This is a genomic window from Streptomyces sp. NPDC002566 (assembly GCF_042889585.1).
GTDB lineage: Bacteria > Actinomycetota > Actinomycetes > Streptomycetales > Streptomycetaceae > Streptomyces.
Window position 1 is genome coordinate 229,234 of the sequence record NZ_JBIARD010000009.1, and the last position, 43,485, is coordinate 272,718.

The window sequence follows — 43,485 nt, forward strand, 5'->3', positions numbered from 1 at the left end:
CCCCCGAGCTCGCCGCACGACTCGCCGACCTCCAGGACCGGCTGCTCGCCGGGGACCTCATCGCCGCCGAGGACTTCACCGACGGCCGCCCCCTGCAATGGGTGCAGCCCTTCCACCCCGGCTTCCAGACCCGCCTTCGGCGTCCGCCCACCGCAGCCGAGGACCGGCCCCGGTACCGCCGCGCCGTCGACTTCGCCACCGGCGAGGTCACCACCGCCGACGGCGACCGGACCAGCCGCGTCTTCGTCTCCCGCGCCGACGACGTGATCGTCCAGCAGGTGACCGGCGGCCGCCTCACCCTCGACGTCAGCCTCGACCACCGCCTCCCGGGCGCGCCCGCCGACCTCCGCGTCGCACACGGCGCCCTGAGCACCCCCGAAGGCGCCGCACTCACCCTCCACGCCCGCTACCCCGGCAGCGACCGCTCCTACACCGGCGTCGCCCTCCTCACCGTCACCGGCGGCCGCACCCTCCCCGCCGGGCCCGGCGTCCGCGTCGAGGACGCCGAATCCGTGCTGCTGCTCACCCGCGTCCGCCGCCACACCGGCGAACCCGACGTCACCGAGGAGACACGCGCCCTGCGCGCCCTCCTCGCCGACGGCCCCCACGGCACCCTCCTGTCCTACGGCACTCTCCTCGACCGGCACACCCGGCTGCACCGCACCGCGTACGAACGCGTCACCCTCGACCTCGCCGCCGACCCGGACGAACGCGCCCTGCCGGGCTCGGAACTGCTCCGGCGGCCCGGCAGCCCGGCCCTGCTGGAACGGCTCTTCGCCGCCGGCCGCTACCACCTCCTCAGCGCCGGCGGCCTCTTCCCGCCCCGGCTCACCGGCCTGTGGACCGGCGACTGGGACACCGCCTGGTCCGGCGCCTTCACCACGAACGCCAACCTCAACCTCCAGACGGCGTCTGCCGCCGCGGCGGACCTGCCCGAGGTCACCGCCGCCCTCGCCGACCTGGTCCACGGCCAGCTCGACGACTGGCGGGAGAACGCCCGCGCCGTCTTCGGCGCCCGCGGCGTCGTCGCGCCCTCCCACACCGACGGCGAGTCAGGACTGACGTACCACTTCAGCCGCGAGTACCCGCTGCACCTGTGGACCGCCGGCGCCGACTGGCTGCTCAAACCGCTCGTCGACCACGAGGAGACCCACGGCGGGCACGACCCGCGCACCGCCGCCGCCCTCGCCGAAGTCGCCCGCTTCTACGAGGACTTCCTCACCCGCACCGACGCCGACGGCCGGCTCGTCGTCGTCCCCTCCTACTCGCCCGAGAACCGCCCCGCGGGCGCGAGCTGGGGAACGCTCGACGCCGCCATGGACCTCTCCGCGGCCCGCCACGCCCTGCGCACCGCGGCCGACCACCATCCGGACACCCCCGAAGCCGACCGCTGGCGCGCCCTCGCCGACCGCCTCCCGCCCCACCGCGTCAACGCCGACGGCGCCCTCGCCGAATGGGCCCGGCCCGGCCTCGACGACACCTACGACCACCGCCACCTCAGCCACCTCTACGCCGTCTGGCCCCTCGACGAGATCACCCCCCACGACACCCCGCGCCTCGCGGCCGCCGCCCACCGCGCCCTGCGGCTGCGCGGCGCGGAGAACGACTCCGCGCACGGCCACCTCCACCACGCCCTGATCGCCGCCCGCCTCGGCGACGCCGACCGCGCCGCCCACGCGCTCGCCCAGGTCCTCGAAGGCGACTACTTCCACGCCTCGCTGATGAGCGCCCACTACCCGAACCGACACGTCTACAACGCGGACGCCGCCCACACCCTGCCCGCCGTGCTGATCGAGACCCTCGTCCAGTCGACCCCCGACCGGCTGGTCCTGCTGCCCGCCCTCCCCACGGCCTTGCCGCGAGGCCGGCTCCTCGGCGTCCGCACCCGCTTCGGCGCCGTGCTCGACCTCGCCTGGAGCCCCGAGGAGACGCACGCGGTGCTGCGCCCCACCCGCACCCGCCGCGTCGAACTGCGGACCCCCTCCGGCACGAGCGTGCTCGACCTCGTCGCCGGAGAAGACCACGTCCTTCACACGAAGGCGTGGTGACACCCCCGCGAATCCCCCCACCCATGGAAAGGGACACCATGGCACTGAGCACACCGCGCAAGCTCGGCACGGCCGTACTGGCCCCGGCGCTGGCCCTCGGCGCGACCGTCGCCCTCGCCGCCGCCCCCGCGTCCGCCGCCGTCTGGAACTCCTGCGACCGCTGGGGCACCACCAGCCTGAACGGCTACACCCTCTACAACAACATCTGGGGCTCCGGCTTCGGCAGCCAGTGCGTCTGGGCCAACTCCGGCACCAACTGGGGAGTCTGGGCCAATCACCCCAACACCGGCGGCATCAAGTCCTACCCCGACTCCAAGAAGGTGATCAACAAGCGGATCAGCGCGCTCTCCTCGCTCACCAGCACCTACAACGTCACCGTCCCGTCCTCCGGCGCGTACAACACCTCGTACGACATCTGGGACACCGACTACGACTACGAGATCATGCTCTGGGTCAACAAGACCGGCCCCGTCGGCCCGCTGGGCTCCTCGCAGGGAACCGTCACCCTCGGCGGCCACACCTGGACCGTCCACAAGGGCAGCAACGGCTCCAACGAGGTCTTCTCGTTCATCCGCACCTCCAACTCGACCTCCGGCACCGTCGACATCCTGCCGATCCTCAAGTGGATCAAGGACACCAAGCACTGGTTCGGCGACGAGACCATCGGCGACGTCCAGTTCGGCTACGAGATCACTTCCTCCGCCGGCGGTCTGAACTTCACCACCGACAACCTGACCGTGAGCGGCGGCTGACCCACGCGGCGACGGTGCGGCCGGTCCCTCCCCTACGGGACCGGCCGCACCCTCCTGTGCGCGGCTACTCCGCCACGGGCAGCCGCGCCCCGTCCCGCAGGAACAGCGGGATCCGGTCCAGCGGGGCGTCGACCGTCACGGCCTGGCCGCCCTCGTACGTCTCACCCGTCCACGCGTCCGTCCAGCCCGCACCCGCGGGGAGATACGTCGTCCAGGTCGTCGCGCCCGGCTCCAGCACCGGGGCGACCAGCAGCTCCGCACCGAACATGTAGGCGTCGCAGACCTGCCAGGCGAGCTTGTCCTCGGGGAACTCCAGGAACAGCGGCCGCATCGGCGGCAGCCCCTCCTCGTGGGCCTCGCGCATCACCTTGAGGATGTACGGCTTGAGGCGCTCACGCAGCCGCAGATACCGCTCCAGGATCGCGCCGGCCTCCTCCCCGTAGGACCACACCTCGTTGGGACCGCCGGTCATCTCCGGCCCCAGCGGCATGCCCGGGTCACGGAAGCCGTGCAGCCGCATCAGCGGGGACAGCGCGCCGAACTGGAACCAGCGGACCATCACCTCGCGGTACGCCGGGTCGTCCGGGTCGCCGCCGTGGAAGCCGCCGATGTCCGTGTTCCACCAAGGGATGCCCGACAGCGCCGTGTTGAGACCGGCGGCGATCTGACGGCGCAGGGTGGCGAAGTCGGTGCCGATGTCACCCGACCACAGGGCCGCCCCGTAGCGCTGACTGCCCGCCCACGCCGAGCGGTTGAGCGTGACGATGTCCTTCTTGCCCTCGGCGCGCAGCCCTTCGTGGAACGTTCGGGCGTTCTCCGCCGGGTACATGTTGCCGACCTCCAGGCCCGGACCCGCCCAGTAGCGCAGGTTCTCCGGGAAGCCGGGCTTGAGCTCCGGCTCGCAGGCATCCAGCCAGAAGGCGTCGATCCCGTACGGGAGAAGGTAGTTGTCCCGGATACGCGACCACACGAACTCGCGTGCCTCGGGGTTGGTGGCGTCGTAGAAGGCCACCTGGACCGTCGAGGCGACCCCCTTGTCCGGCCAGTCGGCGTGCGCCAGCGGACCGTACTGGGTGCCGATGAAGTGGCCGCGCTGCTCCATCACCGCGTGGTTCTCGCTCAGCGGCGACACCGACGGCCAGACGCTCACCACCAACTTCACGCCCATCTCGTCCAGTTCGGCGACCATCGCGGCGGGGTCGGGCCACTCCGCGGGGTCGAACCTCCACTCGCCCAGATGGGTCCAGTGGAAGAAGTCGCAGACGATGGCGGACAGCGGCAGCCCCCGCCGCTTGTACTCCCGTGCCACCGCAAGGAGTTCGTCCTGTGTGCGGTAGCGCAGCTTGCACTGCCAGAAGCCGGCCGCCCACTCCGGCAGCATCGGGGTGCGGCCGGTCACCGCGCTGTAGCGGCGCTGGGCGTCGGCCGGCGCGCCCGCGGTGATCCAGTAGTCGATCTGCCGAGCCGAGTCCGCCACCCAGCGGGTGCCGTTGCCGGCCAGCTCCACCCGGCCGATCGCCGGGTTGTTCCACAGCAGTGTGTAGCCGCGGCTGGAGGTGAGCACCGGGATGCCGACCTCGGCGTTGCGCTGCACCAGGTCCAGCACCAGCCCCTTCTGGTCCAGCCGGCCGTGCTGGTGCTGGCCCAGGCCGTACAGCTTCTCGTCGTCGTAGGCGGCGAAGCGCTGCTCCAGCCGGTGGTGGCCGTTGCCGACGGCCGTGTAGAGGCGGGGGCCGGGCCACCAGAAGTGGGCGCGCGCCTCGGACAGGACCTCGGAGCCGTCCTCGGTCCGCAGGAAGCGGACCAGGCCCTCCGCGTCCACCTCGACGGTCAGCGCGCCGACGGTCAGCCGCCCCCGGCCCTCCTCGATCTTCACGGTGGACGGCGTCGGCGGCGCCTGGGGCAGCAGTGCGCCGGGCAGGCCGGCCAGGACGGGGCCGCCCAGGCGGGCCCGGACCCGGACCGCGTCCGGCCCCCACGGCTCGACGCGCAGCGTCTCCTGGCGCCCGCTCCACTCCAGAGCGCCGTCCCGCTCACGGAAGGTGCCGACGGTGGGCGAGGACTGCGCGAGGCTGACCTGGGTCTGGTTTTCGGCAGGCTGATTCACGAGGGGGCTCCTGTGCTCCTGGAGGAGTGCGGACGTGCGGAGGGCGGGGCGTCGCGGCGGGGGAGCGGAGGGTGAGGGGGAGGCGCGCGGGTGGTTCAGGGGCAGGCAGGTGCGGTGGTTCAGGGGGAGGCGGGTGCGGTGGTTCAGGGGGAGGCGGGCGCCGGTCCGGTGCTCGCCCGGACCGTCAACTCGGGTTCCAGCAGCACCACTTCGCTCTCACCCCGGCCGTCGAGCTTGGCGACGAGACGTTCCACCGCGTGCCGGCCCATCTCCTGCGCGGGGATGGCGACCGACGTCAGCCGCACCGAGGCCTGGACGGCGACCTGTTCGGGGCAGATCGCCAGCACCGACACGTCCTCCGGCACGGCCCGCCCCTGCTGGCGCAGCAGCGCGAGCAGCGGCTCGACCGCCGACTCGTTCTGCACGACGAAACCGGTGGTGCCCGGCCGCTCGTCGAGGATCCGGGCGAGCGTCGCGGCCATGGCGCCGTACCCGCCCTCGCACGGGCGGTGCAGCAGCCGCACCCCCAACTCCCGGGCGCGGGCGCGCAGTCCGTCGAGGGTGCGTTCGGCGAACCCGGTGTGCCGTTCGTACACTGCGGGGGCCTCGCCGATGACGGCGACGTCCCGGTGGCCGAGCTTGGCCAGGTGCTCCACGCACAGCGCGCCCGTCGCCGTGAAGTCGAGATCGACGCAGGTCAGCCCTGCGGTGTCGGCGGGCAGCCCGATCAGTACCGCCGGCTGATCCGTCCCCCGCAGCAACGGCAGCCGTTCGTCATCCAGTTGGACGTCCATCAGGATCATCGCGTCGGCGAGCCCGCTGCCGGTGACCCGGCGGACGGCGTCGGGGCCCTCCTCGCCGGTGAGCAGCAGGACGTCGTAGCCGTGCGTGCGGGCTGTGGTGGCGACCGCGATGGCGATCTCCATCATCACGGGCACGTACATGTCGGTGCGCAGCGGGACCATCAGCGCGATGATGTTCGACCTGCTGCTGGCCAGGGCGCGGGCGCCCGCGTTCGGGTGGTAGCCGAGCTCGCGGATGCTCTGCTCGACCCGCTGCCGGGTGGTCGCGGAGATGGACCGCTTGCCGCTGAGGACATAGCTCACCGTGCTCGCCGAGACTCCGGCGTGCTGGGCGACCTCGGCGAGGGTGACCATCCAGCTCTCCAAGCTTTGTGAAGCGCTTCGACAGTGCGCATTGCGAACAGGGGCGGGTGAGGGTGGTTCGACAGTAGCTCTAGCGAGGGTGGGTGTCCATAGCTCGTCGAAGCGCTTCGACAGCACCTCCGGACGTTCTCACGCCCCCGTTCCCGCCGGGAGCGGGCCGCGGCCGTCGCCCCACCGTGCCACTCCTTCGGCGCAAGGGCGCGGCCGGGGTGCCGCCCCTGCTCCGACACGGGCGGAGCCCGGCGGCGCCCGCGGCGGAACCGGCCTCCCTCCGGCCCCATCGCCGCCGCAGGGGTGGTGGGGCGACTGCGGATCCGGTACATACGATCGGGTAGGACCCGTCAGTAACCGAATAGGTCCAAGATCCCGATTCGCGGCGAGGTGAGCCTCATGTCCGCACCACCCACCTCTTCCTCCCGACCCCGCCCCACCGTCACCGAACGTGAGGCACGCCAGGTGGCGGAGGCCGCCCGGGAGCAGGACTGGCGCAAGCCGAGCTTCGCCAAGGAACTGTTCCTGGGCCGCTTCCGGCTCGACCTGATCCACCCCCACCCCCTGCCCGCCGGCGAGGACGCCCGCCGCGGCGAGGCCTTCCTCGCCAAGCTCCGCGACTTCTGCGAGACGCGGATCGACTCCGCCCGCATCGAACGCGAGGCGCGCATCCCCGACGAGACGATCAACGAGCTCAAGGAGCTCGGCGCCCTCGGCATGAAGATCGACCCCAAGTACGGCGGCCTAGGCCTCACCCAGGTCTACTACAACAAGGCCCTCGCCGTGGTCGGCACCGCGAGCCCCGCGCTCGGCGCCCTCCTGTCCGCCCACCAGTCCATCGGCGTACCGCAGCCGCTGAAGCTCTTCGGCACCCAGGAGCAGAAGGACACCTATCTGCCCCGCTGCGCCCGCACCGACATCTCGGCCTTCCTGCTGACCGAACCCGACGTCGGCTCCGACCCCGCCCGGCTGGCCACCACCGCCGTCCCCGACGGCGACGACTACGTCCTCGACGGGGTCAAACTGTGGACCACCAACGGCGTCGTCGCCGACCTCCTGGTCGTCATGGCCCGGGTGCCCAAGTCCGAGGGCCACAAGGGCGGCATCACCGCCTTCGTCGTCGAGGCGGACTCCGAGGGCGTCACCGTCGAGCACCGCAACGCCTTCATGGGTCTGCGCGGCCTGGAGAACGGCGTCACCCGGTTCCACCGGGTGCGCGTCCCCGCGGCCAACCGCATCGGCCCCGAGGGCGCCGGCCTCAAGATCGCCCTCACCACCCTCAACACCGGCCGGCTCTCCCTGCCCGCCATGTGCGTCGGCGCCGGCAAGTGGTGCCTGAAGATCGCCCGCGAATGGTCGGGCGTCCGCGAGCAGTGGGGCAAGCCCGTCGCCCACCACGAAGCGGTCGGCTCCAAGATCAGCTTCATCGCGGCCACCACCTTCGCGCTCGAAGCCGTCGTCGACCTGGCGAGCCAGATGGCCGACGAGGACCGCAACGACATCCGCATCGAAGCCGCCCTCGCCAAGCTCTACGGCTCCGAGATGGCCTGCCTGATGGCCGACGAACTCGTCCAGATCCGCGGCGGACGCGGCTTCGAGACCGCCGAGTCCCTCGCCGCCCGCGGCGAACGCGCCGTCCCCGCCGAGCAGTTGCTGCGCGACCTGCGCATCAACCGCATCTTCGAGGGCTCCACGGAGATCATGCACCTGCTGATCGCCCGCGAGGCCGTCGACGCCCACCTCTCCGTCGCCGGCGATCTCATCGACCCCGACAAGTCCCTCCAGGACAAGGCGAAGGCAGGCGCCAACGCCGGCGCCTTCTACGCCAGGTGGCTGCCCAAGCTCGTCACCGGACCCGGCCAGCTCCCCAACTCCTACACCGAGTTCAAGCACGAGGTCGACCTCTCCCCGCACCTGCGGTACGTCGAACGCCACTGCCGCAAACTGGCCCGCTCCACCTTCTACGCCATGTCCCGCTGGCAGGGCCGCATGGAGACCAAGCAGGGCTTCCTCGGCCGTGTCGTCGACATCGGCGCGGAGCTGTTCGCGATGAGCGCGGCCTGCGTGCGGGCCGAGATGCTGCGCGGCCGGGGCGAGCACGGCCGCGAGGCCTACCAGCTCGCCGACGCCTTCTGCCGCCAGTCCCGCGTCCGCGTGGAGGAACTGTTCACGCGCCTGTGGTCCAACACCGACGACGTCGACCGCAAGGTCGTCGAAGGCGTCCTCGGCGGGACCTATGAATGGCTGGAGGAGGGCGTCGTCGACCCCTCCGGCGACGGCCCCTGGATCGCCGACGCCACCCCCGGGCCCAGCCGCCGGGAGAACGTGCACCGTCCGATCAGGTGACACCGCACACCCCCCACCAGGGCGTCCCCTCAGCGGAAGGATCACGAGGGGACGCCCTGTCCACGCCCGCTCCCGTTACGGAGACAATGGGGGGATGAGCGACAGTCCAGCCCCCTCAGGGCGCGGGCCGGAAACCCCGGCCGCCCCGCGACGCCACGCCGCCCCCACCGCACCGGGAACTGACCTCGGCGGTGCCGCGATCCGCGCCCTGGCCGACCCGCACCTCGTCCACGACCCCGTCACCGGCGACGGACCCAAGGACGTGGTGATCCTCGGCGCCACCGGATCGATCGGCACCCAGGCCGTCGACCTCGTGCTGCGCAACCCGGACCGCTTCCGCGTGACCGGCCTGTCCGCCAACGGCGGCCGGGTCGCCCTCCTCGCCGAACAGGCCCGCCGGCTGCGGGTGCGGACCGTCGCCGTCGCCCGCGAGGACGTCGTACCGGCCCTGCGCGAGGCGCTCACCGCCGAGTACGGCGCCGGGGAGCCGCTGCCCGAGATCCTCGCCGGACCGGACGCCGCCACCGAGCTCGCCGGCTCCGACGCCGCGCACTGCCACACCGTCCTGAACGGCATCACGGGCTCCATCGGACTCGCGCCCACCCTCGCCGCCCTCCGAGCGGGCCGCACCCTCGCGCTCGCCAACAAGGAGTCGCTCATCGTCGGCGGCCCGCTGGTGAAGGCGCTCGCCGCACCCGGCCAGATCATCCCCGTGGACTCCGAGCACGCGGCCCTCTTCCAGGCCCTCGCCGCCGGTACGCGCACGGACGTCCGCAAACTGGTCGTCACCGCCTCCGGCGGCCCCTTCCGCGGCCGCACCAGGGAGCAACTGGCGCACGTCACCGTCGAGGACGCCCTCGCCCACCCCACCTGGGCCATGGGTCCCGTCATCACGATCAACTCCGCCACCCTCGTCAACAAGGGCCTGGAGGTGATCGAGGCGCACCTCCTCTACGACATTCCCTTCGACCGCATTGAGGTGGTCGTGCATCCCCAGTCGTATGTCCACTCGATGGTTGAGTTCACGGACGGGTCCACACTGGCCCAGGCGACGCCCCCCGACATGCGCGGGCCCATCGCCATCGGCATCGGCTGGCCCGAGCGCGTGCCCGACGCGGCGCCCGCCTTCGACTGGAGCAAGGCGTCGACCTGGGAGTTCCTCCCCCTCGACAACGAGGCCTTCCCCTCGGTGAACCTCGCCCGGCACGTGGGCGAACTCGGCGGGACGGCGCCGGCGGTGTTCAACGCCGCCAACGAGGAGTGCGTCGAGGCGTTCCGCCGGGGCGCGCTGCCCTTCAACGGCATCATGGACACCGTGACCCGCGTGGTCGAGGAGCACGGCACGCCGGTCACGGGAACTTCACTCACCGTGCCGGACGTCCTCGAAGCGGAGGCCTGGGCGCGGACCCGGGCCCGGGAACTGACGGCACAGACGGCGGCGGAGGCCCGCGCATGACGACCTTGACGTTCATCCTGGCGGAGGCCCGCGCATGACGACCTTGACGTTCATCCTGGCGGAGGCCCGCGCATGACGACCCTGATGTTCATCCTCGGCATAGTGGTCTTCGCGGTCGGCCTGCTCGTCTCCATCGCCTGGCACGAGCTGGGCCACCTGTCCACGGCGAAGCTCTTCGGCATCCGCGTGCCCCAGTACATGGTCGGCTTCGGCCCCACCGTCTGGTCGCGCAACAAGGGCGAGACGGAGTACGGCGTCAAGGCGATCCCGTTCGGCGGCTACATCCGCATGATCGGCATGTTCCCGCCCGGCGAGGACGGCCGGATCACCGCCCGCTCCACCTCACCCTGGCGCGGCATGATCGAGGACGCCCGCTCCGCCGCGTACGAGGAGCTCCAGCCCGGCGACGAGACCCGCATGTTCTACACGCGCAAGCCGTGGAAACGCGTCGTGGTCATGTTCGCCGGGCCCTTCATGAACCTCGTCCTCGCGTTCGTCCTGTTCCTCATCGTGCTGATGGGCTTCGGCATCCAGCAGCAGACCACCACCGTCGCCTCCGTCTCCCCGTGCGTCATCGCGCAGAGCCAGAACCGCGACACCTGCAAGCCGTCCGACCCGGCCTCCCCCGCGGCCGCCGCCGGCATGGAGAAGGGCGACAAGATCGTCTCCTTCGACGGCAGGCGCACCGAGGACTGGGACACCCTGTCCGACCTCATCCGCGACAGCGCGGGCCGGCAGGTGCCCATCGTCGTCGACCGCGACGGCAAGGAAGTGACCCTGCGCGCGACGATCGCCACCAACCAGGTCGCGAAGAAGGACGCGGCCGGCGCCTACGTCCAGGGCGAGTACGTCAAGGCCGGCTTCCTCGGCTTCAGCGCCGCCACCGGCGTCGTCAAGCAGGACTTCGGCGACTCCGTGGTCTGGATGACCGACCGGGTCGGCGACGCCGTCGACTCCCTCGCCGCCCTGCCCTCCAAGATCCCCGCCCTGTGGGACGCCGCCTTCGGCGACGGCCCCCGCGAACCGGACTCCCCGATGGGCGTCGTCGGCGCGGCCCGGGTCGGCGGCGAGATCGCCACCCTCGACATCCCGGCCTCCCAGCAGCTCGCCATGTTCGTGATGCTCCTGGCCGGCTTCAACCTCTCCCTGTTCCTGTTCAACATGCTCCCTCTGCTCCCCCTGGACGGCGGCCACATCGCCGGCGCCCTGTGGGAGTCACTGCGCCGCACCGTCGCCAAGGTCCTCCGGCGCCCGGACCCGGGCCCGTTCGACGTGGCGAAGCTGATGCCGGTGGCCTACGTGGTCGCGGGGATCTTCATCTGCTTCACCATCCTCGTCCTCATCGCCGACGTGGTGAACCCGATCAAGATCTCCTGACCGCCTCGGTTCACGACGGCCGGGCGCCTCGCTGTCCGGCCGTCCGCCGTCCCCGCGCTGTCCTGGCGGGGCCGGGGCGGGGCGCGCCGGTCCCATCGGGCGTTTACCGGCGGGATGTGCCCGGCTCCGCGCCCGTGCCGTAATCTCGAAGCCTGGTGCCCGCCGCTGACGGGACCTGGGCCTTGATCCACGACTTGGGGTTGCACAGCAGATGACTGCGATTTCTCTCGGCATGCCGTCCGTTCCGACCAGGGTTGCCGAGCGCCGGAAGAGCCGGCAGATCCAGGTCGGCTCCGTGGCGGTCGGCGGGGACGCACCCGTGTCCGTGCAGTCGATGACCACCACCCGTACGTCCGACATCGGGGCCACGCTCCAGCAGATCGCCGAGCTGACCGCGTCCGGCTGCCAGATCGTCCGCGTCGCCTGCCCGACCCAGGACGACGCCGACGCCCTCGCGACCATCGCCCGCAAGTCGCAGATCCCGGTGATCGCCGACATCCACTTCCAGCCGAAGTACGTGTTCGCCGCGATCGAGGCCGGCTGCGCGGCCGTCCGGGTCAACCCCGGCAACATCAAGCAGTTCGACGACAAGGTCAAGGAGATCGCCAAGGCGGCGAAGGACCACGGCACGCCGATCCGCATCGGCGTCAACGCGGGCTCCCTGGACCGCCGGCTGCTCCAGAAGTACGGCAAGGCCACGCCGGAGGCGCTCGTCGAGTCCGCGCTGTGGGAGGCGTCCCTCTTCGAGGAGCACGACTTCCGCGACATCAAGATCTCGGTCAAGCACAACGACCCCGTCGTGATGATCGAGGCCTACCGCCAGCTCGCCGCCGCCTGCGACTACCCCCTCCACCTCGGCGTCACCGAGGCCGGCCCCGCCTTCCAGGGCACCATCAAGTCCGCGGTCGCCTTCGGCGCGCTGCTGTCCCAGGGCATCGGCGACACCATCCGCGTCTCCCTCTCCGCGCCCCCGGTGGAAGAGGTCAAGGTCGGCAACCAGATCCTGGAATCCCTGAACCTCAAGCAGCGCGGCCTGGAGATCGTCTCCTGCCCGTCCTGCGGCCGCGCCCAGGTCGACGTCTACAAGCTGGCCGAAGAGGTCACCGCCGGCCTGACCGGCATGGAGGTCCCGCTGCGCGTCGCCGTCATGGGCTGCGTCGTCAACGGCCCCGGCGAGGCCCGCGAGGCCGACCTCGGCGTCGCCTCCGGCAACGGCAAGGGCCAGATCTTCGTCAAGGGCGAGGTCATCAAGACCGTCCCCGAGTCCAAGATCGTGGAGACCCTCATCGAGGAGGCCATGAAGCTGGCCGAGCAGATGGAGTCGGACGGCATCACCTCAGGCGAACCGTCGGTGTCGGTCGCGGGCTGAGCCGGCCCGACCACGGCCGCACACGAGCCGACCCGAGGCCAGCCCCGGGTCGGCACGGCCACTCAGAGGAACCCCGGGTCGGCCCGGCCGCGCCTGGAAACCTCGGGGTCGACACCGCCGCGTCCAGAACCTTTGGGTCGGCAAGGCCCACGCCCAGGAGTCCCCGGGGTGGGGTCCGCTGAACCCCGGGGTCGACACCGCTGCGTCCGAGAACGCCCGGGCCAGCACGGCCGCGCCCAGGAGTCCCCGGGGTGGGGACCGCTGAACCCCGGGGTCGACACCGCCGCGTCCAAGAAACCCCCCGGCCGGCCCGCCCGCGTCCCGCCCGTCCGGTCAGCGGTGTCTCATCCACACGTTGGGCTCCTCGTACACGCCCGCGTCCGACTCCACGTCCACCCGCAGGACGCTCAGGCCGTCCGGGATGACGTACTCCCCGGACTCCGGCAGGGCCAGCCCGGTCCACCGCTCCCACTCCGCGACCGTGCCGGTCATCGTCTGCGAGGCCGGCGCCGCCGCCAGGATCCGCGCGCCCAGCCGCTCGTGCGTGCGGATCCACGGGTCCAGTGCGGTGCCGTCCGGGCGGCGCCACCGCATGAAGGCGTCGATCGGGGTCACCGGGTAGCGCGCCTTCGTCGTGGGCCGCACCGGCGCGACCACCCGCTCGAGCCCCGCCGCCCGCCCGGTCTCGCGCAGCGCCGACAGCATCCGGCCCGCCAGCCCCCGTCCCTGCAACGCCGGCGTGACGACCGCCCCGCAGATCACCAGCGTGTCCGGCTCCACGCCCCGCTCCCGGCCCTCGACGGCCCGGACCAGCGCGTCGGTGTACCCGCTGGGCAGCGTGCCGACCTGCCCGTCCCAGCGGACCGGCACTCCCCACCCCGCCGCGACCGGCGCCCCGTCCTCGTCCACCAGCATCAGATCCAGGTCCGCGAACCACTCCCGGACCCGGCCTATGTACTCCTTCACCAGCCGGTCGGCGGTGATGAACGCGGGAAAGCCCTCGCTGAACAGCTCCGCGAGCGGCTCCCGCGGCCACTCACGGGCGTCCGCCCGCTCGGTCGTCAAGATCATGGAGCGATCCTGGCACAGGCGACGATCACGCCCGGGCCCGTCACGGAGACCGGCCGGGCCCGCAGCGGCTTCGGGACGGGGCGGCGCGGCACATTCTCGGCAGGTACAGTGCGGGGATCAGGCAGACCCCAGTGTGAGGCCCGCACTTGTTGACGCAGACCACCTCCCGGGTCCTCGAACCGAGCGACCTGGACGCCGCTCTGGCGGTCCTCGACCGCGAGCCGGTCACCAACGCCTTCGTGACCTCCCGTGTCCAGGTCGCCGGCCTGGACCCGTGGCGGCTGGGCGGCGAGATGTGGGGCTGGTACGAGGACGGCATGCTGACGTCCCTGTGCTACGCGGGCGCCAACCTCGTCCCGATCTGCGCCACCCCGCGCGCGGTACGCGCTTTCGCCGACCGGGCCAGAAGGGCCGGCCGCCGCTGCTCCTCCATCGTCGGCCCCGCCGACGCCACCGCCCAGCTGTGGCGGCTGCTGGAGCCGAGCTGGGGCCCGGCCCGCGAGATCCGCGCCCACCAGCCCCTCATGGTCACCGACCGCATGCCCGCCGACGTCGCCCCGGATCCCTACGTCCGCCGCATCCGCAAGGACGAGATGGAGACGATCATGCCGGCCTGCGTGGCGATGTTCACCGAGGAGGTCGGCGTCTCCCCGATGGCCGGCGACGGCGGTCTCCTCTACCAGGCCCGGGTCGCCGAACTCGTCGGCGCCGGCCGCTCCTTCGCCCGCCTCGACGAGCACGGCCGGGTCGCCTTCAAGGCGGAGATCGGCGCGGCGACCCCCGACGCCTGCCAGATCCAGGGCGTGTGGGTGGCCCCCGAGTACCGGGGGAGGGGCCTGGCCGCGCCCGGCATGGCCGCGGTCCTGCGCTACGCCCTCGCCGACGTGGCCCCGGTCGTCAGCCTCTACGTCAACGACTTCAACACCGCGGCGCGGCGCACGTACAAGAGGGTCGGCTTCCGAGAGGTGGGCGCCTTCATGAGCGTCCTCTTCTGAAAGCACCAGCCTCCTGTTCTGAAAGAACGCCCCGCGTCTGAAAAGACGTTCCCGCACGCCGGCCGGGAGCGGATCCACCGGCCCGCACGCCCGAAAGCCCCCTGTAGTCTCCCCGCATGGACCTCGTCATCGGCCCCCTGGATCTCTCCGCACACGTGGACGAGGCCCTGAAAGTCCAAGCCGTCGCCTTCGGACTCGGCCCCGACGAGGTGGCCGTCCGCCGGCAGATCGTGCTGCGCCACATGACGTACCCCGGCGCCCGCGCCCTCGGCGCCACCACCGCCGACGGCCGCCTGGCCGGCTTCGTCTACGGCATGCCCAACGACCGCGCCCACTGGTGGTCCACCGTCGTCGAGCCCTACCTGCGCGCCCTGGGCAACGACGCCTGGCTCGACGACTCCTTCGTCATCACCGAGCTGCACGTCCACCCCGCCTACCAGAACCGCGGCGCGGGCCGCGCCCTGATCACCGCCATCACCGACGAGGCGACCCAACCCCGCTCGATCCTCTCCGCGATCGACACCGAGAGCCCCGCCAGGGCCCTCTACCGCTCCCTCGGCTACCAGGACCTCGCCCGCCGCGTCCTCTTCCCCAGCGCCCCCCGCCCGTACGCCGTCATGGGCGCCCCGCTCCCCCTTCTGCGCCGATAACGGATTTCCGGCGACCCCCGGCTCCCGGCTAACCTCCTAGCCATCACCGTCACCCCGGCAGGAGTACGAGAACCATGGCGAACGCACCGGTCCAGCGCATGTCCCAGTTGATGGCGAAGACCTTGCGCGACGACCCCGCGGACGCCGAGGTCCTCAGCCACAAGCTCCTCGTCCGCGCCGGCTACGTCCGCCGCACCGCCGCCGGCATCTGGACCTGGCTGCCCCTGGGCAAGAAGGTCCTCGCCAACGTGGAGCGCATCGTCCGTGAGGAGATGGACGCGATCGGCGCCCAGGAGGTGCTGCTCCCGGCGCTCCTGCCGAAGGAGCCCTACGAGACGACCGGCCGCTGGGACGAGTACGGCCCCGAGCTGTTCCGCCTCAACGACCGCAAGGGCGGCGACTACCTCCTCGGCCCGACCCACGAGGAGATCTTCACGCTGATCGTGAAGGACCAGGCGTCCTCCTACAAGGACCTGCCGGTCATCCTCTACCAGATCCAGACCAAGTTCCGTGACGAGGCCCGCCCCCGCGCCGGCATCCTGCGCGGCCGCGAGTTCCAGATGAAGGACTCCTACTCCTTCGACGTGGAGGACGAGGGCCTCGCCAAGTCCTACGCCCTGCACCGCCAGGCCTACCAGAAGGTGTTCGAGCGCCTCGGCCTCGACTACCGCATCTGCGCGGCGACCGCGGGCGCGATGGGCGGCTCGAAGTCGGAGGAGTTCCTCGCCCCGGCCGGCGCCGGCGAGGACACCTTCGCCGACTGCCCCAACTGCGACTTCGCGGCCAACACCGAAGCGATCACGTACGAGTTGAGCCCGGTGGACGCGGCCGGCGTGCCCGCCGCCGAGGAGATCCCCACCCCGGACACCCCGACCATCGAGACCCTCGCCGCCTCGCTCGGCGTCCCGGCCTCCGCCACCCTGAAGAACCTCCTCGTCAAGGTGAACGGCGAGATCGTCGCCGTCGGCGTGCCCGGTGACCGCGAGGTCGACATGGACAAGGTCGAGGCCCACTTCGCCCCGGCCGCCGTCGAGTTGGTCACCGCCGAGGACTTCGTGGGCCGCCCCGACCTGGTCCGCGGCTACGTCGGCCCGCAGGGTCTGGGCGAGAAGGTCACCTACATCGCCGACCCGCGGGTGGCCCCCGGCACGGCCTGGATCACGGGCGCCAACAAGGAGCACACGCACGCGAAGAACGTCGTCGCGGGCCGTGACTTCGAGGTCGACGCCTACGTCGACGTCGTCGTCGTCCAGGAGGGCGACCCCTGCCCGAAGTGCGGCACCGGCCTGAAGCTGGACCGCGCCATCGAGATCGGCCACATCTTCCAGCTGGGCCGCAAGTACGCCGACGCGCTCAAGCTCGACGTCCTCGGCCAGAACGGCAAGCCGGTCCGCGTCACGATGGGCTCCTACGGCATCGGCGTCTCCCGCGCGGTCGCCGCCCTCGCCGAGCAGACCGCCGACGACAAGGGTCTGTGCTGGCCCGCCGAGGTCGCCCCGGCCGACGTGCACGTCGTCGCCGCGGGCAAGGCGCTCCAGACCGAACTCGCCCTCGACGTCTCGGAGAAGCTGCGGGCGGCGGGCCTGCGCGTCCTGGTCGACGACCGGGCCGGCGTCTCCCCGGGCGTGAAGTTCACCGACTCCGAGCTGATCGGCGTACCGAGGATCCTCGTCGCGGGCCGTCGCTCCGCCGAGGGCGTCCTGGAGCTGAAGGACCGCCGTACCGGCGAGCGCGAGGAACTCACGGTCGACGAGGCCATCGCCCGCCTCACCGCCTGAGCACCCACCGCTGAAGCCGTCTCCCTCCGCGCCGCCCGACAGCACGTCGGCAGCGGAGGGGGGCGGCTCCCGCCTGCGCTCGGAGCACGGCCGAGCCTCAGGGGCTGTCCGGCGGATCATGCCGCAGACGCGGGGTCCCGCTGCTTTCCTGCGACCTGATCCGCCCGACAGCCCCTAGAGCCAGCCGGCGAACTCCAGCAGCAGTTCGGCGTCCCTGGGCCGCCCCACCCTGAGGGCGCGCACGCCTGACTCGACCGCCCGGAACAGGGTCCAGCCCCGCACCCGCTCCTGGTCCAGGTCCAGCGAGTCCGCAAGCTTGCGCACCCGCCGGCGCGTGATCGACGCCCCGGACGACGAGGCGATCAGATCCTCCACCCGGTCCCGCACCAGCCGGGCCAGGTCGAAGGCGCACTCGCCCACCACCGGATCGGGGCCCACGGCCAGCCACGGCATCCGCTCACCCGCCAGCACCTTGCTCTGCCGGAACGTCCCGTGCAGCAGCCGGTGTTCGGGCGGCGCGGCCAGCAACTCCGCACGCGCCGCGAGCGCCGCGTCCACCAGCGCACCGGCCTCGGGGCCGGCCGCGGTGCTGCGCATCGCCTCCGCCTGCCGCCCGGTCCGCTCGGCGACGGTCTCGAACGACTCCCCGGCCGGCGGCTCCACCCACAGCCGTCTGAGCGTCCCCGCCGCCTCCAGCAGCGCCTTCGCCTCCGGCAGCGACCGCACCGACACATCGGGGTGCAGCCGCTCCAGCACCAGCACCCCTTCGCCGGCCGGCTCCTCCTTCAGCTGCACGGCGCCCAGCCCGCCCCAGTGCGCGAGCGCGGCCCGCTCGGCCTCCGGCCGGAACCGCGGCGGGGCCAGCTTCAGCACCGCCGGCGTGCCGTCCGCGTACCGCACCAGCACCACGAGGCTGCTGCGCCCGCCCGGCACCTGCACCCGCTCCACGGTCAACTCGCGTAGAGCGGCGGCCTGTCGGGCCGCTTCGGGCAGCCCCGCCAGCCACTCGTCGCCGTCCGGCGCCGTCTCAGCGAGCGCCCTGACCAGACGCGGCGGCGGTTCGAAAGCCATGCGCGAGCCGTCCCTTCGTGGTCGTGCTGCTGGATCCGGTGGTGCTTCGTGCTTCGTGCGTGCTCAGTGGTACTCGATGCTCAGCGGTGCGGGGCCGCCGGTCCGCTTCCGCCCGGCTCCAGCCGCCCGGCCGGCGTCAGCCGTCATCGAGTGGGCGCCGGCGTGGCCGAGGCTCCGGCACCCGTGGCGGCCGGATCCGGGGCCGGGCCGGCCCGCTCCGCCAGACCAGGGAAGGCTACGCTCCCGCCGCGCCAGCGCACCGCCCGGACCGCCGCCTCCCGCAGCACCCCGGCCGCCTCGCGGCGCCGCGCGCCCCCGGCCGCCCGCACCAGGTCCGAGTAGACCCCGGCGACGCGCTCCTCCAGCTCCACGGCGAGCCGCACCGCCGCCGCGGAGTCCGGCACCGCGAACGGCAGCGCGTACGCCGCGCTCGCCGCCGCCGGCACACCGCCCAGGTCGCGGACCTGACGCATCAGAGCGTCCCGGCGCGCCCGGTGCGCGTCGTACGCCGCACGGGCCTCCGCGCGCCGCTGCTCGCCGATCCGCCCGCCGACGACCCCGTACCCGTACACCGCCGCGTGCTCGGCGGCCAGCGCGGCCTGCAGGGCCGTCATCTCGGTGGCCCGGGCGGTGTCCTCCGTGCCCTGTGAGCCGCTCATCGGGTCCCCTCCGTCAGCAGGTACGCGTGCGCCGCCCCGGCCGCCGCCACCGAGGCCACCAGCCGGGCCAGTTCGCCCGGCAGGCCCGCCAGGGCCGCGACCCGGCTGTCGGCCAGCGTCCGTTCGGCGGCGGCCAGCGCGGCGAGGGCGTCCTTCTCGTTCGCCGGAACGGCCGCGGAGGCGGGCGGTGCGGAACGGCCGGCGGCGGCCGCCCCGGAAGCGGATGCCCCCGAAGGGGACGCCGAAGCAGTCCCGGAGGGCGCCGCCCCCGAAGGGGACGCCGAAGCAGTCCCGGAGGGCGCCGCCCCCGAAGGGGAGGCCGAAGCAGCCCCGGAGGGCGCCGCCCCCGAAGGGGAAGCCGAAGCAGCCCCGGAAGGCGTAGGCCCCGAAGCCCCCGTCGCGCCGCCCCCGAACGCCTCCGTGTGCCGCACCACCTCCGCCCGAAGCGGCGTCAGCCGCTCCGCCAGCCTCGGATGCGCGGCGAGGACGGCGTCGTACCGCGCCGCCAGCGCCGCGCTGTCCCGGGCCGCACGCGCGCGTGCCCGCTCCGCCGCCGAAGGGCTGCCGCCCGGGCCCTCCTCGCCGGAGTCCCCGGGCCCCGAGCAGCTCATCAGCAGGGCGGTCCCGGCGGCGGTGGCCAGCAGGGCTCTTCTGCGCGGCCCGGACAGGGTGCGCGGCGGCGGAGGGAACGGCACGGCAGACGTCCTCGGGGAACTCGAAGGGAACACCGATCAGGGCCCGCTCACGCGCGGCACACCCGTGATCACCGTACCCGCGCCCCCGCCCCCCGCCGGTCACCGGCACCGCCCGGTGGACGGCAACACCCCCCGCGACCCGATACCCTTTGATCAGACACGCGACCCATCCCACAACAGCACACGCGGCCGAGGAGTCACCCGGATGAGCACCACCCAGAGCGAGAGGCTGCGAGAACTGCTGGAACCCCTCGTCGCCTCCCAGGGCCTGGACCTCGAAGAGATCGCCGTTGACTCCGTCGGACGCAAGCGGGTGCTGCGCGTCGTCGTCGACTCCGACACCGGAGCGGACCTGGACCAGATCGCCGATGTGAGCCGCGCGCTCTCGGCGAAGCTCGACGAGACCGACGCGATGGGCGAGGGCGAGTACACCCTCGAGGTCGGCACCCCCGGCGCGGAGCGCTCCCTCACCGAGCACCGCCACTACGTGCGTGCCACCGACCGCCTGGTGAAGTTCCAGCTGCGCGAGGACGGCGAACTCGTCGCCCGCATCCTCACCGTGGACGACGAAGGCGTCGACGTCGAGGTGCCCGGGGTCAAGGGCCGCAAGCCCACCGCCCGTCGGATCGCGTTCACGGACATCGACAAGGCGCGCGTGCAGGTCGAGTTCAACCGCAAGGACAAGCAAGACGCGCAGGACGCGAAGGACATGAAGGAAGAGGAGGAGGCGTAGCCGTGGACATCGACATGAGCGCCCTGCGGGGCTTGGTCAGGGAGAAGGAGATCTCCTTCGACCTGCTGGTCGAAGCGATCGAGTCGGCCCTCCTCATCGCCTACCACCGCACCGAGGGAAGCCGCCGTCACGCGCGCGTGGAGCTCGACCGGCAGACCGGTCACGTGACCGTGTGGGCGAAGGAGGACCCCGACGACCTCGAGGAGGGGCAGGAGCCCCGCGAGTTCGACGACACGCCGTCCGGCTTCGGCCGTATCGCCGCCACCACGGCCAAGCAGGTGATCCTGCAGCGCCTGCGCGACGCCGAGGACGACGCGACGCTCGGCGAGTACGCCGGCCGCGAGGGCGACATCGTCACCGGTGTGGTCCAGCAGGGCCGCGACCCGAAGAACGTGCTCGTGGACATCGGCAAGCTGGAGGCCATCCTGCCGGTGCAGGAGCAGGTCCCCGGCGAGACCTACCAGCACGGCATGCGCCTGAGGTCGTACGTCGTCCGGGTGGCCAAGGGCGTGCGCGGCCCGTCCGTGACGCTTTCGCGGACGCACCCCAACCTGGTGAAGAAGCTCTTCGCGCTGGAGGTGCCGGAGATCGCCGACGGGTCCGTCGAGATCGCCGCCATCGCACGTGAGGCCGGTCACCGTACGAAGATCGCGGTCCGTTCCACCCGTTCGGGTCTGAACGCCAAGGGCGCCTGCATCGGCCCCATGGGCGGTCGTGTGCGCAATGTCATGGGCGAGCTGAACGGCGAGAAGATCGACATCGTCGACTGGTCGGACGACCCGGCCGAGATGGTGGCGAACGCGCTGTCACCCGCCCGGGTGTCCAAGGTGGAGGTCGTCGACATGGCGGCCCGCTCCGCGCGCGTGACGGTGCCGGACTACCAGCTGTCGCTGGCGATCGGCAAGGAAGGGCAGAACGCCCGGCTCGCCGCCCGGCTGACCGGCTGGCGGATCGACATCCGGCCCGATACCGAGCAGGCCGGGGAATAGATCCAGGCCTCGGCACGCTCAGATCACGTCAGTTATACGCGCGGCAACTGTTCGAATCCTGCCCCAAAGGGGTGAGGGCGCCGCGGGGAGGTAGACTTAACTGTGTCTGGCCGGACGCACGACCGATCATGCCCTGAACGCACCTGTGTGGGGTGTCGGGAGCGCACGGCCAAGACGGAGCTGCTGCGCATCGTGGCGGTCGAGGACGCCTGCGTCCCCGATCCTCGCGGTACGCTGCCCGGCCGGGGTGCGTACGTGCATCCCGCCTCGGTCTGTCTCGACCAGGCGGTACGCCGCCGGGCGTTCACGAGGGCGTTGCGTGCCCCGGGAGCGCTCGACACAAAGGCGTTGCGCCGGTACGTCGAGCAGACGACAGTTGCCGATCAGGCAACACCGTAAGGAAGCGTTGCGTGGAACCCCCGCGCGGCCCAGGTACCCCGCGAGTTGGAAGTAGGTCGAGATTGCGATGAGCACTCGATGAGCACGCGATGAGTACGCCCATGAAGTAGCGACGGTCCGGCCGCAACCCGGACCTAAAAGGAGCGAAGTGGCTAAGGTCCGGGTATACGAACTCGCCAAGGAGTTCGGCGTGGAGAGCAAGGTCGTCATGGCCAAGCTCCAAGAACTCGGTGAATTCGTCCGTTCGGCGTCTTCGACCATCGAAGCGCCCGTGGTACGCAAACTGACTGACGCCTTCCAGGGCGGCGGCAGCGGCAAGTCCGCCAAGCCCGCCCCGCGCAAGGCCGCCCCCAGGCCCGCGGCGCCCTCCCCGGCGCAGGCGGCCCGTCCGGGCCCGGCCGCACCCCGGCCGGCTGCCCCCAAGCCCCCGACGGCTCAGCCGCCCGCGGCTCCGGCCGCCTCGTCGGCGCCGTCCGCCCCGTCGGGCCCCGCGCCGGCGAGCCCCGGCCCGCGTCCGGGCCCGCGGCCCGCGCCGCGTCCGGCCCCGGCCGCCCCGGAGTTCACCGCTCCGCCGTCGGCCCCGTCGGCCCCGAAGCCGGCCGCCCAGGGTCCGCGCCCCGGCGCGCCCAAGCCCGGCGGCCGTCCCGCGCCCGGTCAGGGTCAGCAGGGCGGTCAGGGCCAGCGCCCGGCCGCGCAGGGTCAGCGTCCCGGTGGCGGCTCGCCGCGTCCGGGCGCCCGTCCGGCCGGTCCCCGTCCGGGCAACAACCCCTTCACCTCCGGCGGCAACGCCGGCATGGCCCGTCCGCAGTCGCCCCGTCCGCAGGGCGGCCCCGGCGGTCCCCGTCCCGGCGCTCCCGGCGCCGGCCCCCGTCCGCAGGCGCCCGGCGCCCAGGGCGGCGGTCCGCGTCCGCAGGCTCCCGGCGGTCCCCGTCCGTCCCCGGCCGGCATGCCGCGTCCGCAGGGCGGCGCGGGCGGCCCGCGTCCCGGCGGCCCGCGTCCCAACCCGGGCATGATGCCGCAGCGTCCCGCTGCCGGCCCGCGTCCCGGCGGCGGTCCCGGCGGCCGCGGTCCCGGCGGCGGCGGTCGTCCCGGTGGCGGCGGCGCTCGTCCCGGTGGCGGCGGCGGCTTCGCCGGCCGTCCCGGCGGCGGTGGCGGCGGCTTCGCCGGTCGTCCCGGTGGTCCCGGCGGCGGTGGCGGCGGCTTCGCCGGCCGTCCCGGCGGTCCGGGCGGTGGCGGCGGTGGCCGTCCCGGCTTCGGCGGTCGTCCCGGCGGTCCCGGTGGCCGTGGTGGCACGCAGGGCGCCTTCGGCCGTCCCGGCGGTCCCGCGCGTCGCGGTCGCAAGTCGAAGCGGCAGAGGCGCCAGGAGTACGAGGCCATGCAGGCCCCGTCGGTCGGCGGCGTGATGCTGCCTCGCGGCAACGGCGAGACCATTCGCCTGTCGCGCGGTGCGTCGCTCACCGACTTCGCCGAGAAGATCAACGCCAACCCGGCGTCGCTCGTCGCGGTGATGATGAACCTCGGCGAGATGGTCACGGCCACGCAGTCCGTCTCCGACGAGACGCTGCAGCTCCTCGCGGGCGAGATGAACTACGAGGTTCAGATCGTCAGCCCCGAGGAGGAGGACCGCGAGCTGCTCGAGTCCTTCGACATCGAGTTCGGCGAGGACGAGGGCGACGAGGAGGACCTGATGGTCCGCCCGCCGGTCGTCACCGTCATGGGTCACGTCGACCACGGCAAGACCCGGCTCCTCGACGCCATCCGCAAGACGAACGTCATCGCGGGCGAGGCCGGCGGCATCACCCAGCACATCGGTGCCTACCAGGTCTCGACCCAGGTCAACGACGAGGACCGCGCGATCACCTTCATCGACACCCCGGGTCACGAGGCGTTCACCGCCATGCGTGCCCGTGGTGCCCGGTCGACGGACATCGCGATCCTGGTCGTCGCGGCCAACGACGGCGTCATGCCGCAGACGGTCGAGGCGCTCAACCACGCCAAGGCGGCCGACGTCCCGATCGTCGTCGCGGTCAACAAGATCGACGTCGAGGGCGCCGACCCGACCAAGGTGCGCGGTCAGCTGACCGAGTACGGCCTGGTGGCCGAGGAGTACGGCGGCGACACCATGTTCGTCGACATCTCCGCCAAGCAGGGTCTGCACATCGACTCGCTGCTGGAGGCCGTGGTCCTCACCGCGGACGCCTCGCTCGACCTGCGGGCCAACCCGAACCAGGACGCGCAGGGCATCTCCATCGAGTCCCGTCTCGACCGCGGCCGCGGCGCCGTGGCGACGGTCCTCGTCCAGCGAGGCACCCTGCGGGTCGGCGACACGATGGTCGTGGGCGACGCCTACGGCCGAGTGCGCGCCATGCTCGACGACAACGGCAACAACGTGGCCGAGGCCGGCCCGTCGACGCCGGTCCAGGTCCTCGGCCTGACCAACGTCCCGGGCGCGGGCGACAACTTCCTCGTCGTCGACGAGGACCGCACCGCCCGCCAGATCGCCGAGAAGCGCGCGGCCCGCGAGCGCAACGCGGCCTTCGCCAAGCGCACGCGCAGGTTCTCCCTGGAGAACCTGGACGCCGCGCTGAAGGCCGGCGAGGTCCAGCAGCTGAACCTGATCATCAAGGGTGACGCTTCCGGATCCGTCGAGGCGCTCGAGTCCTCGCTGCTCCAGCTGGACGTCGGCGAAGAGGTCGACATCCGCGTCCTGCACCGCGGCGTCGGTGCGGTCACGGAGTCCGACATCGACCTGGCGATGGGCTCGGACGCCATCGTGATCGGCTTCAACGTGCGCGCGGCCGGCCGTGCGCAGCAGATGGCCGAGCGCGAGGGCGTGGACGTCCGCTACTACTCGGTCATCTACCAGGCGATCGAGGAGATCGAGGCGGCCCTGAAGGGCATGCTGAAGCCGGAGTACGAGGAGCACGAGCTCGGTACGGCGGAGATCCGCGAGGTCTTCAAGTCGTCCAAGCTGGGCAACATCGCCGGTGTCCTCATCCGCTCGGGCGAGGTCAAGCGCAACACCAAGGCGCGCCTCATCCGTGACGGCAAGGTCGTCGCGGAGAACCTCAACATCGAGGGACTGCGTCGCTTCAAGGACGACGTCACCGAGATCCGCGAAGGGTTCGAGGGCGGTATCAACCTCGGCAACTTCAACGACATCAAGGTCGACGACGTCATCGCGACGTACGAGATGCGGGAGAAGCCGCGGGTGTGACACCCACGGCGCAAGCTGCTGGCCGACGGGACCCCGGTCCCGTCGGCCAGCGGCCCGTTATGGGCAGTGCCGCGGCCCACGCCCCCGGGCGTACCCGCCGGAAACTCTGTCGAGCCTCCGGCGCGTACGCGGTACCGTTCTTGATGCCCCTGCTCCATGGAGGGCAGGGCCATCTATCCCGCGCCGGCGGGTGAACCGGCTGTACACATGTACGTGGGGACTCTGTCCTTCGACCTGCTCCTCGGCGACGTCCGGTCGCTGAAGGAGAAGCGCTCCGTCGTCCGCCCGATCGTCGCCGAGCTCCAGCGCAAGTACGCGGTGAGCGCGGCCGAGGTGGACCACCAGGACCTGCACCGCCGGGCCGTCGTCGGCCTGGCCGTGGTGTCCGGTGACGCGGAGCACCTGACCGACGTACTGGACCGTTGCGAACGGCTGGTCGCCGGCCGCCCCGAAGTGGAGCTGCTGTCGGTCAGACGCCGCTTCCACGGGGAAGACGACTGACCGGACACGGACCACACAACGCAAGCAGAAGAACAAGAACGGGAGACGGACCAGTGGCCGACAACGCGCGCGCCAAGAGGCTGGCGGACCTCATCCGAGAGGTGGTGGCCCAGAAGCTGCAGCGCGGGATCAAGGACCCGCGGCTCGGTTCCCACGTCACCATCACGGACACCCGCGTCACGGGTGACCTCAGGGAGGCGACCGTCTTCTACACCGTGTACGGGGACGACGAGGAGCGGAAGGCCGCGGCCGCCGGACTGGAGAGCGCCAAGGGCATCCTGCGCTCCGAGGTGGGCCGCGCCGCCGGCGTGAAGTTCACCCCGACGCTCGCCTTCGTCGCCGACGCCCTCCCGGACAACGCCCGCACCATCGAGGACCTCCTCGACAAGGCGCGCCAGTCCGACGAGAAGGTGCGCGAGGCGTCCGCGGGCGCCGCGTACGCCGCCGGCGCCGACCCGTACCGCAAGCCCGATGAGGACGAGACGGACGACGCCGCCGAATGAACCGCAAGCACAACGCGCCCGACGGCCTCGTCATCGTCGACAAGCCGTCGGGCTTCACTTCGCACGACGTCGTGGCCAAGATGCGGGGGATCGCGGGGACCCGCCGCGTCGGCCACGCCGGCACGCTCGACCCGATGGCGACCGGCGTGCTCGTCCTCGGCCTGGAGAAGGCGACCAAACTCCTCGGGCACCTCGCCCTCACCGAGAAGGAGTACCTGGGGACCGTCCGGCTGGGCCAGAACACCGTGACGGACGACGCCGAGGGGGAGATCACCTCCGCCACCGACGCCTCCCGGGTCACCCGGGACGCGATCGACGCCGGCGTCGCCAAGCTGACCGGCGACATCATGCAGGTCCCGTCCAAGGTCAGCGCCATCAAGATCAACGGCGTGCGCTCCTACAAGCGGGCCCGTGAGGGCGAGGAGTTCGAGATCCCCGCCCGCCCGGTGACCGTCTCGTCGTTCACGGTCTACGACGTCCGGGAGGCCGTCGCCGAGGACGGCACACCCGTCATGGACCTGATCGTCTCGGTGGTCTGCTCCTCCGGCACCTACATCCGCGCCCTCGCCCGCGACCTGGGCGCCGGCCTCGGTGTCGGCGGCCACCTCACCGCGCTGCGCCGCACGCGCGTCGGCCCCTACGGCCTGGACTCCGCGCGCACCCTCGACCAGCTCCAGGAGGAGCTGACCGTGATGCCGATCGGCCAGGCCGCCGCGGCCGCGTTCCCCCGCTGGGACGTCGACGCCCGACGGGCCCGGCTGCTCATGAACGGCGTCCGGCTGGAGATGCCCGAGGAGTACGCCGGGGTCGGCGCCGTGGCCGTCTTCGACCCGGAGGGCCGTTTCCTCGCGCTGGTGGAGGAACAGAAGGGCAAGGCCAAGAGCCTGGCCGTCCTCGGCTGACCCTCCGGGCCGGACCGCCCGTGGAGCGGCGGCACACGGGGCCTGCTGTGCCGCCGCTCCACGGTCCCCCCTCGGTTCCCCCATCCCTAGGCTGTGTCCGACGGGACACGTTCATTCACCCGTCCGGCAGGCGCTCGGAGTCAACCCGGGGAGCGCAAGGGGGCGCGTTCGCCTCGCGCGCTGGTCCTGCCGATCTTTCCGGGCCTACCGTTCGGGCTGCGGAGCGGCAGCGCTCTGCGGACGGCACACGGCAGACAGCAGCGGAAGCGGACGGGCGCAGGGGTACGACGATGAACGAACGGCGCCCGCGCCCTGACGAAACCGCGCGCCCGGACGGCACCGGAGCATCGGGTGTCGCCTCTTGTTCGGGGGGTGTCTCCCCTCGTTCGGGTGCCTCCTCCCGTCCGGGTGTCTCAGCCCGCCCCGGCGACCACCCCTTCCTTCCCCCCGACCGCTCCCTCGTCCGCTTCCGCGACCCCCTGGGCCGGCCGCGCGGCGTCGGGTTCCTCGCCGACCATCACGGCACGGTGCTCACCGGCCACGAGGTCGTCGACGGCATGACGTCTCTCGTCGTGGAGGACGCCGACGGAAGCGGCCACGCGGTGCACCCCGACGCGGTGACCGCGCTGCCGGAGTTCGGCCTGGCGCTCGTGCACACCGAGGGGCTCGACGGCGAGCCACTGCCGCTCACCGTCCGCGACCACGTCGAGGCGGGCGCCTACGTCCGGCTGACCGCCGGCTGCTGGCGTGAGGCCCGCGTGCTGGCCTTGGCCCCCGCGACCTACACTGCCGCGCACGGCTCCCATCGCCTCCACGGAGCACTGGAGTTGGCGATCGGCACGGCCGGCCGGGACGCGCTGCGGCGCGGTGGCGGCGCGGCCGGCGGCCCGGTGCTCGACGCCGCGACCGGCGCCGTCGTCGCCGTCCTCGGCACCGCCCTCAGCACCGGCCACCGCGAGGCCGGCTTCGCCGTCCCGCTGCGCCCCGCCCCCTCCGACGGCCCCCTCGCCGACCTGCTCGCCCGCAACGCGGCCACGGTCCCGGCCTACGGCGCCGACCTCAACCCCGCGGCCCTGCTGGAGCTCACGGCCAGCTCGGTCGGCTCCGACTTCCTCACAGCGGTCCCACCGGTCGAACGCCCCGTGATCGCAAGGGAGTTCGCCGACTTCACCGAGGGCCCGGCGGCCGTGCTCGCCCTCGTCGGAGCGCCGGGCAGCGGCCGTACGACCGAACTCGCGGCGCTCGCCGCCCGTCGCGCCCGGGACCCCCGGCCGGCGCCCACCCTGTGGCTGCGCGGCGCCGACCTCAGGGAGGAGGACGCGTCGATCGCGGACGCGGCCCGGCGGGCGCTGACCCGCGCGGCCCGTATCGTGACCGCCTCCCGGCCGGTCCAGGGCGACCCCGGCGAGCTCACCCCGGAGCGACTCGCCCAGCTCGCCCGAAGTGCCGGCCGCCCCCTGCTGCTGCTCCTCGACGGACCCGAGGAGATGCCCCCGGCCCCGGCGGACCGCCTGCGGGAGTGGGCCGACGGAACGGCCGGGTGGCTGCGCGAGACCGGGGCGCGGCTGGTGGTGGCGTGCCGCGCCGAGTACTGGGAGGAGGCCGGGGCCCGCTACCCCGCCGAGCTGCTGCACGGCCGTACGGCCCCTGCGCTGCCCCCGTGCGTCCTCCTCGGCGATCTCACCCCGGCCGAGGCGCGGGAGGCCCGCGCCCGCTACGGCGTCCCGGACGCCGAGCTCACCGACGCCGACGCCCGCCACCCCCTCACGCTGCGCCTCTACGCCGAGGTCCGCGCCGCCCTGCCCGAGGCCCCCGGCGTCCCCGTGGACCGCGACGCCGTGCTCGCCGCCCACCTGGACCTGGTGTGCCTGCGCGTCGCGGTGCGGCTGGCCGCCGAGAACGGCGTGCGCGGCACCGCCGTACGACTGCTCGCGGCGAAGGTGGCCGGACAGGTCCACGAGGCGGCCCGGCGCAGCCTGGGACCGGGCCAGGGAGCGCTGGACCGCGCCGCCTTCGAGGCCGTGTTCCCCTGGGGGCCGGCGCCCGCCCGGCTCGGCGGCGGCACCGGCTGGGCGTCCGCCGTCCTCGCCGAGGGCCTCTTCGTGCCCGCGGGCTCCGGTTACCGCTTCGCCCACGAGGAGCTCGCCGACTGGATCCAGGGCGCCCATCTCGACCTGGACGGGGCTCTGAACGTCCTGGTGCGCGGACGGGGCCGCCGCGGCTCCCCCGACGACACCCGTCCGCTGCCCGTCCCGCACCACCGCATCGGCCCCGTCGTCCAGGCCCTGCTGCTCCTCGCCCGCCACCACGGCCCACGCCGACTCTCCGACGCGCTGGGGGAGTTGACGGCCGCGCTGCGGGCCGGCCCCGACGCCTGGTGGGCCGCGCGCCTGCTGGCCGAGACTCTGCGCGGCGTCCAGGACGCCACGCCGTACCTCGGTGTCCTGCGCCCGCTGGCCGACCTCGTGGCGCGGTGGCGGTGGCGGTGGCGGTGGCGGGGGCGATCCGGCGGGCCGACGGGGGGCGCGGGGCCGTGGGGCCGGGCTGCTGAGCCGCCGGGTGCGTCTTCCGAGTCGCCGGGTGCGTCTTCCGAGCCGCCGAGCGAGTTCGCCCCGGACTTCTGGGCCGCGCTCGCGCTCCCCGTCGACGCCCGTCTCGACCTCCTGCGCCGGCTGGTCGTCGCCGACGCCGCCCCGCGCGCCGCCGACGCGCCCCGCTACCTCGACGCCGTCGCCCGCCTCCTCACCGCCGACCCCCTCGCCGTGCAGCCGCAGCTCACCCTCTGGTTCGACGACGAGCGCCCGCTGCCCGCGACGCCGCACGCCACCGTCGCGACGGCCGCGCAGGCGCTGCTGCACACCCATCGGCACACGGCGCCGGACGCCCTCGTCGAACTCCTCGCCGACCGCGCCCACGCCCGCGCCGACGAGCTCCTCGCCGTCCTGGCCGAGGAGGAACCGTCCGCACTGTGCCGGGCCGTGCACCGCTGGGCGCACGACGAACGGCCGGTCCGGCGCGTCGCCGCCACGGCGTACGCCCTGCGCGTCGCGCCCCACGCCCGCACCGCCGCCGACCGCGAACTGCTGCGCGACGCGGCCCGCGCGCTGCTCACCCGCCCTGCCGATAACGCGCATCCCCCGCAAGAGGAAGCCGTGGATCGTCACCACGGGGCGCTCACTCCGCACGAGGGCGCGCTCGCGTTGCTGCACGCCCTCGCCGACGCCGGCGCGCCCGCGCTGTCCCGCCGTGTCACCGCCCGCGCCGCCCTGGAGAACGGTCCGCCGTCCGTCGTGTCCCCGTGTGACGCCCCGTCCGTGCGTGGGCCGAGTCACAGCACCCATGCCGATGCGGGCCGGGGCCACCCGGCATGGCACTCTTAGAGCTGCGTACGGGTCGCTGCGTGAGCGGTCGACGAACACACGTACGAAGCAACCGACGTACGACACGGACACGGGTTCGAGGAGCGGTCACAGTGCAGCGCTGGCGTGGCTTGGAGGACATCCCCCAGGACTGGGGGCGCAGCGTCGTCACCATCGGTTCGTACGACGGGGTGCACCGCGGCCACCAGCTGATCATCCGGCACGCGGTCGAGCGCGCCCGTGACCTGGGAGTGCCCTCCGTCGTCGTCACCTTCGACCCGCACCCCAGCGAGGTCGTCCGCCCGGGCAGCCATCCGCCGCTGCTCGCCCCGCACCACCGCCGGGCCGAGCTGATGGCCGACCTGGGCGTGGACGCGGTGCTGATCCTCCCCTTCACGACCGAGTTCTCGAAGCTGTCGCCCGCGGACTTCGTCGTCAAGGTCCTCGTCGACAAGCTGCACGCCAAGGCGGTCGTCGAGGGCCCCAACTTCCGCTTCGGCCACAAGGCGGCGGGCGACGTCGAGTTCCTGACCGAGCAGGGCAAGGTCTACGACTTCGAGGTCGAGGTCGTCGACCTGTACGTGACCGGCGAGGCGGGCGGCGGCGAGCCGTTCTCCTCCACCCTGACCCGGCGCCTGGTCGCCGAGGGGGACGTGACCGGCGCCGGCGAGATCCTCGGCCGCCCGCACCGGGTGGAGGGCGTGGTCGTGCGCGGCGCCCAGCGGGGCCGTGAACTGGGTTTCCCCACGGCCAACGTCGAGACGCTGCCCCACACCGCGATCCCCGCCGACGGCGTCTACGCCGGCTGGCTGCACGCGGGCGGCGAGGCGATGCCGGCCGCGATCTCCGTGGGCACCAACCCGCAGTTCGACGGCACCGAGCGCACGGTGGAGGCGTACGCGATCGACCGCGTCGGCCTGGACCTGTACGGGCTGCACGTCGCCGTCGACTTCCTCGCCTTCGTCCGCGGCCAGGCGAAGTTCGAGTCCCTTGAGGGGCTGCTGGAGCAGATGGCGCAGGACGTGAAGCGCTGCCGGGAGCTGGTGGCGGCGGCGGGATAGCCGCGACGCGCGCACAGGAAGGGCGGCCGGTGTCCTGGGACACCGGCCGCCCTTCATGCTTCACCCGTCACGGCTCACTGCTGGTGCGGCGGGGGAGGGGGCGGGGTCTGCCCGTCCGGCCCCTGCGGGTGACCGGGGTGCGGGTGCGGTGGGTTGGGCTGCGGGTGGTGCTGCGGGTAGTGCTGCGGATCGGGTTGCCCCTGCGGAGGATAGGCCTGCGGGGCCTGCGGGGCCTGCGGGGCCTGGGGGGCGTAGGGCTGGCCAGGCTGCGGCGGGTAGGGCTGGCCGGGCTGCTGGGGGTACTGCGGGGGTTGCTGGGCCTGATGGGCCTGCGGGGGCTGCTGGGGGTACGGCTGGCCGGGAGGCATGGGCTGCCCCGGCATGGGCTGCCCGGGGAACTGCTGCCCCTGCATGGGGTGTTGGCCAGGCATGGGGTGTTGGCCGGGCATGGGGTGTCCGGGCATGGGCGGGGCGGCGACCGGCGGCGGGTTGCCGTCGTTGGTCCACAGGCCCTGGAGCTGCTGATGCCGGACGAAGTCCTCGGCGACCATGGCCGCCAGGTTGAAGTAGGCCTCCCGCACCTTGGGCCGCATCATGTCGAGGTCGACTTCCGCGCCGGCGGCGAGATGCTCGTCGAACGGCACGACGATGACGCCGCGGCAGCGGGTCTCGAAGTGCCCGACGATGTCCTCGACCTTGATCATCTTGCCGGTCTCGCGCACACCCGAGATGACGGTGATGGACCGTGAGACGAGCTCGGAGTACCCGTGCGCGGACAGCCAGTCCAGCGTCGTGCTGGCGCTGCTCGCGCCGTCGACGGACGGCGTCGAGATGATGATCAGCTGGTCGGCGAGGTCCAGCACCCCGCGCATGGCGCTGTAGAGCAGGCCGGTGCCCGAGTCGGTGAGGATGACCGGGTACTGCTTGCCGAGGACGTCGATGGCGCGCCGGTAGTCCTCGTCGTTGAACGTGGTGGACACGGCAGGGTCGACGTCGTTGGCGATGATCTCCAGACCGGAGGCGGCCTGGGAGGTGAACCGCCTGATGTCCATGTAGGAGTTGAGGTACGGGATCGCCTGGACGAGGTCACGGATGGTCGCCCCGGTCTCGCGCCGCACCCGGCGGCCGAGCGTGCCGGCGTCCGGGTTGGCGTCGATGGCGAGGATCTTGTCCTGCCGCTCGCTGGCGAGGGTCGAACCGAGCGCGGTGGTGGTCGTGGTCTTGCCCACGCCGCCCTTGAGACTGATGACGGCGATGCGGTAGCAGGACAGCACGGGCGTCCGGATCAGCTCCAACTTCCGCTGCCGCTCGGCCTCTTCACGCTTCCCCCCGATCCTGAACCGGGAGGACGCGGCGGCGGTCCGCCCGCTCTTCGCCTTCTGCTTCTTGTTGTTGAGCAGCCGATCGGAGGACAGCTCCACGGCCGCGGTGTAACCCAGCGGCGCCGCACCGGGGTTGACCATCTGCCGCTGATCATGCTGAACAGGCTGCGGCCATGCTGCACCGGCGCGGGGGTCCACGGGCTGGGCGGCGGGGGGACCCTGAGGCACGTCGGACGGAGGAGCGCCGTGCTGAGCCCAGGGGGCAGCACCGGGCGTTTCCGGGGCCTGGGGGTGCCCCATGGGCGGCTGGGGCTGCGGGAACCCGTAGCCCGGCTGCGAGTTGGGCGCGGACGCGGCGGGCGGCTGTGGCTGGTCCGCCGGTGCCGGGGTGGGCTGCTGGTGCGGGGGCTGGGGGAAGCCGTAGCCGGGCTGGGAGTTGACCGGCGGTGCGGCGGCCGGCTGGGGGAAGCCGTAGCCCGGCTGGGGGTTGGGCGTGGGTGCGGCGGGCGGCTGCGGGGCCGGGGGTTGTGTCTGGTCCGCCGGTGCCGGGGTGGGCTGCTGGTGCGGGGGTTGGGGGAAGCCGTAGCCGGGCTGGGCGTTGACCGGCGGTGCGGCGGCCGGCTGGGGGAAGCCGTAACCGTCCGGGGTGTTGGCCGCCGGAGGCTGTGGCGCGTCCGCCGGTGCCGGGGTGGGCTGCTGGTGCGGGGGTTGGGGGAAGCCGTAGCCGGTCTGGGGGTTGGGCGCGGCGGGCGGCTGTGGGGCCGCCGGAGGCAGCGGGAAGCCCTGACCCTGCTGCGGGTGAGGCTGCGCGGCGGGCCCAGGCTGCTGGGGCGCGGGGGGTTGCGGGAACCCGTAACCGGCCTGCGGAGCGGCCGGTGGCGCGGGCGGCGGGTTCCAGGCCGCCGGAGGCGCGGGCGGCTGCGGCACCGGCGCGGTGGCCGCCGGGTCCGTCTGCGGCGGCTGGGCCGGCCACTGCGCGGCCGGTGCCGGCGCGGCGGGCTGGTAGGACGGAGGCAGCGGCGGAACCCCGCTCTGAGGCACCGGTGGGGGAGTCCAGGCAGGCGGAGCGGCCGGCGCGTCGACGCTCGCGGGAGCGGGGTGCTGCGGCCCGGGGTCGTTCGCAGTCGCAGTGGCTTGGGGCTGGGCCTCGGCGGCGTCCGAGAGGTCCGCGGGCGGGGCGTCCTGCGGCGCGGCGGCGTTCGTCGCCACGTCGCGCTGCGGTTCAGGGGCGCTCGCCTGGAGGTCGTCCTGCGTTTCGGGGACGCTTGCAGGCGTGTCCTGCGGCGCGGCGGGCTCGCTGACGGCCGCCGCGGGAGTCGCGTCCTGAGGCTCGACCGCTTCCGCAGGGGCCGCGTCAGACGGCGTCTGCTGCGCGTCGGCGGGGGCGTCGCCCTGAGACGAGGCATCGTCGGAGACGGCAGCTACCGCGGGCTCCTCGCCGCCGCCCGCCTCGGCCCCAGCGTCCACGTGTGCCGGGGCTTGCGCCGACGCGTCCGGTCCACTCTCGGCAGCCTGGGCGTCGTCCGAGGTGCCCGCTGTATGCACGGACGCGTCCTCGGCAACGGCCGCTACAGGCAGGTCAGTCGAGCCGGCAGAGGAATCACCGGACTCATCAGCGACCCCGGCCGCACCCGCCTCAGCGGCCTGCGCCTCAGTCGAGGCATCGGCGCCATCAGGAGCGCCGGCGGACGCAGCGGCGGCCGCGTTCTCCGCGATCTCCCGCTTGAGAGCGGCCGCCGAGAAACGCATGGTGGCGCCGCTCTCGAGGTCCCCGTTCCCGGCGTCGGCCGACGCGTCACCGGAGGAGGCGACGGCACCCGGTGCCCCGGACTGCACCCCCTGAGGCTCGACCCCGGTGCCCGAGAACGGGCCGGGCACGCTCGCCGCGGGCGGGGTGAACGGCGCCCCGGGCCCCGCCGGCGGAGCGAAGGGCGCCCCGGGCCCAGGAGGCGTGGGCGGCACGGGAGGAAGCGGAGGAGTGAACGGCGCCCCGGAGGAGACGTTCGCGTGGGCCGGCGGAGCCAGCCCGGGAATGGGACCGTCGACGGGGAACTGCCCACCGGGCACCCCCGGACCAGCCGCCCCAGGCTGCGAGCCGTCTCCCGCCCCGGAACCGGAACCGGAACCAACCCCGGCCCCCACCCCAACGTCCGAACCGGAACCCGCAGCAGGGTGAGCAGCCCCGGGACCCGCAGCAGGATGAGCCGCCGCAGGACCCGCAGCCGGGGAAGCCGCCGCAGGGCCCGCAGGGGGAGCCCCCTCAGCCCCCGCCTCCGGAGCCGCAGGGGACGCTGCCCCCGACCCCCCGCCGGCCCCCGCCGCGTTCTGCGTGTACCAGGCAGGCGGCGCGTAGTCGATGGTGAACTCGCCCGTCGCCTCGACGGCGGACTCCGCGTCGGGCTGGTCATCGCCGGGTGTGGCCCAGCCCCCGCGGATCCCGTCCCGATCGCTGCTCACAGTTCCTCCTGGTGTGGTCGAGCACCCTCATGCCGCGTGCCGGGGCGACCAGTTCTTGTCGTCCGAAGTCGTTCGATGCCGAGGAAGTCCGAGCAGTGCACGCCCGCGCTGCGGGTCATACGGCCACCGGCTCTCCCCCTGAGACGCCGGCCACCTGTCCACGGGTTCTGGTGCCGCGCCCGCTCCCAGCCTAATCACCAGCCACCCCACCCGGGCAGGCCCGCCCACCCCTGAGCACCCGTCCGACACGTCACGGCAGGTCCCGAAGTGCCCTACCGCGCCCCCGTTTCGGTACTGGTTCCCAACGACGCCTGTGAACAACCCGAGGAGAACATGAAGAGAAGTGGTCGCGATGAACCACCGGAGTAGCGCGTCCCGCAAGGATCCTGGCGGCGCTCCGCCGGACACGATTGCCCGGACCCAGCTCCAACTCCCGACCCCACGCCGCCCGGTGGGCATGCCGCCGGGCATAGTAGGGCGTCGTCTTCCTGACCGCCCGCAGAAAAAGGACGCCCGAGTGAGCTTCGGCCCACCCCCCTCCATCTACACCCAATCCGCCCTCGCCGCCGAGAGCCAGAAGAAGAAACGCCGGCGCCGCGCACTGCTGTCGAGCCTGCTCGCCGTCGCCCTGGTCGCAGCGCTGGGCGCCGGAGGATGGCTTCTGTGGGGCGGCCCCGACGCCGGGGCGGAAGCTTCGAACAAGACGAAGGCCGACGCCCCGGGACGGCTCGACATCCGCGACACCGTGGAGCAGCAACCCGCGAGCACGAACGGCAAAATGGGCTTCCGGTTCTCCGTGGACGACCTGAGCCCCGGCGAGAGCTACGAGTCGCCCGGGATGTGGGCCACCGACAAGATCCTCGCCAAGGGCATCAACAGGACCCTCGTCGGATTGACCATCGGCACCGACGCCTCGCCCGGCAAGGAGAAGTGGAAGCTGCGCCTCGACGGCCCGATCTGCGGCTACACGCGCCATGTCACCGGTGACAACCGCACAGCCGTACTTCACCGGGTCAAGGAGGTCGGGGAGCACGAGGAGAAGACCTACTGCAACCACGTCACCTTCGTCGATCTCGACAACGGCCGCGAGATCTGGTCCCACGAGTTCCCCTTCTCCAAGGTCGGCGGCACCCCGGGCGCCCCGAGCAACGGCAACGTCCAGGAGTCCCCGAGCGTGACCCTCACGCACGGGACGGTCGCCGTGACCTGGGGCGGCGGAACCGTCGCGTACGACATGGACCACGGCAGGACGCGGTGGAGCACCAAGTCTGCCGGTGTCTGCCAGGACGCCGGCGCCGCCGGCGGAGGCGCGCTCCTGGTGGAGGAGAAGTGCTGGAACCGGGACAAGTCCCTGCCCGTCGACTCCCACGAATGGATCACATACAAGGTTCGCAAGGTGGATCCGGCCACGGGCCGCACCCTGTGGACCCACTCCGAGGCGAAGGGCGTCCGCAGCGTCGCGATCCCGTCCACGGACCCGGCCGTCATCGCCGTGGCCGCGGGCGACATCGGGTTCACCGAGCTGATCTCCCTGGACGCCGACGGCCGCAACCGCGCCGTCATCCGCCTTCAGCAGGGCACCTACACGGGGGAGTGCTCGTTCTCCGACTACGTCGTCATCGACGACTGCCCGACCATCGCCGTCGGAGCCGGCCAGGTCTTCCTGCGCAGTGAGGCGACAACCGACGGAGCGACCCTCGGCAACTGGATCATCGGCTTCGACCTGGCCACCGGAAACAGCACGAGGAAGTTCGAGTCCGGGACCAACTCCCAGCTCTACCCGGTTCGGATGAGCGGCGACCAGCTCCTCGCGCTGCGCCAGAGCGAAGACCGCATCACACCCACCGCGCTCGTCTCCCTGGACCCGAAGACCGGCAAGGAGACCCCCTACTTCTACTTCGGGCTGCCCGCCGAGGCCGAGAAGCTCACGTCGACCGATTTCAACGACATCGTCGTCGAGAACGGCCGCCTGTTCTTCGGCGCCAAATCGGTCAGCGGCCCCGGCGCGAACGAGCCGAAGTGGGTGTACCTGGTACTGGGCATCGAGAGTGCCGCGGCCAAGAAGCCACAGCCCTGACCCACCGACACGACAGGGCGGGCAAGCCGGTGCGCAGCCGGCCTGCCCGCCCTGTCGGTGTCACTTCTGGGCGTCCAGCCCCCCGTTGTGCGGCGCCGGTTCCAGGTCGAACTCCCCGTCGCGGGCGCCCAGGACGAAGGCTCGCCACTCCGCCTCCGTATAGCGCAGCACCGTCTCCGGGTCGAGCGACGACCGCATCGCCACGGCGCCCTCGGGAAGGTACGCGATCTCCACGCGCTCCTCGTGCTGCTCCGTGCCCGGTGCGCACGTCCATTCGACGTCTGAGATGTCGAGCGCGTACAGCTCGTCGCGCTCGCTCTCCTTGCGGGCCTTGACGTCCTCGTTCACTTCCTCCGCCATGGCGAAGCGACCCCTTCCCGGCATGTGGGTGATCCAACAGCCGAGCCTAGCGGCGGCGTCCGCCCCGGCGGCGGGATTCGCAGGCCGCGGCCAGGGCGGTCCCGGCCTGCTGGTACGCTGTCTGTCGGCCGTTTGTGTACGCACCCCCGGAGCCCTCGGCACTGGAGGACGCGCCCAGCGGATCCCCGCCTCCCGAGTAACGGAAGCTCCCCCGAGACAAAGACCGGGGGCACTCGGTGGCCATTTCAGAGACTACGAGGAGTACGCGTGCCGCTCGACGCCGCTACCAAGAAGCAGATCATCACCGAGTTCGGTACCAAGGAGGGCGACACCGGCTCCCCCGAGGTCCAGGTCGCGATGCTCTCGCGTCGTATCTCGGACCTGACCGAGCACCTCAAGACCCACAAGCACGACCACCACTCCCGTCGTGGTCTGCTGATCCTGGTCGGTCAGCGCCGCCGCCTGCTGCAGTACCTGGCGAAGAAGGACATCCAGCGCTTCCGTGCGCTGGTCGACCGCCTCGGCATCCGCCGCGGTGCGGCCGGCGCCAAGTAAGACGCCGTGAAGGGAGCGGTTCCCGTGACGATCGGGGGCCGCTCCCTTTGCCGTACACACGGTCGTACGGACACGGTCGTACGGACACGGTCGTACGGACACGGTCGTACGGACACAGCCGTACCGACACAGCGGTCCACGCAGCCGTACGCACGCACCCGTCGGACGGAAACATGCGGAGTGTCACTCGCGCTTTGTAGTGTGGTAGCACAACGCAATACGGACGACACACACGACGACACAGGAGGAGCGCACCGCGCCGCCGCCGGTCCTCGGTAGTGGCCCCCGGGCGACGAGCCCCGGGTGCTTCGATCGAAGACCGGCCCGCACCAGACGGAGCGCTTCTCCGACACGGTCCCCCCGCCACACGGGCGGACGGGACGAAAGACGACAAGTAACGGAGAAAACGCTAGTGGAGAACGAGACCCACTACGCCGAGGCCGTCATCGACAACGGCGCCTTCGGTACCCGCACCATCCGCTTCGAGACGGGCCGCCTGGCCAAGCAGGCCGCCGGCTCCGCCGTGGCCTACCTGGACGACGACACCATGGTGCTGTCGGCCACCACCGCCTCCAAGAACCCCAAGGACCAGCTCGACTTCTTCCCCCTGACGGTGGACGTCGAGGAGCGGATGTACGCCGCCGGCAAGATCCCCGGCAGCTTCTTCCGCCGTGAGGGCCGCCCCTCCGAGGACGCCATCCTCACCTGCCGCCTCATCGACCGCCCGCTGCGCCCGTCCTTCAAGAAGGGCCTGCGCAACGAGATCCAGGTCGTCGCCACCATCATGGCGCTCAACCCCGACCACCTGTACGACGTCGTCGCGATCAACGCCGCGTCCGCGTCCACGCAGCTGGCCGGTCTGCCCTTCTCCGGCCCGATCGGCGGCGTCCGCGTCGCGCTGATCCGCGGCCAGTGGGTGGCCTTCCCGACGCACACCGAGCTCGAGGACGCCGTCTTCGACATGGTCGTCGCGGGCCGCGTCCTGGAGGACGGCGACGTCGCGATCATGATGGTCGAGGCCGAGGCCACCGAGAAGACGATCCAGCTGGTCCAGGGTGGCGCCGAGGCGCCGACCGAGGAGGTCGTCGCCTCCGGTCTGGACGCCGCGAAGCCCTTCATCAAGGTGCTTTGCAAGGCTCAGGCCGACCTCGCCGCCAAGGCCGCCAAGCCGACCGGCGAGTTCCCTGTCTTCCTCGACTACCAGGACGACGTCCTGGAGGCGCTGTCCGCCGCCGTCCGCCCGGAGCTCGCCTCCGCGCTGACCATCGCGGGCAAGCAGGAGCGCGAGGCCGAGCTGGACCGCGTCAAGGCGCTCGCCGCCGAGAAGCTTCTGCCCGAGTTCGAGGGCCGCGAGAAGGAGATCTCCGCCGCGTACCGCTCGCTCACCAAGCAGCTGGTCCGCGAGCGCGTGATCAAGGAGAAGAAGCGCATCGACGGCCGTGGCGTCACGGACATCCGTACGCTCGCTGCCGAGGTCGAGGCCATCCCGCGCGTGCACGGCTCGGCGCTGTTCGAGCGTGGCGAGACCCAGATCCTGGGCGTCACCACCCTCAACATGCTCCGCATGGAGCAGCAGCTGGACACCCTCTCGCCGGTGACCCGCAAGCGTTACATGCACAACTACAACTTCCCGCCGTACTCCGTCGGCGAGACCGGCCGCGTCGGCTCCCCGAAGCGCCGCGAGATCGGCCACGGCGCTCTCGCCGAGCGCGCCATCGTGCCGGTCCTGCCGACGCGCGAGGAGTTCCCCTACGCGATCCGTCAGGTGTCCGAGGCCCTCGGCTCCAACGGCTCGACCTCCATGGGCTCGGTCTGCGCCTCCACCATGTCGCTGCTGAACGCCGGTGTGCCGCTGAAGGCCCCGGTCGCCGGTATCGCCATGGGTCTGATCTCCCAGGAGATCAAGGGTGAGACGCACTACGTCGCCCTCACCGACATCCTCGGTGCGGAGGACGCCTTCGGCGACATGGACTTCAAGGTCGCCGGCACCAAGGAGTTCGTCACCGCCCTCCAGCTCGACACCAAGCTGGACGGCATCCCCGCCTCCGTCCTGGCCGCCGCCCTCAAGCAGGCCCGTGACGCCCGCCTCCACATCCTCGACGTGATGATGGAAGCGATCGACACGCCGGACGAGATGTCCCCCAACGCGCCGCGGATCATCACCGTGAAGATCCCGGTCGACAAGATCGGCGAGGTCATCGGCCCCAAGGGCAAGATGATCAACCAGATCCAGGAGGACACCGGCGCCGAGATCACGATCGAGGACGACGGCACGATCTACATCGGTGCCCAGGTCGGCTCGCAGGCCGAGGCCGCCCGCGCCACGATCAACAGCATCGCCAACCCGACCATGCCGGAGGTCGGCGAGCGCTACCTGGGCACGGTCGTCAAGACGACCACGTTCGGCGCGTTCGTATCGCTGCTCCCGGGCAAGGACGGTCTGCTGCACATCTCGCAGATCCGCAAGCTCGCCGGCGGCAAGCGCGTGGAGAACGTCGAGGACGTGCTCGGCGTGGGCGCCAAGGTCCAGGTCGAGATCGCCGAGATCGACTCCCGCGGCAAGCTCTCCCTCATCCCCGTGATCGAGGGCGAGGACGAAGCGGCCTCTGACGACAAGAAGGACGACGCCGACCAGTGACGTCCCACGGCTCCAAGGCGACGGCCCGCACCTCCACCAAGGCGCGGGCCGTCGCCCGTACCCAAACCCTCATCAAGGGCGACGACGGCATCGGCACGGTCCGCAAGACCACCCTCCCCGGCGGCCTGCGCATCGTCACCGAGACCCTCCCCTCGGTGCGCTCCGCGACCTTCGGCATCTGGGCGCACGTCGGCTCCCGCGACGAGACGCCCGCGCTGAACGGCGCCACGCACTACCTGGAGCACCTGCTCTTCAAGGGCACCTCCCGCCGCAGCGCCCTGGACATCTCCGCCGCCGTGGACGCCGTCGGCGGCGAGATGAACGCGTTCACGGCCAAGGAGTACACGTGCTACTACGCGCGCGTGCTCGACGCCGATCTGCCGCTCGCCATAGACGTCGTCTGCGACATGCTCACCGGCTCGCTGATCCGCGAGGAGGACGTCGACGTCGAGCGCGGCGCGATCCTCGAGGAGATCGCGATGACCGAGGACGACCCCGGCGACTGCGTGCACGACCTGTTCGCGTACACGATGTTCGGCGACAACCCCCTCGGCCGGCCCGTCCTCGGCACCGTCGACACGGTCAACGCCCTCACCGCCGACCGCATCCGCCGCTTCTACAAGAAGCACTACGACCCCACCCACCTCGTGGTCGCAGCGGCCGGCAACGTCGACCACAACAAGGTCGTACGCCAGGTCCGCGCCGCCTTCGAGAGGGCCGGCGCCCTCTCAGACCTCGACGCCGCTCCCGTCGCCCCCCGCGACGGACGGCGCGCCCTGCGGACCGCCGGCCGTGTGGAGCTGATCGGCCGCAAGACCGAGCAGGCCCACGTCGTCCTCGGCATGCCCGGCCTCGCCCGCACCGACGACCGGCGCTGGGCGATGGGCGTCCTGAACACCGCGCTCGGCGGAGGCATGTCCTCGCGCCTCTTCCAGGAGGTCCGCGAGAAGCGCGGCCTGGCCTATAGCGTGTACTCGTACACCTCCGGCTTCGCCGACTGCGGCCTGTTCGGCGTGTACGCCGGCTGCCGGCCCAGCCAGGTGCACGACGTGCTGAAGATCTGCCGCGACGAACTCGACCACGTCGCCGAGCACGGCCTGTCCGACGACGAGATCGCCCGCGCCATCGGCCAGCTCAGGGGCTCCACCGTGCTCGGCCTGGAGGACACCGGTGCGCTCATGAACCGCATCGGCAAGAGTGAGCTGTGCTGGGGCGAGCAGATGTCCGTCGACGAGATGCTGACCCGGATAGCGGCCGTCACCCCGGACGAGGTCCGCGCGGTGGCCCGCGACGTCCTGGGGCGGCGCCCGTCGCTGTCGGTCATCGGCCCGCTCAAGGACAAGCAGGCCTCCCGTCTGCACGAGGCCGTGGCCTGACACCCCGCTCCGGCCACGGCGGACATCCTCGGAAGTCACCTTCGGTAAGGAAGCAAGACATGAGCAAGCTGCGCGTGGCGGTCCTCGGCGCACAGGGCCGCATCGGTTCCGAGGCGGTCCGGGCGGTCGAGGCCGCCGAGGACATGGAGCTGGTGGCCGCCCTGAGCCGGGGCGACAAACTGGAGACCCTGGCGGAGACCGGCGCCCAGGTCGCCGTCGAACTGACGACCCCGGGCTCGGTCATGGGCAACCTCGACTTCTGCGTACGGCACGGCATCCACGCCGTGGTCGGCACCACGGGCTGGACCGACGAGCGCCTCGCGCAGCTCAAGGGCTGGCTGGCGCAGTCCCCGGAGACCGGCGTGCTCATCGCGCCGAACTTCTCCATCGGCGCCGTGCTGACCATGAAGTTCGCGCAGATCGCCGCGCCCTGGTTCGAGTCGGTCGAGGTCGTGGAGCTGCACCACCCGAACAAGGTGGACGCCCCCTCCGGCACCGCCACGCGCACCGCCCAGCTCATCGCCGAGGCCCGCCGCGCGGCCGGCTCCGCCCCCGCCCCCGACGCCACCACCACCGCCCTGGACGGCGCCCGCGGCGCGGACGTCGACGGCGTCCCCGTCCACGCCGTGCGGCTGCGCGGCCTCCTCGCCCACCAGGAGGTCCTGCTGGGCGGCGAGGGCGAGACCCTGACCGTCCGGCACGACTCCCTGCACCACACCAGCTTCATGCCCGGCATCCTGCTGGGCGCCCGCCGGGTGGTGTCGACCCCGGGCCTCACCTTCGGCCTGGAACACTTCCTCGACCTGAACTGAGTCCCACCGTCATGCGCGCCAAGCTCTCCTACGCCCTCACGGCCGCCGTCCTCGTCTTCTACTTCGTCCTGGTCGGCAGCCGCGGCGTCATGCTCATCCGGGCCGGCACGCTGCTGACCGTCACGTTCGGCGTGGCGGTGCTGATCCTGCCGGTCATCGGCGTGTGGTTCCTGTGGAAGAACACCCAGTTCGTCCGCAGGGCCAACCAGCTCGCCGCCGAACTCGACGCCGAGGGCGGTCTGCCCGTCGACGAGCTGGAGCGCACCCCCAGCGGCCGTATCGACCGCGACTCCGCCGACGCGGTGTTCGCACGCCGCAAGGCCGAGACGGAGGACGCCCCCGACGACTGGCGCAGCTGGTTCCGCCTCGCCGTCGCCTACCACGACGCCCGTGACACCCCGCGGGCCCGCAAGGCGATGCAACGGGCGATCACGCTGCACCAGGCGTCACGCTGACGCACGGCAGCCCGACCGCCCCGACGCACACAAGCGGCGGGCCCGGCCCACGTCGATGACGCCGGCCGGGCCCGCCGCTTGCCCGTGAGACCCTCAGACAGGACCCAGGGCGTGTTTCGAAAGTCCCGCCTGCCCGGCGGCGTCTGGCACGCACTCCCCCACTGCCTGAAGGGCGTGGGGGTGCCCCCAGCCGCGTTGTCGGGATCGCCCCGATACGTCCAGTATCGGGGCGACCCTC

At 72.5% G+C, this 43,485-nt stretch carries 32 protein-coding genes (1 of these 32 only partly in view); 24 read left to right on the forward strand and 8 right to left on the reverse strand.

Features of this window, described 5'->3' with window-relative positions:
- On the forward strand, window positions 1–2,048 hold the 3' portion of the coding sequence (locus tag ACFYXA_RS31360; protein ID WP_389039232.1) for a glycoside hydrolase N-terminal domain-containing protein. Its footprint begins 178 nt before the window's first position; only the last 2,048 of its 2,226 coding nucleotides appear in the window; its start codon lies off the left edge, out of view; its stop codon occupies window positions 2,046–2,048.
- A gap of 38 nt (window positions 2,049–2,086) precedes the next feature.
- Window positions 2,087–2,800, forward strand: a complete 714-nt coding sequence (locus tag ACFYXA_RS31365; RefSeq protein WP_389039235.1) for a hypothetical protein — start codon at window positions 2,087–2,089, stop codon at window positions 2,798–2,800.
- Window positions 2,801–2,864: 64 nt separating this feature from the next.
- On the opposite strand, the gene ACFYXA_RS31370 is transcribed toward ACFYXA_RS31365, so the two are convergent.
- Entirely contained in the window at window positions 2,865–4,907 is a 2,043-nt protein-coding gene (locus tag ACFYXA_RS31370) for a TIM-barrel domain-containing protein (protein WP_389039238.1), read from the reverse strand.
- A 143-nt stretch (window positions 4,908–5,050) separates the two neighbouring features.
- On the reverse strand, window positions 5,051–6,064 hold the full coding sequence (locus ACFYXA_RS31375) for a LacI family DNA-binding transcriptional regulator (RefSeq protein ID WP_351338247.1): 1,014 nt from the start codon (window positions 6,062–6,064) through the stop codon (window positions 5,051–5,053).
- A 399-nt stretch (window positions 6,065–6,463) separates the two neighbouring features.
- Here ACFYXA_RS31375 and ACFYXA_RS31380 point away from each other — a divergent pair, with 399 nt between their 5' ends.
- The 4 genes from ACFYXA_RS31380 to ispG all read left to right on the forward strand — a co-directional run bounded on the left by ACFYXA_RS31380 (window position 6,464) and on the right by ispG (window position 12,612).
- The gene (locus ACFYXA_RS31380) at window positions 6,464–8,410 is read left to right on the forward strand and encodes an acyl-CoA dehydrogenase family protein (protein WP_389039243.1); all 1,947 of its coding nucleotides are present in this window, start codon (window positions 6,464–6,466) and stop codon (window positions 8,408–8,410) included.
- A gap of 94 nt (window positions 8,411–8,504) precedes the next feature.
- The gene (dxr, locus tag ACFYXA_RS31385) at window positions 8,505–9,866 is read left to right on the forward strand and encodes a 1-deoxy-D-xylulose-5-phosphate reductoisomerase (RefSeq protein ID WP_389039245.1); all 1,362 of its coding nucleotides are present in this window, start codon (window positions 8,505–8,507) and stop codon (window positions 9,864–9,866) included.
- An 84-nt stretch (window positions 9,867–9,950) separates the two neighbouring features.
- A complete protein-coding gene (locus tag ACFYXA_RS31390) occupies window positions 9,951–11,243 on the forward strand; it encodes an RIP metalloprotease (RefSeq protein ID WP_207228868.1) in 1,293 nt (430 codons plus the stop codon).
- A 211-nt stretch (window positions 11,244–11,454) separates the two neighbouring features.
- Entirely contained in the window at window positions 11,455–12,612 is a 1,158-nt protein-coding gene (gene ispG, locus ACFYXA_RS31395) for a flavodoxin-dependent (E)-4-hydroxy-3-methylbut-2-enyl-diphosphate synthase (RefSeq protein ID WP_352247114.1), read from the forward strand.
- A 333-nt stretch (window positions 12,613–12,945) separates the two neighbouring features.
- On the opposite strand, the gene ACFYXA_RS31400 is transcribed toward ispG, so the two are convergent.
- Window positions 12,946–13,683, reverse strand: coding sequence for a GNAT family N-acetyltransferase (locus ACFYXA_RS31400; protein ID WP_389039250.1), 738 nt, complete (start codon window positions 13,681–13,683; stop codon window positions 12,946–12,948).
- A gap of 146 nt (window positions 13,684–13,829) precedes the next feature.
- On the opposite strand from ACFYXA_RS31400, the gene ACFYXA_RS31405 reads away from it, so the two are divergent.
- The 3 genes from ACFYXA_RS31405 (at window position 13,830) to ACFYXA_RS31415 (ending at window position 17,106) form a co-directional block, all read left to right on the forward strand.
- Window positions 13,830–14,678, forward strand: a complete 849-nt coding sequence (locus ACFYXA_RS31405) for a GNAT family N-acetyltransferase (protein ID WP_389039253.1) — start codon at window positions 13,830–13,832, stop codon at window positions 14,676–14,678.
- A 116-nt stretch (window positions 14,679–14,794) separates the two neighbouring features.
- Window positions 14,795–15,328 (forward strand): GNAT family N-acetyltransferase, encoded by a 534-nt coding sequence (locus tag ACFYXA_RS31410; protein ID WP_130444834.1) that lies wholly within the window; start codon window positions 14,795–14,797, stop codon window positions 15,326–15,328.
- Window positions 15,329–15,402: 74 nt separating this feature from the next.
- On the forward strand, window positions 15,403–17,106 hold the full coding sequence (locus ACFYXA_RS31415) for a proline--tRNA ligase (RefSeq protein WP_389039258.1): 1,704 nt from the start codon (window positions 15,403–15,405) through the stop codon (window positions 17,104–17,106).
- A gap of 174 nt (window positions 17,107–17,280) precedes the next feature.
- Here the strand turns inward: ACFYXA_RS31415 and ACFYXA_RS31420 are convergent, their stop codons facing one another.
- The 3 genes from ACFYXA_RS31420 to ACFYXA_RS31430 all read right to left on the reverse strand — a co-directional run bounded on the left by ACFYXA_RS31420 (window position 17,281) and on the right by ACFYXA_RS31430 (window position 19,531).
- Window positions 17,281–18,177 carry an aminoglycoside phosphotransferase family protein gene (locus tag ACFYXA_RS31420; RefSeq protein ID WP_389039261.1) on the reverse strand — a complete coding sequence of 299 codons (897 nt, stop codon included), beginning with the start codon at window positions 18,175–18,177 and terminating at the stop codon, window positions 17,281–17,283.
- A 143-nt stretch (window positions 18,178–18,320) separates the two neighbouring features.
- Window positions 18,321–18,836: a ferritin-like domain-containing protein gene (locus ACFYXA_RS31425; protein ID WP_389039264.1), complete on the reverse strand. Its 516-nt coding sequence runs from the start codon at window positions 18,834–18,836 to the stop codon at window positions 18,321–18,323.
- Window positions 18,833–19,531 (reverse strand): hypothetical protein, encoded by a 699-nt coding sequence (locus ACFYXA_RS31430; RefSeq protein WP_389039266.1) that lies wholly within the window; start codon window positions 19,529–19,531, stop codon window positions 18,833–18,835. The genes ACFYXA_RS31425 and ACFYXA_RS31430 overlap by 4 nt, the downstream gene beginning before the upstream one ends.
- Window positions 19,532–19,736: 205 nt before the next feature.
- On the opposite strand from ACFYXA_RS31430, the gene rimP reads away from it, so the two are divergent.
- From rimP to ACFYXA_RS31475, 9 genes are all read left to right on the forward strand, one after another.
- Window positions 19,737–20,264: a ribosome maturation factor RimP gene (rimP, locus tag ACFYXA_RS31435; protein WP_352253699.1), complete on the forward strand. Its 528-nt coding sequence runs from the start codon at window positions 19,737–19,739 to the stop codon at window positions 20,262–20,264.
- 2 nt (window positions 20,265–20,266) lie between these two features.
- Window positions 20,267–21,253 (forward strand): transcription termination factor NusA, encoded by a 987-nt coding sequence (gene nusA / locus ACFYXA_RS31440; protein ID WP_130444844.1) that lies wholly within the window; start codon window positions 20,267–20,269, stop codon window positions 21,251–21,253.
- Window positions 21,254–21,355: 102 nt separating this feature from the next.
- Window positions 21,356–21,652: a YlxR family protein gene (locus tag ACFYXA_RS31445; RefSeq protein WP_130444846.1), complete on the forward strand. Its 297-nt coding sequence runs from the start codon at window positions 21,356–21,358 to the stop codon at window positions 21,650–21,652.
- 148 nt (window positions 21,653–21,800) lie between these two features.
- The gene (gene infB, locus ACFYXA_RS31450) at window positions 21,801–24,869 is read left to right on the forward strand and encodes a translation initiation factor IF-2 (protein WP_389039271.1); all 3,069 of its coding nucleotides are present in this window, start codon (window positions 21,801–21,803) and stop codon (window positions 24,867–24,869) included.
- Window positions 24,870–25,076: 207 nt separating this feature from the next.
- Window positions 25,077–25,370: a DUF503 domain-containing protein gene (locus tag ACFYXA_RS31455; protein WP_130444850.1), complete on the forward strand. Its 294-nt coding sequence runs from the start codon at window positions 25,077–25,079 to the stop codon at window positions 25,368–25,370.
- Window positions 25,371–25,423: 53 nt separating this feature from the next.
- Window positions 25,424–25,873 (forward strand): 30S ribosome-binding factor RbfA, encoded by a 450-nt coding sequence (gene rbfA, locus ACFYXA_RS31460; protein ID WP_351096043.1) that lies wholly within the window; start codon window positions 25,424–25,426, stop codon window positions 25,871–25,873.
- Window positions 25,870–26,775, forward strand: coding sequence for a tRNA pseudouridine(55) synthase TruB (gene truB / locus ACFYXA_RS31465; protein ID WP_389039276.1), 906 nt, complete (start codon window positions 25,870–25,872; stop codon window positions 26,773–26,775). Before rbfA ends, truB begins: the two co-directional genes overlap by 4 nt.
- A 290-nt stretch (window positions 26,776–27,065) precedes the next feature.
- The gene (locus ACFYXA_RS31470) at window positions 27,066–30,155 is read left to right on the forward strand and encodes a trypsin-like peptidase domain-containing protein (protein WP_389039279.1); all 3,090 of its coding nucleotides are present in this window, start codon (window positions 27,066–27,068) and stop codon (window positions 30,153–30,155) included.
- A gap of 92 nt (window positions 30,156–30,247) precedes the next feature.
- The gene (locus ACFYXA_RS31475; RefSeq protein WP_351096049.1) at window positions 30,248–31,195 is read left to right on the forward strand and encodes a bifunctional riboflavin kinase/FAD synthetase; all 948 of its coding nucleotides are present in this window, start codon (window positions 30,248–30,250) and stop codon (window positions 31,193–31,195) included.
- Between the two features lie 74 nt (window positions 31,196–31,269).
- Here the strand turns inward: ACFYXA_RS31475 and ACFYXA_RS31480 are convergent, their stop codons facing one another.
- Window positions 31,270–34,974, reverse strand: a complete 3,705-nt coding sequence (locus ACFYXA_RS31480; protein ID WP_389039283.1) for an SCO5717 family growth-regulating ATPase — start codon at window positions 34,972–34,974, stop codon at window positions 31,270–31,272.
- Window positions 34,975–35,491: 517 nt separating this feature from the next.
- Between ACFYXA_RS31480 and ACFYXA_RS31485 the strand changes: the two genes are divergently transcribed.
- Entirely contained in the window at window positions 35,492–37,051 is a 1,560-nt protein-coding gene (locus ACFYXA_RS31485; protein ID WP_389039286.1) for a PQQ-binding-like beta-propeller repeat protein, read from the forward strand.
- A 60-nt stretch (window positions 37,052–37,111) separates the two neighbouring features.
- Here ACFYXA_RS31485 and ACFYXA_RS31490 read toward each other — a convergent pair whose 3' ends face one another.
- A complete protein-coding gene (locus ACFYXA_RS31490; protein WP_389039289.1) occupies window positions 37,112–37,411 on the reverse strand; it encodes a DUF397 domain-containing protein in 300 nt (99 codons plus the stop codon).
- Between the two features lie 267 nt (window positions 37,412–37,678).
- Between ACFYXA_RS31490 and rpsO the strand changes: the two genes are divergently transcribed.
- The 5 genes from rpsO to ACFYXA_RS31515 all read left to right on the forward strand — a co-directional run bounded on the left by rpsO (window position 37,679) and on the right by ACFYXA_RS31515 (window position 43,247).
- Window positions 37,679–37,966, forward strand: coding sequence for a 30S ribosomal protein S15 (rpsO, locus tag ACFYXA_RS31495; RefSeq protein ID WP_130444864.1), 288 nt, complete (start codon window positions 37,679–37,681; stop codon window positions 37,964–37,966).
- Window positions 37,967–38,378: 412 nt separating this feature from the next.
- Window positions 38,379–40,604 carry a polyribonucleotide nucleotidyltransferase gene (locus ACFYXA_RS31500; protein WP_352252958.1) on the forward strand — a complete coding sequence of 742 codons (2,226 nt, stop codon included), beginning with the start codon at window positions 38,379–38,381 and terminating at the stop codon, window positions 40,602–40,604.
- Window positions 40,601–41,980, forward strand: coding sequence for a M16 family metallopeptidase (locus ACFYXA_RS31505; RefSeq protein WP_389039294.1), 1,380 nt, complete (start codon window positions 40,601–40,603; stop codon window positions 41,978–41,980). Before ACFYXA_RS31500 ends, ACFYXA_RS31505 begins: the two co-directional genes overlap by 4 nt.
- A gap of 59 nt (window positions 41,981–42,039) precedes the next feature.
- Window positions 42,040–42,792 (forward strand): 4-hydroxy-tetrahydrodipicolinate reductase, encoded by a 753-nt coding sequence (dapB, locus tag ACFYXA_RS31510; RefSeq protein WP_351096078.1) that lies wholly within the window; start codon window positions 42,040–42,042, stop codon window positions 42,790–42,792.
- A gap of 11 nt (window positions 42,793–42,803) precedes the next feature.
- The gene (locus ACFYXA_RS31515) at window positions 42,804–43,247 is read left to right on the forward strand and encodes a hypothetical protein (protein WP_130444872.1); all 444 of its coding nucleotides are present in this window, start codon (window positions 42,804–42,806) and stop codon (window positions 43,245–43,247) included.
- Window positions 43,248–43,485: the final 238 nt, after the last annotated feature.

Bases quoted from the DNA above. Each gene is read 5' to 3' on its own strand.
- ACFYXA_RS31390 (WP_207228868.1), top strand. From the start codon at position 9,951: ATGTTCATCCTCGGCATAGTGGTCTTCGCGGTCGGCCTGCTCGTCTCC.
- dapB (WP_351096078.1), top strand. From the start codon at position 42,040: ATGAGCAAGCTGCGCGTGGCGGTCCTCGGCGCACAGGGCCGCATCGGT.
- ACFYXA_RS31490 (WP_389039289.1), bottom strand. From the start codon at position 37,411: ATGGCGGAGGAAGTGAACGAGGACGTCAAGGCCCGCAAGGAGAGCGAG.
- ACFYXA_RS31515 (WP_130444872.1), top strand. From the start codon at position 42,804: ATGCGCGCCAAGCTCTCCTACGCCCTCACGGCCGCCGTCCTCGTCTTC.
- ACFYXA_RS31425 (WP_389039264.1), bottom strand. From the start codon at position 18,836: ATGAGCGGCTCACAGGGCACGGAGGACACCGCCCGGGCCACCGAGATG.
- ACFYXA_RS31410 (WP_130444834.1), top strand. From the start codon at position 14,795: ATGGACCTCGTCATCGGCCCCCTGGATCTCTCCGCACACGTGGACGAG.
- ACFYXA_RS31420 (WP_389039261.1), bottom strand. From the start codon at position 18,177: ATGGCTTTCGAACCGCCGCCGCGTCTGGTCAGGGCGCTCGCTGAGACG.
- truB (WP_389039276.1), top strand. From the start codon at position 25,870: ATGAACCGCAAGCACAACGCGCCCGACGGCCTCGTCATCGTCGACAAG.
- ACFYXA_RS31400 (WP_389039250.1), bottom strand. From the start codon at position 13,683: ATGATCTTGACGACCGAGCGGGCGGACGCCCGTGAGTGGCCGCGGGAG.
- ACFYXA_RS31415 (WP_389039258.1), top strand. From the start codon at position 15,403: ATGGCGAACGCACCGGTCCAGCGCATGTCCCAGTTGATGGCGAAGACC.
- ispG (WP_352247114.1), top strand. From the start codon at position 11,455: ATGACTGCGATTTCTCTCGGCATGCCGTCCGTTCCGACCAGGGTTGCC.
- ACFYXA_RS31470 (WP_389039279.1), top strand. From the start codon at position 27,066: ATGAACGAACGGCGCCCGCGCCCTGACGAAACCGCGCGCCCGGACGGC.
- dxr (WP_389039245.1), top strand. From the start codon at position 8,505: ATGAGCGACAGTCCAGCCCCCTCAGGGCGCGGGCCGGAAACCCCGGCC.
- ACFYXA_RS31380 (WP_389039243.1), top strand. From the start codon at position 6,464: ATGTCCGCACCACCCACCTCTTCCTCCCGACCCCGCCCCACCGTCACC.
- ACFYXA_RS31375 (WP_351338247.1), bottom strand. From the start codon at position 6,064: ATGGTCACCCTCGCCGAGGTCGCCCAGCACGCCGGAGTCTCGGCGAGC.
- ACFYXA_RS31455 (WP_130444850.1), top strand. From the start codon at position 25,077: ATGTACGTGGGGACTCTGTCCTTCGACCTGCTCCTCGGCGACGTCCGG.
- ACFYXA_RS31365 (WP_389039235.1), top strand. From the start codon at position 2,087: ATGGCACTGAGCACACCGCGCAAGCTCGGCACGGCCGTACTGGCCCCG.
- rimP (WP_352253699.1), top strand. From the start codon at position 19,737: ATGAGCACCACCCAGAGCGAGAGGCTGCGAGAACTGCTGGAACCCCTC.